Raw genomic sequence first — 57,252 nt, 5'->3', positions numbered from 1 at the left:
GGCCTCGGCGATGGTCAGGTCCTTGTTGCTCTTGCTGAAGTAGCGCTGGGACGCGGCCTCGATCCCGTAGGCCTGGTGGCCGTAGAACGTGATGTTGAGGTAGTTGGTGAGGATCTGATCCTTGGTCAGGTCCTCCTCCAGCTTGATCGCGACCTTGAGCTCCTGGATCTTGCGGCCCAGGGTCTTGCGCTGGGCCTCCAGGACGGCGGCCTGGTCGTCGCCGGCCTTCTCCACGTTGACGTTCTTCACGTACTGCTGGGTCAGGGTGGAGGCGCCCTGGGAGGCGGAGCCGCTCTCGGCGTTCTTGCCGACCGCGCGCAGGATGCCCTTGAGGTCGACGGCGCCGTGCTCGTAGAACCGGGCGTCCTCGATGTCGACCTGGGCCTTCCGCATGTACGGCGACATCTGGTCGGCGGTGAGGACGGTGCGGTCGCGCTCGTAGACCTTGGCGATCAGCCCGCCCTTGGCGTCGAAGATCTGGGTGGCCTGGGTGAGCGGTGGCGTCTTGAAATCGTCGGGGATGTTCTGGAAGCTCTCCGCCGTGTCCTTGGCGGTCAGCCCCATGGCGCCGACGGCCGGCAGGGCGAGGCCCGCCAGCAGGACTCCGGAGAGCACGCTGACGCCCAGGAACTTCACGCCGTTGCCGACGTGGTCCATCGGTGATCCGCTGCTCTTCCGGCGCGGAGCTCCGGGACTGCCTGGGGGCTGGGATGCCTGTGGGCGCTTCGGTGCCATGAGGAGAACCCTACGTCCCCGATTCCCGCACATCGGGGCAGGTGTTCGCCTAGGCTTGTCACAAGCTTGCGACAGCTTCGGTGCGTCAACATCGTTCACTCTTGTGGGTGCGGAGAGTTGCCCGAATTGCCCACCATTGTGCGGGTTTTGAGGCGGTCGGGGTCGGCTGTGTTCGAGTGAACGGTTGCGCTCCGTGACGGCGCCTGTGGCGAGAGTGGGGGCTTCGCGGCTGGCAAGGCCCGCGACCTGCGATCACTCCAACGAGTGAGATGACCGATACCCATAGTCCGATTGGGTCATTCGAGATTGAGCCCGAAGGGGCTGTTGCAAGTTCTCCTTCTTCCGTAACGTCCTCAACTGGCAACGGTGAATATGCCGTTGCCGCCGTGGGGGAGCCTCGAATCATCGGGAGAGGACGGCGCCGGCATGGGCTGGGTTGACGACTGGAGTGCGCAGGCCGCCTGCCGCACGAGTGATCCGGACGAACTGTTCGTCCAGGGGGCCGCACAGAACCGGGCGAAGGCGGTGTGCAGCGGCTGCCCCGTCCGGACGGAGTGCCTCGCGGACGCGCTGGACAACCGGGTGGAGTTCGGGGTCTGGGGCGGGATGACGGAGCGCGAGCGCCGTGCGCTGCTGCGCCGCCGCCCGACGGTCATGTCCTGGCGGAGGCTGCTGGAGACGGCCCGCACCGAGTACGAGGAGTCGCTCGCGACCGGCGTGATACTGACGGACTACGCCCAGGCGGGCTGAGCCCGGCCGCGCCGCTCCGGCCGGGACTACACCGCGCCGTTGAGCCGGTCCCCGATGGCCCGCAGACCGTCCAGGTCGTGCACGTCGCCGGGCAGCGCCGCCACCTCCACGATCGGCACGTCCGGGTACACCGAGACGAAGCGGTCCCGGGTGCGCCGCTCGCGCCCCATGATCTGCATCCGCTCGGCGTGCAGTCGCAGCAGGCCGGCCGCGAGCAGCTCCGCCTCGGGCGAGGAGTGCTCCGAGCCGTTCTCCTCCAGCGCCTCGGCGGCCGCCAGTGCACGCTCCGCGGTGAGCTGCGGCGCTCCCGTGCTGTGCACCCGGTTGAGCACCAGCCCGGCCAGCGGCATCCGGTCCGCGGCGAGCCGGTCGACGAAGTACGCCGCCTCGCGCAGCGCGTCCCGTTCCGGCGCCGCCACCACCAGGAACGCCGTGCCGGGTGCCTTCAGTAGCTGGTAGGTGCGGTCGGCGCGCTCCCGGAAACCGCCGAACATCGAGTCCATCGCGCTGACGAAGGTCTGCACGTCGGTGAGCAGCTGGGCGCCGAAGATCTTGCCCAGGGCGCCGGTGAGCAGGCCCATCCCGGCGTTGAGGAAGCGCATCGCGCTGCGGCCGCCGACCTTGGCCGGCGCGGTCAGGATGCGGATCACCCGGCCGTCCAGGAAGGACCCGAGCCGGTTGGGGGCGTCCAGGAAGTCCAGCGCCGAGCGGGACGGCGGGGTGTCCACGACGATGAGGTCCCACTCCTCGGCGGCGCGCAGCTGTCCGAGCTTCTCCATCGCCATGTACTCCTGGGTGCCCGCGAAGCCGGCCGACAGGGACTGGTAGAAGGGGTTCTCCATGATCGCCTTGGCCCGTTCGGGCTCGGCGTGGGCCAGCACGACCTCGTCGAAGGTCCGCTTCATGTCGAGCATCATGGCGTGGAGCCGGCCGTCCCCCGCGACGTCCTTGACCACCCGGGGGGTGTTGTCCAGCTCGGTCAGGCCCATCGACTGGGCGAGCCGTCGGGCCGGGTCGATGGTCAGCACCACGACCTTGCGGCCGCGTTCGGCGGCCCGCAGGCCGATCGCCGCGGCGGTGGTGGTCTTGCCGACGCCGCCGGAGCCGCAGCAGACGATGATCCTGGTCTTCGGGCTGTCGATCAGCTCGTCCACCGCGAGCCGGCTGCCGGTGCCCCGCACCCCGCCGTTCGCCGAAGTCCCGCCGTTCGCCGAAGTCCCGCCCTTCGCCGAGGTCCCGCCCTTCGCCGAAGCCGTACCGCCGTTCGCCGGAGTCACGCCGCCCCCTGCCGCTTCAGTTCGCCCGCCAGCCGGTACAGCCCGCCGAGGTCCACGCCCTCGCCCAGCAAAGGGAGTTCGTACGTCGGGAGCCGCAACTGCTGCAGGTCGGCGCGCTGTTCGCGCTCCAGCTCGACCCGCTCGGCGTGCTCCCTGGCCTGCTCCAACAGCGGGTCGAGCAGTGGCTCCACCGCCGTCCTGACCGTCTCCGCCTTGCGCGAGCGGCCCCCCAGACCGGCCTCGCCGAGGGCCAGGGCCACCTCCTCCCGGTGGTCCCCGTCCACGGCGGCGACCGCGGCCGCGTCCAGCAACGGCGGTCGGACCATGTTGACCATCACCCCGCCCACCGGCAGTTTCGCCTCGCGCAGCTCCGCGATGCCGTCGACCGTCTCCTGCACCGGCATCTCCTCCAGCAGGGTGACCAGGTGCACGGCGGTCTCCGGGGACCGCAGCACCCGCATCACCGCCTGCGCCTGGGTGTGTATCGGGCCGATCCGGGCCAGCCCGGCGACCTCGGAGTTGACGTTCAGGAACCGGGTGATCCGCCCGGTCGGCGGGGCGTCCATCACCACCGCGTCGTACCGGCGCCGCCCGTCCGAGCCCTTGCGGCGGGCCGCCTCGCAGGCCTTGCCGGTGAGCAGGACGTCCCGCACGCCGGGGGCGATGGTGGTGGCGAAGTCGACGAAGCCGACCTTCTGCAGCGCCTTGCCGGCCCGGCCGAGCTTGTAGAACATCTCCAGGTACTCGAGCAGTGCCTGCTCGGTGTCGATCGCCAGCGCGAGGACCTCGCCGGGCCCGCCCTCCCCGGCCGGCAGCCCCAGCTGGGGGCGGGAGACAGAGGCGATCCGGCGCTCCTCGTACGGGAGCGCGGCGATCCCGAACAGCTCGGCGATGCCCTGCCGTCCCTCGACCTCGATCAGCAGCACCCGCCCGCCCTCGGCGGCCAGGGCCAGGGCCAGCGCGGCGGCCAGCGTGGTCTTCCCGGTGCCGCCCTTGCCGCTGACCACGTGCAGCCGGACCCCCTCCCAGTCGGGGTCGCGCCGGGCCGCCTGGCCGGGGGTGCGTGCCACGCTGCGTCTCCGTCCGTCTCCGTCCCTATGGGCGTCCCCTCCCGCGGGGCGCCCCAGCCGGGGGCGCCCGATCGCGCAGGGGATGCCCCTCCATGAGGGTGCCCCTCCGTGCGGACGCCCCTCCACGGGGGTGCCCCCGCGCGAGGATGCCCTCTCGCGAGGGTAACCAGGGAGCACGCCCGATGCCCGGAGCACCCGGGGTACCAGGACTGAATCATGCCCCCTTTGTGTCCCACCTCACACGCGGGGCGACGGGCGGCGGCGATCGCCGGGACGGCTCGTCTAGAGTCTGGCCATGACCAAGTGGGAATACATGACGGCGCCCCTGCTCGTGCACGCCACCAAGCAGATCCTGGACAACTTCGGCGAGGACGGCTGGGAGCTCGTCCAGGTCGTGCCCGGCCCGAACCCGGAGCAGCTGGTGGCCTACTTCAAGCGGGAGAAGAACGCATGAGCCAGGTCGAGTCGCTCCTCGCCGAGCTGGGCCTGACCCTGCCGCCTGTGGCCGCCCCGGTCGCCGCGTACGTGCCGGCCGTGCGGTCCGGTGAGTTCGTGTTCACCTCCGGCCAGCTGCCGGTCGTCGGCGGCAAGCTGCCGAGCACCGGCAAGGTCGGCGCCGAGGTGTCCCCGGAGGAGGCCAAGGAGCTCGCGCAGACCTGCGCGCTGAACGCCCTGGCCGCCGTGAAGTCGGTGATCGGCGACCTGGACCGGATCGAGCAGGTCGTGAAGGTCGTCGGCTTCGTCGCCTCCGCCCCCGACTTCACCGGCCAGCCCGGCGTCATCAACGGCGCCAGTGAGCTGCTCGGCAAGGTGCTGGGCGAGGCCGGTGTGCACGCCCGCAGCGCGGTCGGCGTCGCGGTGCTGCCGCTGGACGCCCCGGTCGAGGTCGAGATCCAGGTGCGCGTCAAGAACGTCTGAGTGTGATCGCGAAGGCGGGGTCGGGCCTGTCCAACCCCGCCTTCGTGCGCTTAGCATCCGGGCATGGACCATCGAGCAACGACGCTCCCGATGCCGCCCGGTTGGCCCGCCCTGATCCGGGCGGTCGACTCCGGCCTGCTCACCCCGGCGCTGGCCAAGCCCGCCGCGACGGTCGTGCTGCTGCGCGACTGCGCCGACGGGCCGGAGGCCTACCTGCTGCGCCGTCGCACCTCGATGGCCTTCGCGGCGGGGATGTACGCCTACCCGGGCGGCGGGGTGGACCCGCGCGATGCCGAGGTCGAGCCCGGCTGGGCCGGGCCGTCGCCCGAGGAGTGGGCGCAGCGGCTCGGGGTGGACGCCCGGACGGCGCGGGCGGTGGTGTGCGCCGCCGTGCGGGAGACCTTCGAGGAGGCCGGCGTGCTGCTGGCCGGCCCGGACGCGCGGAGCGTCGCCGCGCCGCGCGACTGGTCCGCGGAGCGGGCCGCGCTGGAGGCGCACGAGCTGTCCTTCGCCGAGTTCCTGCGGGACCACGGCCTGGTGCTGCGCAGTGACCTGCTGGGCGGCTGGGCCCGCTGGATCACCCCGGAATTCGAGGCGCGGCGCTACGACACCTGGTTCTTCGTGGCTGCCCTGCCGGCCGGCCAGCGCGCGGCCCTGGAGGTCGGCGAGGCCGACCGGGTCGCCTGGCTGACGCCCGCCGAGGCGGTCCGGGGCCACCGGGAGGGCCGGTTCGGCATGCTGCCGCCGACGGTGACGGTGCTGCGCGAGCTGTCGCACGTCCGGTCGGCCGCCGAGGCGCTGGCCGCGGCCGCCGACCGGGTGCTGGAGCCGGTGCTGGGCCGGGCCGAGGTCCGCGGCGACCGGATGACGGTCCGCTGGCCCGGGTACGACGAACTGACCATCGACGGGGAGTTCCCCGCCGAGGAATCCTGACCCCCACGACCGCATCCCACTCCGCATCCCACTCCGCCGTCACACGGCAACGCCGACCAGGAAGGACCGACACCCGATGGACCACAACGCCGTGGCTCGCCGGACGGCCCCCGAGCTGCCCGCCCGCCGACTGATCCGCCGTTCCCCCGCCTGCGACGGTCCGGTCCCGTTCGCCGAGGTCGCCCAGCGCGCCCTCGTTCGGGCCCTGCCCCTGCGGGCCCTGCACCGTGACGGCGAGCGCGGCCGGTGAGTGAGCGGAGCGCGCGAACCATCGAGCGCAGCGAGGTAGGAGCATGAGCGGATTCCTGCCGGGCGATCCCGCCGCCGTGGTCGGCGGCGAGGCAACTCCCCGGGCGTTGTGCGTGCTCGCGCCGAACCCGTCGCCGATGACGCTGGACGGCACCAACACCTGGCTGCTCTCCGAGCCCGGCTCGGACCTCGCGGTGGTGATCGACCCGGGCCCGCTGCACGAGGGCCACCTGCGCCGGGTGGTCGAGCTGGCCGAGGAGCGCGGCAAGCGGATCGCGCTGACCCTGCTGACCCACGGCCACGCGGACCACTCCGAGGGCGCGGCCCGCTTCGCCGAGCTGACCGGCAGCGAGGTGCGGGCCCTGGACCCGGCGCACCGGCTGGGCTCCGAGGGCCTGGTGGGCGGTCAGCGCCTGGACGTCGGCGGCCTCGACCTCCGGGTGGTCGCCACTCCTGGCCACACCTCGGACTCGCTGACCTTCCACCTGCCGGACGACGGCGCGGTCCTCACCGGGGACACCGTGCTCGGCCGCGGCACCACGATGGTCGCCCACCCCGACGGCCGGCTCGGGGACTACCTGGACTCGCTGCGCCACCTGCACACGATGGCCTCCGCGCACGGTGTGCGGACGGTGCTGCCCGGCCACGGCCCGGTGCTCGCGGACGCGCTCGGCGCCGTCGACTACTACCTGGCCCACCGGGCCACCCGGCTCGCCCAGGTGGAGACCGCGGTGGAGGCGGGTTGCCGGACGGCCGCCGAGGTGGTCGCCCGGGTCTACGCCGACGTGGACCGGGCGCTCTGGCCGGCCGCCGAGCTGTCGGTGCGGGCCCAGCTGGAGTACCTGACGGAGCACGGGTTGATCCCGGACCAGGACTGACGCACGCATGCCGGAGGGCCCGTCGCGGTGATCGCGACGGGCCCTCCGGCGTTCGTACGGCGTCAGCGCGAGCGGCGGGACAGTCGCTCGACGTCCATCAGGACCACCGCGCGGGCCTCCAGCTTCAGCCAGCCGCGGCCGGCGAAGTCGGCGAGCGCCTTGTTGACGGTCTCGCGGGAGGCGCCGACCAGCTGGGCCAGCTCCTCCTGGGTGAGGTCGTGGGCGACGTGGATGCCCTCCTCGGACTGCACGCCGAAGCGGCGGGAGAGGTCCAGCAGGGCCTTGGCGACGCGCCCGGGCACGTCGGAGAAGACCAGGTCGGACATCACGTCGTTGGTCCGGCGCAGTCGGCGGGCGATGGCCCGGAGCAGCGCGATGGACACCTCGGGGCGGGCGTGCAGCCAGGGCTGCAGGTCGCCGTGGCCGAGGCCGAGCAGCTTGACCTCGGTCAGCGCGCTGGCGGTGGCGGTGCGCGGGCCCGGGTCGAACAGCGACAGCTCGCCGATCATCTCGCTGGGGCCGAGCACGGCCAGCATGTTCTCGCGGCCGTCCGGGGAGGCGCGGTGCAGCTTGACCTTGCCCTCGGCGACGACGTACAGCCGGTCGCCCGGGTCGCCCTCGTGGAACAGCGACTCACCACGGGCGAGGGTGACCTCGGTCATGGAAGCGCGCAGCTCGCCGGCCTGTTCGTCGTCGAGTGCCGCGAAGAGTGCGGCGCGCCGCAGAACGTCGTCCACGTGCTTCCTCCTTCTCGGCCGTCCGGCGGGTGGGCCGTCCGGCGCAAGTTTCGTTCAGTGTTCTGCATCACCAAGCATGGCGCATGTCGCTCCGATCATATGAGGAGGGGGTGTGTCCGGGTGTGCGGTGCGGGGCCATTCGTACCGGCGGGTCACGGGGCGGGGTGCCCGGCGACCACTGCTTTCTCGAACGTCTGTCCGTGCGGAGCGAACAGGGAGTCGCCCACCGCGGTGCGGGCCGAGAGGACTGCGTGCCCGGCCCGGTGGGCACTGGTCAGGCCCGCCGCCCGCAGGGCGGCGAGGTGTTGGGAGACGGCCGCCGGGGAGAGCCCGGTCCGGCCGGCCAGCTCGGTGGTCGAGGCCGGGGAGTCCAGCTCGGCCAGCAGCCGGGCCCGGGAGCGGCCGAGGACGGCGGCCAGCGCATCGGTGCGCGCGGCCGAGCCGGGGCGCTCCTCCCAGAGCACGGCCGTGCCGCGCGCCGGGTAGATCAGCTGCGGCGGCTCGGGCGGCAGCACCCGGGTGAGCACCCGTGGCCAGGCGAAGGCCGAGGGCAGGAGCAGCAGTCCGGAACCGGCGGTCAGCCGGGCCACGGCGCAGTGCCGGCGCTCCAGCCGCAGCGCGGTGCCGTCCCAGCGGACCGTCTCGTGCAGTTCGTCCAGCATCCGCGCGGTGCCGTGCTCGGCGGCCTGCCGGGAGCGGTGGAAGACGTCCGCGGCCAGCAGTGTCCGGATCCGGGCCCAGTACGGCGCGAGCGCCAGCTCCCAGTACGCCTCGATCTCGGCGGCCAGCCGGGGCAGCTGGCCGTCCGGGTCGCGGTACAGCGGCGCCAGGACGGCCGGGAGCCGGCCGCCCGCCTCGGCGGCCACGATGTCGAGATCGGACCGCACCTGCCCGGCGCCGGACGCGGCGATCGCGGCCAGCTCCTCGGCGAGGGTGGGGGAGAAGCCGGCCGGGGCGGGGTTGAGGAAGTCGGGTAGGTGGCCGTCGGGCGGGACCATCGCGGCCAGCCGGCCCCGGTCCAGCCCGGCGGCGGCCAGCCGCTCGCGGACCTGCCCGGCCCAGCGGCGGTGCAGCGCCGGGGCGGGGGAGTGGGCGAGGGCGCGCAGGCTGGTCACCACCTCCTGCATCGGGCTGACGGCGAACCGGGTCAGCGCCAAGTCCTGCGCGGAGAAGTGGAGTTCCGTCCGCATCTGCACCCCTCCTGGAGAAGATTCGGCCCCAGCTTAAACACTGGCGGCCGGCCGGCGGCGGGGCGCAGGATGCCTGCGTCCCCACCGATCCGTACGAAAGCCGGTGACCCGTCATGTCCACCACCCCCGAGGCCCGCGAGCGGGCACTGCGGCTGCGCGAGCTCCTCTCGGAGGGCGTGCTCGTCCTGCCCAACGCCTGGGACGCGGGCAGCGCCGCGGTGATCGCCTCGGCCGGCGCCCGGGCGATCGCCACCACGAGCGGCGGCGTCTCCTGGTCGCTCGGGCACGGCGACGGGCAGCGGATGGACCGGGCGGCGGCGGTCGCGGCGGCCCGCCGGGTCGTCGCCGCGGTGGACCTGCCGGTCACGGTCGACGCCGAGGGCGGGTACGGGCCGCTGCCCGCCGACGTGGCCGCGACCGTCACCGAGCTGGTCGGCGCCGGCGTGGCCGGGGTCAACCTGGAGGACTCCACGACCGTCGGCGGGCCGCTGTTCCCAGTGGCCGAGCAGGCCGGACGGCTGCTCGCGGCCCGGACGGCGGCCGCGGCGGCGGGGCTCCCCGAACTGCTGGTCAACGCCCGTACCGACGTCTTCCTGTTCGGGCTCGGCGGGCTGGACGACGTCCTGGCCCGGGCCGAGGCCTACGCCGAGGCGGGCGCCGACGGCCTGTTCGTCCCCGGGCTGCTGGACCTCGACGCCCTCACCGAGCTGTGCCGGCGCTCCCCGCTGCCGGTGAACGCGATGGCCGGAGCGGGCGGGCCGACCGTCGCCGAACTCGCCGCCGCGGGGGTGCGGCGAGTCAGCGTCGGCACCGGCCTGGCCCAGGCCGCGTACACCACGGCCCACCGGGCCGCCGTCGAACTGCTCGGCGCCGGGACGCTGACCGAGCTCGACGGCGCGCTCGGCTTCGGGGAGCTGAACGGACTGTACTGATCGCCCTGCGGCCCTGCGGCCCTGCGGCCCTGCGGCCCTGCGGATCCGGCTTAGCCGGTGAAGCCCAGCTCGGCGAGGCTCTGCTCGATCCGGGCGTGGTGGGCGGCCTCCCAGTCGTCCAGGGTCTCGGCGGCCTCCTTGGCCAGCTTCGCCCGGGCCGCCGCCAGGGCGCTCGCCCGCTCGGCGGCGGGCACCACCACGACGCCCTCCTCGTCGGCCACCACGATGTCGCCGGGCGCCACCAGCACGCCGCCGCAGCGCACCGGGGCGCCGTGGCTGCCCAGTTGCTTCTTCGCCCCGGGGATCGGGATGACGCCCCGGGCGACCACCGGGAAGCCCAGTTCCCGTACCTCGGCGAGGTCCCGGATCAGGCCGTCCGCCACGAAGGCGGCGACGCCCCGGCGCTGGGCCACGGCACAGACGTTGCCGCCGGCCAGCGCGTGGTCCAGGTCGCCGGACTCCACCACGATCACCGAGCCGGGCTCGGCCCGGTAGATCGCGGCGTGCAGCATCAGGTTGTCGCCGGGCGGGCACTGCACGGTGAAGGCCGGTCCGGCGACCCGGGGCATGCCCGCCCAGAGCGGGCGCAGGCCGATGTCCATGACCTGCGCGCGGCCCAGGACGTCGGCCACGGTGGTGGTGGGAATGTCCGCGAAGTCCTTGAAGTCCCCGTCCATGCTTCCTCTTTCTCCGATCGTCAGACGTTCGGAAGACTAGGGCGTGTCCGGCGGAGCTTGCCGGACAGGCCCCGGAGCGCGCCGGCGGATGGAGGTCCGCGGAGTCCCCGGCCCCGGATCAGCCGGCTCAGCCGGCTCAGGCGAAGAATCTCAGCAGCTCCGGCACCAGCACCTCGGGCGCCACCTCGTGGGTCTGGTCGGCCAGCGTCCGGTACTCGGCGCCCGGCACGGCCCCGGCCACCGCGCGGGTGGGCGCCCGCAGCAGCTCCGGGCTGGCGCCGCCGTCCAGGACCAGGGTGGGCACGGCGACCGTGGCCAGCAGCTCGGTCGGCACCGTGCCGCCGGTCCGCCCGCCGAGCGCCTCCGCGTCGTACGCCAGGGTCGGCGCGACCGCCTCGAACACCGGCCACACCGGGGCGGAGCGCATCCCCTCCACCATCTCGCCGGGCATCCCGACGAAGGTCATGAAGGCCGCGACGGCGTCCCCGCGCCGTCCCTCGGCGATCGCCGCCTCCAACTCGGCGACGTACCCGACGAACTGCTCCCTCCGCCCCTCCTCGGTGCTGAACGGCGGCTCGTAGACGGCGAGTCGGCTCATCCCGACGCCCGCCGCCGCGGCCCGCAGGGCGAGCGCGGCGCCCGAGGAGATGCCGAAGACCGCGGCCGAGCCGCCGGCCGCCGTGATCACGGCCGCCAGGTCCTCGATCTCGCGCTCGACGGCGAACGGCGCGGTGTCCCCGCTGCCGCCGCGGCCGCGCCGGTCGTAGGCCCACACGGTGTGGTGGGCCGAGAGCCGCTCGGAGACGGCGACGCCCGGGTCGAAGCCGCGGTGGCCGATCGCCCCGTCCACCAGGACGACGGCCGGGCCGGAGCCGGTGACGGTGCAGGCGATGGTGGTGCCGTCGGTGGAGACCACGGTGCTCATGGGGTGTTCCTTCGGTCGGAAGAGTCGGACGAGTCGGACGCAGGGGTAGACCGGGGCTCGCCGCAGAACTCATCGCTCCGGCCGGAGATTTCTTCCGACGGCCTCCGAGGGCGCTGACGACGGCCTCCGGCGCCCGCCCCGTGGGCATATGTTTTACAGGTAAATTACCTGCTAATCTTTTTTGCATGGCCACAATCGCCCAGTTCCGACAGGCACTCCGGGTCGGCCCGCCCGGCGACAGCTGGCACAAGCCCGCCCTCAGTGCCGTGGTGACCCTCGGCACCCTCAACCTCACCCTGCTCGCCCTCGGCCGGCTCGACCTCGCGCTATACACCTCGGCCGGCGGACTCGGCGCGCTGTACGGACACGGCCTGCCCTACCGCGCCCGGGCCCGCACCCTGGCCTGCGTCCTGCTCGGCACCCTGCTCAGCACCGCCGCCGCCCTCACCGCCGCCGCGCTGACCCGCGACGCCGTCACCCTGGTCGCGGTGGCCGCCGGGCTCGCCGCGCTGCACAAACTGGGCTGCGACGCCGCCCGGATCGGCCCGCCCGGCAGCCTGATCATCACCTTCACCACGGCCGGCTGCGCCTTCGTCCCCCAGCGCCCCGCCGACCTCCCCCCGCATCTGGCGCTCGCCGCGCTCGGCGCCGCACTGGCCTGGCTGGTCGGCATGGCCCCCGCGCTGCTGCGCCCGTACGGGCCCGAGCGGATCGCCACCGCCCGCGCACTGGAGGCCGCCGCCCGGCTGGCGCACACCGTGCCCGGTGCGCCGGATGCGGCCGCCCGGACGGCCCTGGTCGGCGCGGTCGACGCGGCCCGGCAGAGCCTCGGGCAGTCCTCCCCGGCCCGGTGGCCGGCCCTCGGCGACGCACCCGAGCGGCTGCTCGTCCACGCCGAGTCGGCCCTGGCCGCGCCCGCCGACCCGGCCGCCGCCGAGCGGTACTCGGCCTGGGCCCGCGACCTGCGCCGGGGTCGCCCGCTGCCGCTGCCGGAGCTCACCGAGGCGGAGGCGGCCGAACTGCGCGCCCACCGGCCCGCCCCCCGCCCGGCACCGCACCGGGCGCTGCGACCCGGTTCCGAGCTGCTGCCGATCGGCCTGCGGGTGGCGGTCGGCTGCGCCGCGGCCGGGTGGCTCTCGCTGGCGCTCGGTGTCGGGCGGCCGTACTGGGCGGTGGTCACCGCGGCCTCGGTGTTCCAGGCCAACAGCACACTGTCCTGGCAGCGCGCACTGCAGCGGGTGCTGGGCAACCTGCTCGGCCTCGCCGCGTTCACCGCCCTCCTGCCCGTCGCGCACTCGGGCCCGGTGGCGCTGATCGCGCTCGGGCTGCTCTGCCAGGTCGGCGCGGAGGCGACGATCGCCCGCAGCTACTGGCTGGCCACCGTCTTCGTCACCCCGATGGCCCTGATGATGACGGAGTTCGCCGGCCTCCAGCCCGCCCGGGCGCTGGTCGCCGACCGCTGGCTGGACACCTGCGTGGGCGCGCTCACCGGCCTCGCCGCCTGCCTGCTGGTCACCAACCGCCGCACCGCCACCCGGTTGTCCCGCGCCCTGGCCGGGGCCGAGACCGCCACCCGTCGGGCCCGGGCCGCCGTCGCCACCGTCGCCACCGCCGGCTCCGAGGCCGCCGCGGCCCGGACCGGCCTGGCCACCGCCCTGCTGGAACTGCGCGAGGCCGCCGACACCGCCACCGGCGAGTGGCGCCGCCCCGCGCTCCCGCACCAGCGCACCGCCGACACCGAACGCCACGCCCACCACCTGCTGGCAGCCCTGCTGGAACGGCGGGGGACCGGAGCGCGCGCCGCCCAGGGCCTGCCGTACAGGCCCTAGGATCGACGGACAGCCGGACGGTCGGTCGCGGAACGGGAGCAGCACACGTGGAGGACGTCGTCGCAGGTGTGCTGCGCCAGTGGGAGCGTGCCTACCCGGGCCTGGACACCGGCCCGATCGCCGTCCTCGGCCGGATCAACCGCTGCGCCGCACTGCTCCAGCAGACCCCTGACCCGCTCACCCGGACCGGCCTCACCCGCGCCGAGTTCGACATCCTCGGCGCCCTGCGCCGGGTCGACCGCGAGCTGACGCCCACCCAGCTGGCCCGCGAGAGCTTCGCCTCCGGCGCCGCCGTCACCAAGCGTCTGCGCCTGCTGGAGGAGCGCGGCCTGGTCAGCCGCCGCCCCGACGAGCGCGACCGCCGGGTCGCCCACCTCTCCCTCACCGACGCGGGCCGCGAGCTGGTCGACGGCCTGGTCCAGGAACTCGTCGCCCACGACCGCGCTCTCCTCGCCGGCCTCACTCCCGACGAGCAGGCCCGCCTCGCCGACGCCCTGGCCGGCCTCCTCAACACCCTCGAGGGCACCATCGGCCGCCCCCCGCGGTGACCACCCCCCACCCGGACCGCCCCCTTCGCACAACAGCCGCCCCGGCAGGGCGTTTTTCCCTCCTTGATCGGCCCCAAGCGGTCCGCCGCTCGGCGTAGCCTTCGTCCATGGCAGAGAGCAAGGTCCGGAAGGCGACGGCGCCGAAGCAGCCCGCGGAGAAGCCGGTCGGGAAGACGACGGCGGCGACGCAGCCGGTGGCGAACAAGCCGGTGGCGAACAAGCCGGCCGTGAAGCCGAGGAAGCCGGAGTCGCACCTGGCGATGGTGCGGCGGGCCCGGCGGATCAACCGTGAGCTGGCAGAGCTGTACCCGTACGCGCACCCGGAGCTGGACTTCGAGAACCCGTTCCAGCTTCTGGTGGCCACCGTGCTGTCGGCGCAGACCACCGACCTGCGGGTGAACCAGACCACCCCGGCGCTGTTCGCCAAGTACCCGACGCCGGAGGACATGGCGGCGGCGAACCCGGAGGAGCTGGAGCAGATCATCCGTCCGACCGGCTTCTTCCGGAACAAGGCGAAGTCGCTGATCGGCCTGTCGACCGCCCTGCGCGACGACTTCGGGGGTGAGGTCCCGGGCCGGCTGGCCGACCTGGTGACGCTGCCCGGGGTCGGCCGCAAGACCGCCAACGTCGTGCTCGGCAACGCCTTCGGCGTCCCCGGGATCACCGTGGACACCCACTTCGGGCGGCTGGCCCGGCGGTTCGGCTGGACGACCGAGGAGGACCCGGTGAAGGTCGAGCTGGCCGTCGCCGAGATCTTCCCGAAGTCGGAGTGGACGATGCTCTCGCACCGCGTGGTCTTCCACGGCCGCCGGATCTGCCACTCCCAGAAGCCCGCCTGCGGGGCCTGCCCGATCGCGCCGCTCTGCCCCTCGTACGGGGAGGGCGAGCTGGACCAGGAGAAGGCCCGCAAGCTGCTCAAGTATGAGATGGGCGGCCAGCCCGGCCAGCGGCTGAAGCCGCCGTCGGACTTCCCCGGCGAGGCGGCGGCCCGCGCCGACGCCGAGGCCCACCACGGGCGGGTCGCGGACCTGGGGGTGGAGGCGTGAGCACGACTGCCATCGAGCGGAACGGCCTGCCGGACTGGCTGGAGCCGGTCCGGGACGCGGCCGAGCGGGTGCTGCCGGAGCAGCTGAGCCGTTTCCTGCCGCCGCGCGAGGGCGGCCGGGCGGCGGCCGTGCTGATGCTGTTCGGCGAGGGCCCGGACGGACCGGACCTGCTGCTGATCGAGCGGGCCCGGTCGCTGCGCTCGCACGCCGGCCAGCCGTCCTTCCCGGGCGGCGCGCTGGATCCGGAGGACGGTGACCCGGACGGTCCCGGCCCGGTCGCGGCGGCGCTGCGCGAGGCCTGGGAGGAGACCGGTCTGGACCCGGCCGGGGTGCAGGTCTTCGCCGAACTGCCCCGGCTGTACATCCCGGTGAGCAGCTTCGTGGTGACCCCGGTGCTGGGCTGGTGGCGCGAGGAGTCGCCGGTGCGGCCGGTGGACCAGGGCGAGACCGGCGCGGTGTTCCGGGTGACGATCGCCGACCTGGCGGACCCGGCGAACCGGGTCCGGCTGCGGCACCCGTCCGGGCACGTCGGGCCGGCCTTCGCGGTCGCCGGGCGACTGGTATGGGGGTTCACCGCCGGGGTGATCGACCGGGTGCTGCACCACAGCGGGCTGGAGCTCCCCTGGGACCCGTCCCGGGTCGTCGACCTCTCGGATGACGCGCTGGCACTCGTCCAGGGCGACCTCGAGCACTCCCGGGCCCTGCCGGGCGGCGACGCCGCCGGCTCGTGACGGGCCGTCGGCGCGGCACGGTCGCGAAGCGTGGGAGGGTGTCGGAGTGAACGTCCTGGATGTGCTGCTGGTCCTCGCCGCCGTCGGATTCGCCGTTTCGGGCTACCGGCAGGGCTTCGTGGTGGGCGTCCTCTCGCTCGTCGGCTTCCTCGGCGGCGGCCTGCTGGCCGTCCAGCTGCTGCCGCTGCTGCTCGACCACCTCAGCCCCGGCACCACGGCCTCGGTGGTGGCCGTCGTGGTGGTGATCGTCTTCGCCGCGATCGGACAGGCGGTCACCGCGCACTACGGCTGGAAGCTGCGCGGGCACATCGACCGCCGCCCGGCCCGGGTGCTGGACGCGTCCGGCGGCGCGGTGGTCAACGTGATCTCGATGCTGCTGGTGGCCTGGCTGATCGGCTCCGCGCTGGCCGGGACATCACTGCCGACGGTCTCCAAGCAGGTCCGGTCCTCGGCGATCCTCGGCGGTGTCCAGAACGCGCTGCCCGGCGACGCGCCGAACTGGTTCTCCGACTTCTCCAAGGTGCTGGCCCGCAACGGCTTCCCGCAGGTCTTCAACCCCTTCGAGCACGAGCCGATCACCCAGGTCGACACCCCCGACCCGGCGCTGGCCAACAGCGCGGCGGTGGCCAAGGCGAGGCAGAGCCTGGTCAAGGTGGTCGGCGCCGCGACCTCCTGCGGCAAGACCCTGGAGGGCAGCGGCTTCGTCTTCGCCCCGCACCGGGTGATGACCAACGCCCACGTGGTCGGCGGCGTCGACGAGCCGACCGTGCAGATCGGCGGCGTCGGCCAGCTGTACGACGCCACGGTGGTCCGCTACGACTGGCAGCGCGACATCGCCGTCCTGGACGTGCCCAAGCTGAACGCGCCCGCGCTGACCTTCGCCGGCGAGGCGAAGACCAACGACAGCGCGATCGTCGCCGGATTCCCCGAGAACGGCGCCTTCAACGTCCAGCCCGCCCGCATCCGCGGCCGGATCCAGGCCAACGGCCCGGACATCTACCACCGCGGCCAGGTGGTGCGCGACGTCTACGCGGTGCGCTCGCTGGTCCGCCAGGGCAACAGCGGCGGCCCACTGCTCACCCCGGACGGCCAGGTGTACGGCGTGGTCTTCGCCAAGTCCCTGGACAGCGCCGACACCGGGTACGTGCTGACCTCGGCCGAGGTGCGCGACGACGTGACGGCGGGCAGCGCCGCGACCGCCAAGGTGGACACCCAGGGCTGCGCGCTCTGACGCCGCGCCGGGCCCGCCGGTGCGTGATCCGTCGTACCGTCAGCCCGCCCTGGTAGCCTCGGCCGCGCTCACCCGTTCGGCTCAACCGGGGTGCCGTCCTGGAGTGAGCCGTACGGAGGTCGTGGCAGTCCGATGATGGGTCATTCGCACGCGGTGAGCGGGGCGATGCTGTACGCGGCCTCCGCCCCGTTCCTGCCCCCGCTGCTGCTGCACACCACGCTGCAGCCGGCCGACATACTGATGGGCACGGTGCTGTGCGCGGGCGCCGCGCTGCTGCCGGACCTCGACCACCACGACGGTTCGATCGCCAACTTCCTCGGCCCGATCTCCAAGGCGCTCTGCCGCTTCGTGGCCTGGGCCTCCGGCGGGCACCGGCACGCCACCCACTCGCTGCTGTTCGTCGCGCTGATGGGCGGCGGCACCTGGGCCGGCGTCACCTTCCTGGGCCGCTACTTCACCCTCACGGTGACGTTCTTCCTGCTGGCACTGGCGGTCCGGGCACTGCGGCTCTGCCCGCCGAGCAACGGCCCGGAGGCATGGATCACCGTCATCGGCCTGGCCGCGCTCGGCACCTTCGGGATGAACACCTGGATGCCCAACTCGCCCGGCTGGCTGCCGTACGCGGTCGGGCTGGGCACGCTGGCACACCTGCTGGGCGACTGCCTGACCAAGAAGGGCGCGCCACTGCTGTGGCCGCACAAGGAGCGCTACGAGATCGTGCTGATCAAGCGCAGCGGCAACAACGTCGAGACCAAGGTGCTGGTGCCGATCATGTCGGTGGCGACCTTCGTCCTGCTCTGGTTCACCGCGCTGTCACCGCAGATCGTGAACTGACCGGCCGTCGAACGGCCGACCGACGCGGCGCGAGGCCTCAGGTCTCGCGCCGCAGTCGTGCGCCGACCCACCGGGCCCGCCGGCCGAGGATGCGCGGGATGCCCATCTGCCGCTGCGCTCCGCGCTGGCGGCGGTCGAGGCCGTCGAAGCCGAGGTCCTCCGACCAGTCCGGGCGGTGTGCGGAGCGCTGGGGGCTGTTGTGGCGTCGGCCGCGCGGGGCGTCGCCGCGATCGGGCATCCAGGTCATACCGGAATGGATGCCCCTGGGCCGGTGGGAGTAACCGTCCGGGTTTGTCGAAATTCGCCCATGCGCATGTCATATGAGCGCAACGTCAAGGGAGTTGGGACTTCCGCACGCCCCCTGGCGACCCCCCCGGCGACCCCGGCGCTCCTCCGGACAGTCACTCCTTGTGGCGACCGACCCAGTCCAGCAGCTCGGCGGTGAACTCCTCCGGCGCCTCCTCGTGCGGGAAGTGCCCCACCCCCGGCAGCAGCCGCCAGCGGTACGGCGCCGCCACGTACTCGCCGCCGCCCAGCGCGGTGTGCGACAGCAGCACCGGGTCCGCGGCGCCCTGGACGTGCAGGGTCGGCGCGGTGATCGGCTTCTTCATCCGCCGGGCGAACTGGATGCCGTCCGGGCGCGCCATCGAGCGCAGCAGCCAGCGGTACGGCTCGATCGAGCAGTGCGCGGTGCTGGGGATCTGGATCGCCTGCCGGTACGCGTGCACGGCGGCCGCGTCCAGCTTGTTCGGGCCGGTCCACTCGTCCAGGTAACGGCCCACCAGCGCGGCGTCGTCCGCGACCAGCCGGCGTTCCGGTATCCACGGCCGCTGGAAGCCCAGCACGTGGTCGAAGGCGGCCATCTGCTTGCGGTCCGTCAGCAGCGCCCGGCGGAGGTCCCGGGGGTGTGCCGCGGAGACCACGGTGAGGCTCCGGATCACCGACGGGCGCATCACCGCCGCCACCCAGGCCAGGGTGCCGCCGGAGGCGTGCCCGACCAGGTGCGCCCGGGGCTCGCCGAGCGAGCGGATCACGCCGGTGATGTCCAGGGCCAGGTTGCCCGGGTCGTAGCCGCGCGGGGTGCGGTCGCTGCCGCCGATGCCGCGCAGGTCGAGCGCCACCGCGCGGTAGCCGGCCGCGGCCAGCGCGGTCAGTTGGTGGCGCCAGGCCCACCAGTACTCGGGCCAGCCGTGCACCAGCAGCACCAGCGGGCCGGAACCCACCTCGGTGATGTGGAAGCGGGCGCCGTTGGCCGCCAGGTCGCGGTGCGTCCAGGGGCCGGACCGCCGGATGCTCCAGGCTTCGCCGACGGCGCCGTCGGCACCCTCGTCGGACCGTCCGGGGGCGGGGGCGCCCCCGGCGGGCCCCGGGTCGGCGTCCGGGCCGGAGTCGGGGCCGGAAACGGCGGACGGCTGCGCGGTGGCGGGCTTGTGGTCGAGCGGCATACCGAGAGCGTGTCACATCCGTGCGAAGGACACGTGCCCGGCACTCGCCGTCGGCGGGTCCGGGCACGTCAGTCGCGGGGCGGGTTACGGGATGCGGCCCAGGCCCCGGTCGATCTCCTCCTGGGTGGCCGGACGCGGCCGGGCGTTCTTCAGCACCTCGGCGGTCCTGTGGACGCCCTCGATGGTGCGTTCGGGCTTCTGGATCTTCTTGAAGAACCGCCTCGCCACCACGAACAGCACCGCGGCGAGCACCCAGTAGGCGCCCGCGACGATGAGGAAGGACCAACCGAGCGACAGGCCCAGCGCGTGGATTCCGAAGGCGAACGCGGCGCTCAGCATCGGGACGGAGAACAGGATCACCACGAGGGCGACGCCGACCGAGACGCCGCCGGAGACACCGCGCTTGACGTCCGCCTTGATCTCGGACTTGGCGAGGGCGATCTCGTCGTGCACGAGTGCGCTCAGATCGGCGGTGGCCGCCGCGAACAGCTGCCCCACCGAACGCTCGCCCTCGTAGGGCGCCCGGCCGTTGCTGGACGGGTCTGCGGCTCCTGCGGGCATCAGCGGTTCTCCTCTGCGGCTGCTGCGGCGTGACGCCGGCGCGGGGTGCGGTTTCCGGGGCCGGTGGGGGGTCCGGAGGCGTCAGCGGTTTGTCGACAGCTCAGAATCATGCCCCTACCGGTCAGTCGGACACCACTCCGGGGCCCCGCCGGAGGGACGTGTCCTGGCTTCGGAAGGCCCCTGGGAGGCCGCTGGAGGGCCACCGGAAGGCTGCTGGGAAGACCGCCAGCGGTCGCTCGGGGACCTCCGGACGGCCGTCGGCGGCATTCCCACGGGGGCTCAGCGGCCGGCCGCCGGTCCCTCGCCGGGCAACTGCCGGGCGGCCTCGGCGGCCGCCGCCGCGTCGGTGCTCCGGGCCCGCCAGGCCGGGTCGTCCTGCTGGTAGACGTCCGGGATGCCGTCGCCGTCCTCGTCCCGGTCCTCCTCCTCGCACAGTGCGCGGTAGTGCCGGTTGCGCAGCTTGAGCAGCACGGTGGCGACCAGCGCGCAGAGCAGCGAGCCGACCAGGACGGCCGTCTTGGCGCGGGTGGCGAGCGCCAGGTCGTGCGGGAAGGCCAGTTCGCTGATCAGCAGCGAAACGGTGAAGCCGATTCCCGCGAGCACCGAGACGGCGAACAGGTCGGCCCACTTGAGCTGGGGGTTCAGCTCGGCCCGGGTGAACCGGGCGGCCAGCCAGGTGCCGCCGAATATGCCCACCGTCTTGCCGACCAGCAGCCCGATCACGATGCCGAGCGGGGTGGCCTGGGTGAACACCTCGCGCAGCTCCGGGCCGGAGATCGACACCCCGGCCGCGAACAGTGCGAACACCGGGACGGCCAGCCCGGCGGAGATCGGGCGGACCAGGTGCTCGATGTGCTCGCCGGGGGAGTGCTTCTCGTCGCCCTCCCGGTGGCAGCGCAGCATCAGGCCCATCGCGACGCCCGCCACCGTGGCGTGGATGCCGCTCTCGTGCATCAGTGCCCAGACCACGACGGCCAGCGGCACGAACAGGTACCAGCCCTTCACCCCGCGCCGGTGCAGGAACCAGAACAGCACCAGGCCGGCGAGGGCCAGTCCGAGCGCCCAGAACTTGATCCCGGAGCTGTAGAAGACCGCGATGATCAGGATCGCGATCAGGTCGTCGACGACGGCCAGGGTGAGCAGGAAGGCGCGCAGCGCCGAGGGCAGGTGACTGCCGACCACGGCCAGCACGCCGAGGGCGAAGGCGATGTCGGTGGCGGTCGGGATGGCCCAGCCGCCGGGGTGGCCGCCGCTGCCGGAGTTGGTCACGGCGAACAGAATCGCGGGCAGGGCGACGCCGCAGACCGCGGCGATCACCGGGAGGGCGGCCGCACTCGGAGTGCGCAGCTCGCCCGCGACGAACTCGCGCTTGAGCTCGATGCCGGCCACGAAGAAGAAGATCGTCAGCAGGCCGTCCTTGGCCCAGTCGGCCAGGGTGAGGTCGAGGTGCAGCGGGGCGGACGGGCCGATCTTGTAGTCGAGCAGGCTCTCGTACCCGTGCGGCCAGATGTTCGCCCAGATCAGCGCCACCACGGCGGCGGCCAGCAGCAGCACGCCGCCGACCGTCTCGGTGCGCAGGGCGTTGGTGATGTAGGTGCGCTCGGGGAGCGACAGCCGACCGAGGAGCTGCCGGCGGCGGGTCGTCGGCTCGTGGACGGGCGGCTGGTCGGTCACGGAGACCTCCTGGGGCTGGGAGCGGCAACGGTTGCACGGGTGGTGCAGTTGCCGACCAGACTTCCCGGCGCGCCCTGTGACGCCCGCGAGTCCTGCTCAAGGATCTTGATGCGTCCTTAACAGTCTAGCGGGACGTTCGGGTGACCACCGGATCGTCCTTACAAATGACTTAAGCCCTGTGGGGCGGTTCTGCACTCCCGAGGAGCAATGGACCGGCACCCGAACGGCTCAGGCCGAGTGCAGCCGGGTGAACGGCTCCCTAGGGTCGGTGGCAGGCGCCCGCCCGGTTCGGGCCGGTGCGCATCCCCCTTCCCACCCCGCTGTTCCCGCTGTACCTGCTGGAGGCACGACCATGCCCGGTGGCGGCACCACCATGCCCCAACCGCCCCTCTTATCCGGTGAGCCCGCCGATCCGAACGGCCCCGAGCCGCGGTCGGTCGCGCTCCCGGGACTCCTCCCCGGACTTCTCCCGGAGGATCGTCCGGAGCCCCCGCCGGAGGGCTCCCCGGGCCTCCCCTCGGACGATTCCCCGGACCTCCCCGAGATCCCTGCCGACCTCGACCGGCTGCTCCGCCCGCTGTTCCGCACCGCCGGTCCGGACGGCGGCGTCGCCGTCGCGGTGATCCGCGGTGACGAACGGACGGTCGCCTGCCGCGGGCACTCCGACCGCTCCGGGCTCCACCCCGTCCGGGCCGACACCCGGTTCGAGCTCGGATCCGTGACCAAGACCTTCACCGCGCTGCTGCTCGCCGAGATGGCCGCCCGCGGCGAGGTCCGCTACGACGACCCGATCGACCGCTACCTGCCCGCGAACGCCGTCCCCGGCTACCCGCAGGAGCGGCCGATCACCCTGCTCCACCTGGCCACCCACACCTCGGGCCTGCCCCGGCTGCCGGTCGGCCTGCTGCCGGCCACGGCCCCTCGCTGGTTCACCCGCCCGTACGCCACGTTCGGGCCGGCGCACCTGCTCGGGGCGCTGCCCCGGACCCCGGTCCGGGGGACCCCGGGCACCCAGGTGCGCTACTCCAACCTCGGCTGCGGGCTGCTCGGACTGTTGCTGGCCAACGCGGCCGGGCAGCGCTACGACGACCTGCTGGCCGCCCGGGTCTGCGGGCCGCTCGGCCTGGTGGACACCTCCTGCGGCCCCGGCCGGGAGGACGTCGCCGGTTACCGGCGGGGGCGCCGGGTGCCCTCCTTCCGGCTGCCCGCCCTGCCGGGCGCCTCGGCCCTGCGCTCCACCGCCGACGACATGCTCCGCTATCTGCAGGCGCACCTGTCGCTGGACGCCGTGCCGCTGTCCGAACGGACCGACGCGGCGGCGCTGCGGACGGCGCTCGGCGAGGTCCGACGGCCGCGGGTGGGGCGGCGCCGGGGCGGCACCCGGCTCTGCCTTGGCTGGACCCAGCGCCTGTCGGCCGGTCAGTTCGGCGGTGACGCCGGCGATTGCGATGGCGGCGCTTGTGGCGGCGCCGGCTGCGACGGCGGCGGCAATGGCAACGGCGAGGGCATCGGCGACCTGGTCGGTCCGGTGGAGCGGCAGCTGGCGGACGGAGCCGAGGAACTGGTGTTCCACGCCGGGTCGACCCGGGGGTGCAGCGCCTTCGTCGGGTTCAGCCCCCGGGCCCAGGTCGGGCTGGCGGTGCTGACCGGGGCGCGCTCGGGCGCGCGGATCGCGCGCGGCCGGGGCTTCGTCCAGGGCGCGTACGAGACCCTGAGCGCCCTGACTGCGCAGCGCGGGCCGGGGACGGGCCCGGCGGCTGAGGAGGGCACGGGGGCGTGATCCCCGGATGGGCGTGATGACGGGGCCCCGGGCAGTGATCACCGCCCGGGGCCCCGCTCACTGCTCGGGCCCGCTCGACCTGCGGTGCCCCGTGCTGCGGGGCGCCGCCCGGCCTTCGGGCCGTCCGGCCGGTTGACCCTCCGACTATCGGTGGGTGCCGGACCGCCAGGCCGTCAGGACTGCACTCAGCTGTTGTTGCCGTGCGGCGGCAGCTGGGCCTGGATCTGGCTCATCACCGAGCTGTCGGCGAGGGTGGTGGTGTCACCGACCTCGCGGCCCTCGGCGATGTCGCGCAGCAGGCGGCGCATGATCTTGCCGGAGCGGGTCTTCGGCAGCTCGCCGACCACCTTGATCTGCTTCGGCTTGGCGATCGGGCCGAGCGTGCGGCCGACGTGCGCCCGCAGCTCCTCGACCAGCTCGGGGCTCTCGGTGGCGCCGCCGCGCAGGATCACGAAGGCGACGATGGCCTGGCCGGTGGTCGCGTCGGTGGCGCCGACGACGGCGGACTCGGCCACCGACGGGTGGCCGACCAGGGCCGACTCGACCTCGGTGGTGGAGATGTTGTGGCCCGATACCAGCATGACGTCGTCGACCCGGCCGAGCAGCCAGATGTCGCCGTCCTCGTCCTTCTTGGCGCCGTCACCGGCGAAGTAGCGGCCCTCGAAGCGCGACCAGTAGGTGTCGATGTAGCGCTGGTCGTCGCCCCAGATGGTGCGGAGCATGGACGGCCACGGCTCGGTGAGCACCAGGTAACCGCCGGAGCCGTTCGGCACCTCGTTGGCCTCGTCGTCCACCACGGTGGCCGCGATGCCCGGCAGGGCACGCTGGGCCGAGCCCGGCTTGGTCTCGGTGACTCCCGGCAGCGGGCTGATCATCATGGCGCCGGTCTCGGTCTGCCACCAGGTGTCCACGATCGGGCAGGTGCCGCCGCCGATGTGTTCGCGGTACCAGATCCACGCCTCGGGGTTGATCGGCTCGCCGACGCTGCCCAGCACCCGCAGCGAGGACAGGTCGAACTTCGCGGGGATGTCGTCGCCCCACTTCATGAAGGTGCGGATCGCGGTCGGCGCGGTGTAGAGGATCGTCACCCCGTACTTCTGGACGATCTCCCAGAACCGGCCCTGGTGCGGGGTGTCCGGGGTGCCCTCGTAGATGACCTGGGTGGCGCCGTTGGAGAGCGGGCCGTAGACGATGTACGAGTGGCCGGTGACCCAGCCGATGTCGGCGGTGCACCAGTAGACGTCGGTCTCCGGCTTGAGGTCGAAGACCGCGTGGTGCGTGTAGCTGGCCTGGGTGAGGTAGCCGCCCGAGGTGTGCAGGATGCCCTTGGGCTTACCGGTGGTGCCCGAGGTGTAGAGGATGAACAGCGGGTGCTCGGCGTCGTGCGCCTCGGGGGCGTGCTCGGTGGACTGACGCGCGGTGATCTCGTGCCACCAGACGTCGCGGCCCTCGGTCCAGGCGATCTCCTGCTCGGTGCGGCGGATCACCAGGACGTGCTCGACGCCGTCGACCTTGGTGAGTGCCTCGTCGATGGCCGGCTTGAGCGCGGAGGGCTTGCCGCGGCGGTAGCCGCCGTCGGCGGTGATGACGAGCTTGGCCTGGGCGTCCTGGATGCGGGAGGCGACGGCGTCGGCGGAGAAGCCGCCGAAGACCACCGAGTGGGTGGCGCCGATCCGGGCACAGGCGAGCATCGCGACGACCGCCTCGGCGATCATCGGCAGGTAGACCGCGACCCGGTCGCCCTTGCGGACACCGAGCTCCAGCAGGGCGTTGGCGGCCTGCGAGACCTCGTCCTTGAGCTGGGCGTAGGTGATCGAGCGGCTGTCGCCGGGCTCGCCCTCGAAGTGGATGGCGACCCGGTCGCCGAGCCCGTTCTCGACGTGGCGGTCGACGCAGTTGTAGGCCACGTTGAGCTTGCCGTCGGCGAACCACTTGGCGAACGGCGGGTTGGACCAGTCGAGGGTCTCGGTCGGCTCGACGGCCCAGCTGAGGCGGCGGGCCTGCTCGGCCCAGAAGCCCAGGCGGTCCTCGGAGGCCTGCGCGTACGCGGCCGCGGTGACGTTGGCGGCTGCGGCGAGCTCTGCCGGCGGGGCGAAACGCCGCTCCTCCTTGAGCAGGTTGGCCAGGCTCTCGTTGCTCAACGCGCACTCCTCATCGAGTTCATGATCCGGGGCGTTCCCGTGCGTGGGGATCGGCCCGCGTGTCCCAGCGCACAAGCTCACCAGGCGAACAGGCCACTTGACAAGAGGCTCCTTGGAATTGGTGTAGACCTTTAACCGATCATCGAACGGCTGACCGCGCAGCCCGCCGCACGGGGCGGCAGGCCGCGCGATGGCCGGTGGGCCCGTGCCCCGGCCCGCCCGGCGGAGACACGGACCCGGCTCTCAGGCGGCCAGCTGGGGGCCCTCCTCGCTGCCGTCGACCGGAAGCCGGCCGTCGTTTCTCACCCGTTCGGCCGAATCCCCTTCCACCCGGGCCTCGACCGGGCTGAACGTTCCGGCGGCTCGGTCGAGGACGTAGGCCTGGGCGGTGGCGAAGTCGAAGTACATCCCGATCAGTCGCAGGCTGCCCTCCTCGACCCGGCGCTCCACCGCCGGATTCGCCATCAGCTGGTCCAGCTGCTGCACCACATTGGTGAGGCAGAGCTGCTCCGCGAGGTCCGCCACCGGCCGGTCGGCGAACTCGGCCGGGGCCCGTCGGAGCCGGTCCAGCGAACCGCGGCCGTTGCGCAGCCAGCGGGTCAGCGGGGTGGGCGGTCCGGGGCGCTCGTGCACGCCGTCCAGCAGGGCCTTCATCGCACCGCAGCCGGAGTGGCCGCAGACCGTGATCGAGCGCACCTCCAGCGCCTCGACGGCGTACTGCACCGCGGCGGCCACCGAGTCGTCGGCCGCGCCGGGCTCGAACGGGGCCGGCACCAGGTTGCCCACGTTCCGGACGGTGAACAGGTCGCCCGGGCCGCTGTTGGTGATCATGCTGGTCACCATCCGGGAGTCCGCGCAGGCCAGGAAGAGTTGGGAGGGTGTCTGCCCCTCCCGGGCCAGCCGGGCGAGTTCGGGCCTGACCAGCGGGGCGGTGTGCTGCTGGAACACCCGGACGCCGTCGAGCAGCCGACCGTGCGGGTCCTCCTGCTGTTCGATGCAGTGGTGTCCGACCCATGGCGTCCAGGCCCGGCAGCGGTGCGGGCCCGGTGAACTGCCCGCGCGTACGGTGCCGTCGGGGTCGAGCACCCCGTCGTCCTGGCGCCGCGTCACCATCGTGACCCGCCCGCCCGCGGCCTGGTGCCCGGTGCGCCAGTCGTGCAGCGTCTCGTACGCGGCGTGGTCCAGGAAGGAGCCGTCGTGCACCACGGTGACCTCGGCGCCCACCGGGATCCCGGCCAGCGCCCGGCTCAGCCGGGGGACGGCGGTGAAGGTGAGCGGTCCGTGGGTCTGGACGGTGACCGAGCCGTCGGGGCCGGATCCGACGTCCACGTGGGCGCGGGTCAGCCGGTACAGCGCGAGCAGTACGGCGGTGGCCGCACCGAGGCCCACGCCCCAGAGGACGCCGAAGGCCACCACGGCGAGCAGGGTGATCAGGTAGACCGGGAACTCGCGGTGCCGGTGCACGTTGCGGATGTGCGCGAAGCTCACCATCTGCAGCCCGACCACCAGCACCAGGGCGGCCAGGGCGGCCAGCGGGATCCGGCGCAGCCCGCCGGTCAGCGCCAGCGCGGCGGCGAGCACCCAGACGCCGTGCAGCACCGAGGCCCACCTGGTCTGCCCGCCGGCCCGCACGTTGGCGGTGCTGCGGACGGCGCCGCCGGCGATCGGCAGTCCGCCGACCAGCCCGCTGACCAGGTTGGCCAGGCCCTGTCCGCGCAGCTCGCGATCGAGGTCGCCGGTGCGCTGGGACATCCGGTCCACGGCCACGGCCGACAGCAGTGACTCCACGCTCGCGACGGCGGTCACGGTGAGGACGGCGGCGAGCACCCCGGCGAGCGAACCGTGCGGCAGCACGGGTACGAGCGACTGCGGCTGCCAGGCGGGCAGTTCGATGTGGGCGACCCGCAGGTCCAGGGCGAGGGCGAGCGTGGTGGCGACGGCCACGGCGGCCAGCGGGCCGGGCACCTTGGCCAGGCGGGCGCCGAACTCCCCTGCGCGGCCGGGGAGTCGGCCGAGTCGCGGCCAGCCCAGCAGCACCGCCACCGTCACCGTGCCGGCCAGCAGCGCGGATGGGTGCGGGCCGGCCAACTGCTCCGGCAGTGCGAGGAGGTTGGCGAACGCCGAGCTCTGCGGGGAGCCGCCCAGGACGACGTGCAGTTGCGCGATGGCGATGGTGAGCCCCACCCCGGCGAGCATCCCGTGCACGATCGCGGGCGAGACGGCGAGCGCCGTCCGGGCCACCCGGCGTGCGCCGAGCAGGAGTTGGAGCATTCCGGCGGCGACGGTGACGGCACACGTGGCCCGCCAGCCGTACTGGGCGATCAGCCCGGCGGTGATGACGGTCAGCGCGGCGGAGGGGCCGCTGACCATCAATGGGGTGCCGCCGGATAGTCCGACCACGATGCCGCCCACGGCCGCCGCGGCCAGCCCCGCGGTGAGCGGGGCGCCGGTGGCGAGCGCGATGCCGAGGGAGAACGGCACGGCGATCAGGAAGACCACCAGGGAGGCGGACAGGTCGTGCGCCCACCGGGCCCGGGCGCCGGGGCCCGGGCCCGGTGGCGCGTGGTCGGTGGTGTCGGAGGCGATGGGTGCGCTGGAGATGTCGAGGGTCATGGTCTTCCCGTCTGTCCGGGGAACGAACGCAGTCAGGTCCGGCGGTGAGTCCGGGGTGGGGCTCGGGGGCGGATCGGCTGTCGTGGGTTGCGACGGTGTGGCGGGATGGCGTGCGCACGGCGGGGAATGCGGGTGTCACCGGCCGGCGTTGACCATCTGGGCCCACCAGGGGCCGGGGGCGAGGTGCGGGATGTCTCGCCGTGGCCGTCGGGACGGGCCATCAAGACTCGGTAAACCGAGAGTAATGAAAGCTTTGCACAGCGTCGTTCCCGGAGGGAAGTGGAATGTCGCTGGTTCACCCCATTGGGTGGTATTCGAACCGACGGGAATCTGCTGGTGGGCGGCTCTGGCCGGGTTGCGGAGCAGTTGTCGGGGCCGGGGGCCGGTACGGCGAACGGGCCGCGGCCTTCCCCGAGGTGAGGGGGGCCGCGACCCGTCCGGTCGATTGGCGGTGCCGTGCGCGATGGCGTCAGGCGGTGGCTCCCGCGGGGGTGGCCGGCGCGCCGTCGGCCGCGAACTCGCCGGGAAAGCCGCCCAGTACGAAGTCCTCGTCCACCTGGGTCGCGAGGTCGACGCCCGTCTTGGCGTTGGCCCAGCTCTCCGCGTTGCGCCGGTGGAACAGCACGGCCTGCTCGGTGTAACGGCGCGCGTCGCGCAGCCCGTACGCCGCCTCGGCCTCGGCCCGCAGTTCTTCCAGTACGGCCCGGTTGTCCGGCTCCAGGGACTTCAGCGGTGGCTCGGCGCCCTGTTCCAGGCGGCGCACCCAGTCCGACTGCCCGAAGGTCGTGAGCAGGTCCTCGCCGACCTCGCGGCGCAGGAAGGCCAGGTCGTCCGGGCCCTGCACCTTGTTGCCGATGACCCGCAGCTGCACGCCGAAGTCCCGGGCGTAGTCCTTGTACTGGCGGTAGACCGAGACGCCCTTGCGGGTCGGCTCGGCGACCAGGAAGGTCAGGTCGAAGCGGGTGAACAGGCCGGAGGCGAAGGAGTCCGAGCCGGCCGTCATGTCGGTGACCAGGTACTCGTCGGGGCCGTCCAGCAGGTGGTTGAGCAGCAGCTCCACCGCGCCGACCTTGGAGTGGTAGCAGGCCACCCCGAGGTCCGCCTCGGTGAACGCGCCGGTCGCCAGCAGCCGGACCGAGCCCTCGTCCAGGGCGATCGGGCGGGCGCACGCGGTGTAGACCGGGTTCTCCTCGACGATCCGCAGCAGGCGTGAACCACGGCCGGGCGGCGTGGTTTTGATCATCTCTTCGGCCGAACGGATCAGCGGGTTGCTGCCGCGCAGGTAGTCCTTGATCTCCGGCAGGTGCGCGCCGAGCGAGGGCAGGTCGGCGGCCTGGCTGTCCGTCAGCCCGAGTGCGGGGCCCAGGTGCTGGTTGATGTCGGCGTCGACGGCGATGACCGGGCGGCCGATGGCGGCCAGGTGGCGGATGAACAGTGCGGACAGCGTGGTCTTCCCGCTGCCGCCCTTGCCGACGAAGGCGATCTTCATCTGGGGCTCCGGCTCTCGCTCTGGGCCCTGGGGGCGGGCCGCGTGCTGAGGGGCGCGTGTGGGGGGCACCCCTAACTGGAAATCGTTATCGTCTCCGATAGTGGACATGCTAGCCGGGGGTTGGGGTCCGCCGGGGGAGGGAAGTGAGGATTGCCTCTAACGGGTGATGCGGGGTTGCTGTTCCTGGAGGGGCCGCCCGTTCATTACTCTCGGGTAGGTGAGCACTGGAACAGATCCCCTCGCCCCGTTGGCCCAGCTCCCCGGGGTGCCCGACGCCGTGGCCGAGGTGCGCAAGGCCGTCGACCGGCTCTACGGCCACCGGGTGATGCGCCGCCGGGCGGCCGAGGTCACCTCCGAGTCCGCGCTGCGCGGCGCCCGTGCGTCGGCAGCCGTGGCCGGGGCCGACTGGCCGCTGGAGGAGGTCCGCCGCCGCACCGACTTCAGCGCGGACGCCGAGGCCCGTACGGTCGGCGCCGCCCTGCGGATCGCCGCCGAGGCGGGTCAGCTGCTCAGCATCTGGCGGCACTCGCCGCTGCAGGTGCTGGCCCGGCTGCACCTGCTCGCGGTCGGCGACGCCGACCCGGCCGCTGGCCGGCCGCGCCGGGCGGGGGAGGCCGCCGAAGAGCTGTTCCCGCTGGAGCTCGAGCCGGTGGAGAGCGTCGACGTGGAAGCCGTGGACGGCCCGCTGCCCGTGCTGCCGCCCGCGCCCGGCGCGGAGGAGGTCGCGGCCCGGCTGGACCAGCTCTCCCGGCTGCTGGTGGCCCGTGTCGAGGGCCAGGGCGTGGGCACCCCGGCCCTGGTGGTCGCCTCGGTGGTGCACGGCGAACTGCTCGCCCTACGGCCGTTCGGCGCCCACAACGGGCTGATCGCGCGCGCCGCCCAGCGGATCGTGCTGATCGCGGAGGGCCTCGACCCGAAGTCGATCTGCCCCGCCGAGGTCGGTCTGGCCGAGCTCGGCACCGACACCTACCGGCGCGCCCTGGCGGGCTACCTGGCGGGCACGCCCGAGGGGATGGCGGCCTGGATCGCCCACTGCGGAAGGGCGCTGCGGCTCGGGGTGCGGGAGAGTACGGCGGTCTGCGAGGCGATGCAGCGCGGGATGGCCTGAGTCCTGGGCCGGTCCGAGGGCGTCATGGGCGCCGCGGACACGAAGATGCGGCGGCACCTGATCCTGCTGGGTGCCGCCGCTGGTGCAGATACCGGGTGACCAAGCATGCACCGGAAGTGCCGATCAGACGGGGATCCTGCCCGTTCGTCTGGTCCGGCGGCCCGACAGCGGGTCGGCTGCATGTGGGTGCTCGGATATCTGTACGTGCGGTCCGTGGGGCCTGAACTGCGTTGTCGGTTTGACCTCTTCGGTCCTGACCGGGTCTCGCGGGCCGTGCTTCCTTTGTATCGCGTTTCGGCCGAAAGGGGAACCCGAAACGGGAAGTCTGTGGCGACATGCCCGTTTCAGTGGTTCTCGTGCTAGATCGCGGCTTCCCGCTGGGTGCCTCAGGCCGTGGGGCGGCGGCGTCTCGCCAGGTACCAGATGACCCCGGCGGTCATGGCGGCCGTCCCGATCGCCACGGCGGTCAGCACCGAACCGCTCGGCGCGGAGAACTCGGGCAGCCGGCGGCGCAGTTGCACCGGCCGGTCGAAGACCAGCACCGGCCACTCCCGGGCCTGCGCCTCCTTGCGGAGCGCGCGGTCGGGGTTGACGGCCGAGGGGTGCCCGACCGCCTCCAGCAGCGGCAGGTCGGTCGAGGAGTCGCTGTAGGCGTAGGACTGGGCCAGGTCGTAGCCCTCCGTCCCGGCCAGCTCCCGGATGGCCGCCGCCTTGTTCTCGGCGTAGGCGTAGTACTCGATCTCGCCGGTGTAGCAGCCGTCCTCGACCTTGAGCCGGGTGGCGATCACGTGGTCCGCGCCGAGCAGTTCGCCGATTGGCTCGACCACCTCGGAGCCGGAGCTGCTGACGATCACCACGTCCCGTCCGGCCGCGTGGTGCTGCTCGATCAGGGAGGCGGCCTCGTCGTAGATGATCGGATCGATCAGGTTGTGCAGTGTCTCGGCGACGATCTCGCGGACCTGCTGGACGTTCCAGCCCCGGGTGAGCGCGGAGAGGTACTCGCGCATCTTCTCCATCTGGTCGTGGTCCGCACCGCCGACCAGGAAGACGAACTGGGCGTACGCACTGCGAAGCACGGCCCGACGGTTGATCAGACCGCCCTGGTAGAACGGGCGGCTGAAAGCCAGCGCACTCGACTTGGCGATGATGGTCTTGTCGAGGTCGAAGAAGGCGGCCGTCCGCAGTCCGTTCGGCCGGGGGCGGGCTGGTGCGCTCGGCTCCCCGGGTCCGGTGGGGCCGCCCTGGGACTCGTCGGCGTGGTCGTCGGCGTTCTCGGTGGTGTCCACGGGAACCGAGGATAGAGGGAGCCACAAAACACCCCGCCATTCGGTGTACTCACGGGCGTGCGGGTTTGTGTTTCTGGCCGCTCGGGTACACCATGGAAGTCACGGATCGTTCGCGACCGTGCTAACCCGGTCCGGCTCCTCCCCCCCGAGTCGGGCTGTGGATAGACGACCCCCGCTCTCCCCCCCGGCGGGGGTCGTCGCACGTCCGGGGCCGTTTTCAGGCCTTGAAGGCCCTTCGCGGCGGCTCTGCGGGGGCCTCTTCCGACGGTGTACGGGTGGTGTCGACGGCTCCGTCCGTCCACCACCTTTCGTCACTCTGCGTCGCCATTTGCTCATGTCATGTACGAGGCGGACGGCTGGTTCCGATCGGCTCCGCGGGGTGGTCCCGGTGACCGGCGGGGATGGCGGGGATGGCGGTGAAGGGGTGCCGGGAAGGCGGTCGAGCCTGGGGCCGGCGGGTGGCCGGTTCATCTCCGTGAGCCCCTTTCGTCAATTCTTCGCCGAATAGCCCCCCGCCCGGGTGAACGTTTTCATCCACAGCCCACGAGTTATCCACAGGCAATCGGAACTCGGATGACGGAATCCGGATCTCCCCCCACCGTGATGGTCGGCGGCGGTCGCCGGGCAGGGCCTCATCCCCCTTCCTCTCCCAGAGGTCTGCCTGGCGGCCGTCCGCCCGAACCGTCCGACGCGCGCCGCAGCCGCCCCTGGCGGCCGGCGGCGCAGAGGGGAGCACACCATGTCGACACCGATCGCCGACCAGGTCACCGCTGAGGGCCCTGCGGCCGCCGGGCCGCTCGTCGTCACCGGGGACGAGGCCCTGGCCGAACACCTGCTGCGGGTCTGCGCGGCGGCGGGCACCGAGCCGCGGCTGATCAGGGGCGCGCCGCCGCCGCGCGAGCTTTGGGAGGGCGCCCCGCTGGTCCTGGTCGGGGACGACCAGGCGGAACACTGCGCCGGGCTCGGCAGGCGCGGCGGGGTGCTGCTGCTCGGGCTGGACCTCGATGATCCCGGGGTCTGGGTCAGAGCCGTCCAACTCGGCGCGGAGCACGTGCTGTTCCTGCCCGACGCCGAGGCCTGGCTGCTGGACCGGATCGCGGACGCGGCCGAAGGCGTCGGCTCCCCGGCGGTCACCGTGGCCGTGCTCGGCGGCCGGGGCGGGGCCGGAGCCTCGACCCTGGCCTGCGCCCTCGCGGTCACCGCCGCGCGGACGGGGCGGCGGACCATGCTCCTCGACGGTGATCCGCTGGGCGGGGGCCTGGACGTCCTGCTCGGCGGCGAGACGGCCCGCGGGCTGCGCTGGCCCGACCTGGCCACTTCGCGCGGGCGGGTCAGCGGGGCCGAGCTGGTGCGGGCGCTGCCGGCCCTCAAACGGCTGTCCGCGCTGTCCTGCCTGTCCTGGGACCGCGGCGACACCTTGACGGTGCCGCCGGAGGCCATGCGCAGCGTGCTGGCCGCCTCCCGGCGGCGCGGCGGTCTGGTGGTGGTCGATGTGCCTCGCCACCTGGACGCCGCCGCCGGGCAGGCGCTGGAGCAGTCAGATCTGGCGCTGCTGGTGGTCCCGGCCGAACTGCGCGCGGTTGCGGCAGCCGATCGGGTCGCGTCGGCGGCGCGGATGCGGCTCGGGGACGTCCGGGCCGTGGTGCGGCCGGTGCGTCCCGGCGGGCTCCCGGCGCACCGGATCGCGCGCGGGCTGCGGCTGGAGCTCGCCGGGGAGCTGGAACCGGAACCGGGCCTGGCCGAGGACGTCGAGAAGGGTGTCCCGCCCGGCATGCGGGACGGCGGCCCGCTGGCGCGCTTCTGCGCGACCTTCCTGAACGAAGTACTGCCGCCGGTGCCGGCGGTCGGAGGAGGTGTGTACTGATGGTCCGCCTGCGCAGGACAGGTCTCCGGGGCGCCGCCCCGGGCCCCGGAGACGGTGCGCGTGAGCACCGGCTGCTCCGGAGCGTGCCGCCGCCCGCTGGGTCGGCCCAGGCCGAGCACGGGCCCTGCCCGTACGGCCGGACGGCCCGCGAGGAGCGGGCGGCGGAGCTGGTGGACGCGGTACGGCTGCGGCTGGCCGAGTCCGGGGCCGCCCCGACGGCGGGCTCGGTCGCGGCCGTACTGCGGGCCACCCGGCCGCCGCTCGGCGGGGACGAGGTGTTGGACACCGTGCGCTCGCTGCGCGCCGAACTGGTGGGTGCGGGCCCACTGGAACGGCTGCTGGCGGCGCCCGACGTCACGGACGTGCTGGTGAACGGGCCGGACGAAGTGTGGGTCGACCGTGGCGGCGGCCTGCACCGAGCCACCGGAGTCCGGTTCGCCGACGCCGAGGCGGTGCGGAGGCTGGCCCACCGGCTGGCGACCGCGGCCGGGCGGCGCCTGGACGACGCCCGGCCCTGGGTGGACGCCCGGCTGCCGGACGGCACCCGGCTGCACGCGGTGCTGCCGCCGATCGCGGCCGGCTGCACCCACATCTCGCTGCGGGTGTGCCGGCCCCGTCCGTTCGACCTCGACGAGTTGGTGGCGGGCGGCGCGCTGCCCCCGGAGGGCGCCGAGCTGCTGGCCGGCATCGTGCGGGCGCGGCTGTCGCTGCTGGTCTCCGGCGGAACGGGCTCGGGCAAGACGACCCTGCTGGCGGCGTTGCTCGGATTGGTCGGGCCGGACGAACGGATCGTGGTCGCCGAGGACTCCGCCGAGTTGCGCCCCGCCCATCCGCACGTGGTCCGGTTGCAGAGCCGACCGCCGAACCAGGAGGGGCTGGGCGAGTTCACCCTGCGGGACCTCGTCCGGCAGGCGCTGCGGATGCGGCCGGACCGGCTGGTGATCGGCGAAGTCCGCGGGGCCGAGGTCTCGGACCTGCTGGCCGCGCTCAACACCGGGCACGAGGGCGGCTGCGGGACCGTCCACGCCAACACGGCGGCGGATGTGCCGGTCCGGCTGGAGGCCCTGGGCTCGCTCGCCGGGCTCGACCGGCCGGCGCTGCACAGCCAACTGCGGGCCGCGCTGGACGTGGTGGTGCACCTGGTCCGGGATCCGGGCTCGGGGCGACGCCGGGTGGCGGAGATCCACACGCTGGCCGGGGATCGTGACGGGCTGGCCGTGACCACTCCGGCGGTGGAGTTCCCCGCGGCCGGTGGGCTGGTACCCGGGGCGGGCTGGGAGCGGCTGGTCGGGCTGTTGGCTGCGCGCGGGGTGGTGCTCGGGGCGGGGGCGCCATGAGCGGGGTGTCGGTGGTGGCGGCCCAGGCGGCGCGGGAGCTGCGGTTGGTGGAGATCGGGTTCGTGCTGCTGCTGACCGGATGCGCGACGGCCGCCTTGGTGCTGCTCGGGGTGTGGGGCCGGAAGGAGCGATGAGATGGAGGTGATCGAAGTGATGCGAAGTCAGTTCGCGCTCTGCTGGGTTCTGATGCTCTGCCTGCTGGCTGTTGTCGGGTGGCGGGCCGCTCAGGGGCAGCTGGCGGGTGGGCGCCGTTCCAGGCTGCTGCTGGCGGGTGCCGGGCCTCCGGCGCACGGGCCGGGCCTGGCGGCCGTGCGCTGGGCGCGAGGTCGGCTTCCGCAGCTGCTGGCGCCTGAATTGTTGGTGCTGCCAGTGGGGTTGGTCGTCGGACAGGCCACCGCCTCACCGGTGCCGGTACTCGTGGCCGTACCGGCCGTCCTGCCGCTGCGGAGGTGGCGGCTGCGGCGGCGGCTGGCGGTGGAGGCGGGGCAGCGGGCCGCTGCCGTGGTGGAGCTCTGCGCCGCGCTGGCCGGGGAGTTGCGCAGCGGCTCGACGCCGGAACAGGCGTTGCACCTGGTCACCGCGCGGCTCGCCGCGGATCCGGAGGCGCTGGGCCGACTCGGTGCAGAGCCGGTGGCCCGGTTGGCGGCGGGCCGCTACGGCGGTGACGTCCCTGCGGCGCTCCGGTTGCTGGCCGAACTGCCGGGCGGGAGCGGGGCGGCAGCGATCGGGGCCTGTTGGCGGGTCGCCTCCGACGGCGGCTCAGGACTGGCTGCCGCGCTGGACCGGGTCGCGGAGGCGCTGCGCGGTGAGCGGGCGCTGGCGGAGGAGATCACCGGGGAGCTGGCCGGGCCGCGGGCGACGATCGCGGTCCTGGCCGCTCTGCCGGTGGCGGGGTTGCTGCTGGGCAGCGCGCTCGGGGCTCGTCCGCTGGAGGTTCTGCTGCACACATCGGCCGGGCTCGGCTGCCTTGCGATGGGGGCGGCTCTGGAGGGACTGGGGGTGTTCTGGACGGCCCGCATCGTCCGGGCGGCGGCGCGGGGCGGGCTGGAGGCCTTCGGATGCGCCGAAGGCGCGGATCCGGGCCGGAGCGGGCGTCGCGGGCTCCTGAGGGGGCGGGTGCGGGCGCTCGGTGCCGGAGTGGGGGTGAGGTGATGTGGGGAGTCGGATGGGCGTCGGCCGGGCTTCCGGTGACTGCGGTGGCGGCGGTGACAGTGGCGAGGTCGGTGCGGCACAGGGCTGGGCGGCGGACGTTCGCCTGGGAGCTGGAGCGGGAGCGGGAGGAGGGGAGGACTCGAACCGGGCTGGGGGACCGAGCAGTTGGGCCTCGACGGCGCGTGGCAGTGGCGGTCGGTGCGGGGCTGGCGGTGGCGCTGCTGCTCGGGGGTGGCGTCGGAGCGGTGGCCGGGGTGCTGGCGGTGGTGGGCGTCCATCGGTGGTCGGCCCGGGCTCGGTCGCCGACGGATCGGCGGGCGGCGCTGGAGGATGAGCTGATGCTCAGACAGCTCCCCTTGGGAGCAGAGCTGTTGGCGGCATGTCTCGGCTCGGCGACGCTGCCCTCGGCGGCGGTGACGGCGGTGGGCCGGAGTGTGGGCGCGCCGCTGGGGCCGAGGCTGGTGGCGATCGGGGCCGAACTGGCCCTGGGCAGCCCGCCGGAGCTGTGCTGGACCCGGCTGGGCGAGCAGCACCCCTCGCTGGCTCCGCTGGCGCACTGCCTGGTCCGGACGAGCCTGGGCGGGGCCCCGGTGGCCGGTCCCCTGATCGGGCTGGCCCAGGCGCAGCGGGCGGCTGCTGCCCGCGCGGCCCATGCCCGGGTCCGTCGGGCCGCGGTGTTCGCCACCGCCCCGCTCGGGCTCTGCTTCCTCCCGGCCTTCGTCCTGATCGGGGTGGTGCCGGTGGTGATCGGTCTCACCAGCCGCTTCGCGCAAGCGATGTGAGTGATCGGCGGACCTGGACTCAGATCTGCCGGAAAGAGCCAGAGCAGATTCAGAAGTGAGCAGAAGAGGAGAGACTCATGACTGCAGTGATCATGATCAGGCCGGTCACCGGGTGCCCGCTGCGGCACGTGTCGGGGGCGTGGTGGCGAAACAGCCGCGGGGCCGTGCGTCGGGTGCGTCGAGTGCGTCGGATGGTCCGGGCGGTTCAGCGTCGACGGTCGGACGCCGGGATGACGACGGCCGAATACGCCGTCGGGACCTTGGGCGCGTGCGCCCTCGCGGCCGGGCTGTACAAGGTGGTGACCAGTGCGGCCATCACCGGGGCGCTGACCGAGATGCTGGAACGGGCGCTCCATGCGACGTAGCGCTGGTCCGCGAAGCCCCGCCACTAGGCGAAGCCGAGGGCGGCCCCGGGCGGGGCTGCGGCTGCGTCCGGGGCCGCGGCGGCGTGGCGACGCGGGCTTCGTCACGGCGGAGACGGCGGTGGTGCTGCCCGCGCTCGTCCTGCTCGCGGCGATGCTGATCTGGGGCGTACTCGCGGCGGTCGCGCAGATCACCTGCGTGGACGCGGCTCGTATCGGCGCCAGGGCGGCTGCACGCGGGGAGCCGGACGCCGAGGGGCTCGCCCGTGCGGCGGCCCCGCCGGGTGCGCGGGTACGGGTGGTGGTCGCGGCGGACACGGTGCGGGTCGACGTGGATGCCCCGTCCGCCGCGCCGGGCCGACTCGGCGGGCTGCTCGCGGTCCGGGTCGGGGCGATGGCCGTGGCCGCGCGGGAGGACGTGCTGGGTGGCCCCACGGAGGGAGGTGGCGGTCCGTGGCCTGGCTGACCGGCGCCCGACGGGCAGCGCAGTGGCCGGCGCGGGTCCGCGCCGCTCGGGCGGCCGCGCCCGGCAGGTACGGGTACGCGGCGGACACGGGTTCGGCGACGGTCTGGCTGCTGGCCCTGGCGATGCTGGGTACGGCAGTCTTCGCCGCGACCATCGCGGTCGGTGCGGTGGTCGCCGCCCGGCACCGGGCCGAGTCGGCCGCCGACCTGGCGGCCCTGGCGGCCGCGGACCGGCTGCTGCTGGACCCGGACGGCGGCTGCGGTCGGGCCGTCGGGATCGCTGCGGCGCAGGGCGCCGGACTGGTGTCCTGCGCGGTGGACCGCTCGGCGGATGGCGTCGAGGTGGTGGCCGAGGTCGAGGTCGGCGGGCTCCCGTGGCGACTGCCGTTCGGTCCGGCGCGGGCGAGCGCGCGGGCCGGACCGGTCCGGGCCCCGGCCACCAGGGCCGAGGACGGTCTCGGCGGGGTGCGGGGCGGCGCGGTGGACGCGACGGTCACCGACGGGACGGCGGCCTCATGAAGCGGCCGGCGCTCCACTGTCCGGACCCGCCTCGGAGTCCGTCGCGGGGACTGCTACGCGCCTGGTACGGGGTCCGCTACGGGGCCCGCGCCGGGTGCCCCGGCCAGCAGGACGTCCAGCAGCCGGACGGCGGCCGCCTTGTCCAGCGGGTCGTTCCCGTTGCCGCACTTGGGCGACTGGACGCAGGACGGGCAGCCGCGCTCGCACTCGCAGGCGGCGATCGCCGCGCGGGTGGCGGTCAGCCACTGGACGGCCCGCTGGAAGCCGCGTTCGGCGAAGCCGGCTCCACCCGGGTGGCCGTCGTAGACGAAGACCGTGGGCAGCCCGGTGTCGGGGTGCAGCGGGACGGAGACGCCGCCGATGTCCCACCGGTCGCAGGTGGCGAACAGCGGCAGCAGGCCGATCGAGGCGTGCTCGGCGGCGTGGGCGGCGCCGGGCAGCCGGTCGAGCGGGAGGTCCGCGTCGAGCAGCTGGTCCTCGGTGACGGACCACCAGACCGCCCGGGTGCGCAGGGTGCGGGGCGGGAGGTCGAGCTTGCTCTCGCCCATGATCTCCCCGGTGGAGATCCGCTTCCGGAGGTAGCCGACCACCTGGTTGACCACCTCCACGGAGCCGAAGCTGAGCCGGCCCTCGCCCCAGTGGACAGTGGTGTCGGTGTCGAGGACGGAGATGGAGGTGATGTCACGGGCAGCCGTGGTGTACGGCGGATCGGCCGGTTCGACCAGGGCGACCGAGTCCTCCAGGTCGAGCTCCCGGACCAGGTAGGTGCGGCCCTGATGGAGGTGGACGGCCCCGGTGTGGACGGTGGTGTGGGCGGCCGCGGCGTCCACCGTGCCGAGCAGCCGGCCGGTGTCCGCCTCCACGATCTGTACCGGGCTGCCGCCGCTGCCCCGCAGGTCGACGGCGTCGGCAGCGCGCTCCCGGCGGGTCCAGTACCAGGAGCCGTCGGTGCGCCGGCGCAGCAGGCCGCGCCGTTCCAGCACCGGCAGCAGCGGTGCGGTGGACGGGCCGAACAGCTCCAGGTCCGCTTCGGTGAGCGGGAGTTCGGCCGCGGCCGCGCACAGGTGCGGGGCGAGTACGTGCGGGTTGTCGGGGTCGAGCACGGTGGCCTCGACGGGCGTCGCGAACAGCGCCTCCGGGTGGTGCACCAGGTAGGTGTCCAGCGGGTCGTCCCGGGCGATCAGGACGGCCAGCGCGCCCTGGGCCTCACGGCCCGCCCGTCCGGCCTGCTGCCACAGCGAGGCCCGGGTGCCCGGATAACCGGCCATCAGGACGGCGTCCAGGCCGGAGATGTCGACGCCGAGTTCGAGAGCGGAGGTGGAGGCGAGTCCGAGCAGGCGGCCGGAGTGCAGATCGCGCTCCAGGGCCCGGCGTTCGTCGGCGAGGTAGCCGCCGCGATAGGCGGCCACCCGGTCGGCGAGCGGTCGGCCCAGCTGGTCCTGGGTCTGCAGGGCGACGAGTTCGGCGGCGCGCCGGGAGCGGACGAACACGACGGTCCGGGTCTGCTGTTCGACCAGGTCGGTCAGCAGGTGCGCGGCCTCGGCGGTGGCGGTGCGGCGCACCGGGGCGCCGTGCTCGCCGACGTTCTCGGTCAGCGGCGGCTCCCAGAGGCCGAAGACCATCGGCCCGCGCGGCGAGCCGTCCTCGGTGACGGCCACCGCAGGCAGGCCGGTCAGTCGCCGGGCGGTGGCGGCCGGGTCGGCCGTGGTGGCGGAGGCGAGCAGGAAGGTGGGTGACGAACCGTAACGGGCGCAGATGCGGCGCAGCCGCCGCAGCACCTGGGCGACGTGCGAGCCGAACACGCCCCGGTAGCTGTGGCACTCGTCGACGACCACGTAGCGCAGCACCTTGAGGAAGGAGGACCACCGGGCGTGCGCGGGCAGGATGCCGCGGTGCAGCATGTCCGGATTGGTGAGCACGTAGGAGGCGTACTGGCGGACCCACTCGCGCTCCTCGGGCGGGGTGTCACCGTCGTACAGGGCGGCCCGGACCCGGGGAGGGGCGAGTTCGGCGGCGCGGCGGCGCTGGTCGGCGGCGAGCGCCTTGGTCGGGGCCAGGTAGAGCGCGGTGGCGCCGCGGCCGTTGCGGGCCTCGGTGCCGTCCAGCAGGTCGCTGAGCACCGGCGCCAGGTAGCCCAGCGACTTGCCCGAGGCGGTGCCTGTGGCGATCACCACAGTCTGGCCGCTTTTGGCCAGGTTCATCGCTTCTGCCTGGTGCGCCCAGGGCTGTTCCACGCCGACGTCCAGGGCCGAGGCGACGATCTCCGGTCGGATCGAGTCGGGCCAGGGCGAATAACGCGCAGGTCGGGCGGGAAGGTGCTCCGTATGGGTGAGCCGGTCGGCCCGCCCCCGACTGGCGGACAGGGTCGTGAGCAGTGCCTCGGGCAGGCTGTGTCGGGGCGGCATGAGGACCCAGTGTGTCACCGGCGTGACGGAGAATCGTCGTAAGCCATCGTGCGGGCATGGTCACAGGTGGTTGAATGTGGCCGTGACGGCCGTATGGCCGTGGGTCGCAGCGCTGAGGCTTGCCACGCGTTGGCTTGGCGCGTCCGGGCTCGCGACCATGCGGTTGCGGCCGTCCGGCCGAGGATCGCACATGACGTAGCAAGGCAAGGTGCTGGAGGTTCCGTGGACCTGTCCCTGTCGACCCGTGCAGTCGGCGATCGTACGGTCGTCGAGGTTGGCGGCGAGATCGATGTGTACACCGCCCCGAAGCTGCGGGAGCAGCTGGTCGAGCTCGTCAACGACGGCAAGTACCACCTCGTCGTCGACATGGAGGGCGTCGACTTCCTCGATTCGACCGGCCTCGGCGTGCTCGTCGGCGGTCTGAAGCGAGTGCGTGCCCACGAGGGCTCGCTGCGCCTGGTGTGCAACCAGGAGCGCATTCTCAAGATCTTCCGGATCACCGGTCTGACCAAGGTCTTCCCGATCCACACCTCGGTGGACGACGCGGTCGCCGCGACCGACTGACGCGTCCGGGCCGGTCCACGTGGCCGGCCCGCCCGTTTCACGCGTCCGGGGTGCAGGGGCCCGCGTGGCCCCGTGCTCCCCGGGCGCCTCAGGGCCGGTCGAGCCGGTCCGCGGGGCCGCACTGCCGGCCCCGGTCGGAGCACCCCGAGGGGGAGAGATGGCAACCGTCGAACTTCGATTCAGCGCGCTTCCCGAGCACGTGCGGACGGCCCGGTTGGTCGCCGCGGCCGTCGCCAGACGGGCCGGGGTCGACGAGTCGGTGCTCGACGAGGTACGGCTCGCGGTCGGTGAGGCGTGCTCCCGTGCGGTCGGTCTTCACCAGCGTGGTGGGATCGGCGGCACGGTGCGGGTCGCGCTGACCGACCAGGAGAAGCGTTTCCTCATCGAGGTCGAGGACGAGGCCGGCCCCGCCGTCGCCCCGGCCCCCGACGTCGCCGAGGGCGGAGACCCGGACGAGGACACCCTGGGCCTCGCCGTGATCACCGGTCTGGTGGAGGACCTGGAGGTCACCAATGGCACCGACGGCGGCGTGATCCGGATGAGCTGGCCCCTCTCGGCCGCCTCCGTCGCGGTCTGACGGCGCCGAACGGCTCACGGCTCACGGCTCACTGTTCCGCGCGGGTCTGGCGTTCTCGCGCGGGCTCACCGTTCCACGCGTGCTCGGCGTTCCCGCGCGGGCTCGGCGGGTCGGTGTGCCTGCGCGGCCGGGGCCGCTGCTGCGCCGTGCCCGGCATTCCGCTCCCTGGGCGCTCGTTGACAAATTGTTGAGCCTGGCGGTTCGCTGCTTCCGGCACGACCGGGTCCGGTCCTCGATCGGACCTGTCGCGGAAGAGGAAGCACATGCGGATACGCGTCCTGTGGCCGGCCGGTCAGGCCACCGCCACGCTGGCGGCCACCCCCACTACCGAGGCGCTCTGGGCCGAGCTGCCGATCAGTTCGACGGCCGGCACCTGGGGCGAGGAGGTCTACTTCGGCACGCCCGTCAGCGTGGCGCGGGAGGACGGTGCCCGGCAGGTGGTCGAGCCGGGCACGGTCGCGTTCTGGACGGACGGTGACAGCCTCGCGCTGCCGTACGGCCCCACCCCGATCTCGCATGACGGCGAGTGCCGGCTGGCCAGCCCCTGCAACGTCCTCGGTCTGCTGGACGGGGACGCGCGGGTGCTGCGGACCGTTCGGCCGGGCGATCCGATCCGGGTCGAGCGGGCCTGAGCGGCGCAGGGGCGCGGCGGACGGCGGCCCGGGTCGCGGTGCCGGGGGCGGGAGTTCGGAGCGGGAGTCCAGGGCGGGAGTCCGGGGCGGGGCGGACCGGAAGCAGGGCGGCCGGGAACCGGGTGCTCGGTGACGGCCGTGTAGGTTCGACGACCGAAGACGACCGAACCGAAAGGCTTCTCCCGGTGAACAAGCGACTGCTGGCCGTACCCGCTCTCGGTGTGCTGCTCGCGTTCGGCGCCGTCGGCTGTGGCGGCGACGACAACAGCAAGCAGCTGGAGTCCTGGGCGTCGAACGTCTGCGGCGCGGCCAAGGACCCGATCGCCCAGTCGCAGGCCGCGCTCGCCGACACCGCCCAGGTGAAGACCGGTGAGTCCCCGGCCGACCTGAAGACCCGGCTCTCGACGGACATCGGGCGACTCGCCAAGACCAACCAGGACATCGCGGCCGCGATCGACGCGGCCGGTGCGCCGAAGGTCGACAACGGCGCGGCCCTGCAGAAGGACACCGTCGACGAGCTGAAGAAGGCCGCCGACGGCTACCAGGACGTCCAGAAGAAGCTGGATGCGCTGCCCACCGACGACCAGGCGAAGTTCGCGGACGCGCTGCACAGCGTCTCCGACAAGCTGCAGCAGATGACCTCGCTGTCCACCCAGGCGCAGAGCAAGCTGCAGCGCGGTGACCTCGGTGCGGCGATGGCCAAGCAGGAAGGCTGCAAGCCCTCCCAGGTCAGCCCGAGTGCCGGGGCGAGCGGCGGCGCCGGTGGCGCTTCGGCCGCGCCGAGCGCGGGCGCCACCCCGAGTGCCGGTGCGTCCGCCTCGGCCGGCGCCCCCAGCGGCAGCCCCGCGCCGGGTGCGACGGACAGCGCGAGCCCGGCGGCCACCCCCTCGGCGGGCGGCGCCGGCGCCGCGTCGGCTCCGGCCTCGGCCTCAGCCCCGGCCTCGACCCCGGCCGGCCCGGCCCCGAGCGCGAGCTGATCGAGGGCAGGGGAGAACCGGGAGGAGCCGGGAGGAGTCGGCAGCCGGAGGGCCGGGGACGTTCGCAGCAGCGTCCCCGGCCCTCCGGCGTCGTACCCGGCGCGGTGGCGGGCGCCGCGCCCCGGGCCGATGTCGGGGTTCCGAGCGGCGGGGCGCGTCGGCCGGAGCGGGGGCGCGGGTGGCTGGATCGTGCTCCCGGGCGGGGTGGTGGAGCCGTGGGGCTCCGGGTCCGAGGGGCGCGGTGGCCCGCCCTGCCGGGCCGGTGGGGCCGGGGCGGGGCGGAGCGGGGGACAATGGCGGGGTGATCAGTAGCCCCGTTCTCGACCCGACCCGTCTGGCCAAGCTGCGCGAGGCGCTGTTGGCCGCCTCGTTCACCGCCGACGGGTGCCTCGACCTGCTGGGGCCCACCGCCTACGCGGCGTTGGCCCGTAGCGAGGCGGTCCCGGCACTGCGCGTGACGCGCGGCGGCAGCCCCCTTGAGACCCTGGTGCGGCTGTTCCTGCTGCAGCAGCCGGTGCCGTACAGGGCGGCGGCGGCCGCGCTGCCGGTGGAGGACTGCCTGGCGGACGGCTGGCTGCGCCCGGACGGCGACCAGGTGCGGGCCACGGTGGACGTCCGACCGTACGCCAACGAGGTTGCCGGGATGCCCAGTTCCGACGCCTGGGTGGTCTCCGACCTGGGGTGCGCGGTCGGTGGCGCGGGCGGGATCGGCTCCGGCGAGACCGCGCACGGGGTGGCCCGCAAGGACCTGGTGCTGGGGGTCGGCGGGGCGTCCACCACGCTGGCCAACATCACCGTGCGGCGGCCCGTCCGGGCGGCCCTGGACCTCGGTTCGGGCTCCGGGGTGCAGGCGCTGCACGCGGCCCGGCACGCCGGGAGCGTCACCGCGACCGACCTCAACCCGCGCGCGCTGCGGTTCACCGAACTGACCCTGGCGCTGTCCGGGTTCGAGAACACCGAGGTGCTGACCGGGAGCCTCTTCGAGCCGGTCGGGGAGCGGAAGTTCGACCTGATCGTCTCCAACCCGCCGTTCGTCATCTCGCCGGCCGGCCGGTTCACCTACCGGGATGGTGGCATGGCCGGGGACGACCTGTGCCGCAGCCTGGTGCGTTCGGCCGCCGAGCACCTGGAGCCGGGCGGCTACTGCCAGTTGCTCGCCAACTGGCAGCACGTCGAGGGCGAGGACTGGCAGGAGCGGCTGGCCGGCTGGGTGGCGGGCACCGGGCTGGACGCCTGGATCGTCCAGCGCGAGGTCCAGGACGTGGCCCAGTACGCCGAGTTGTGGCTGCGTGACGGCGGCGACCACCGGGGCCCGGGCGGCGACTACCAGGCCCGGTACAGCGAGTGGCTGGACGCCTTCGAGGCGGGCCGGATCGAGGGCATCGGGATGGGCTGGATCACCCTGCGGGCGAGCGGCGCCGAGCGCCCGACCGTCCGGGTGGAGGAGTGGCCGCACCCGGTGGAGCAGCCGCTCGGCCCGCACATCGACGAGTGGTTCGACCGGCAGGACTTCCTGCGCTCGCACGACGACGCGGGTCTGCTGGCTGCCCGCTACGTGCTGGCCGACGAGGTGGTCCAGGAGCAGGTCGGGGCGCCGGGGGCGGAGGACCCCGAGCACGTGGTGCTGCGTCACAACCGGGGCATGCGGCGGGCCACCAAGGTGGACACCGTGGGTGCCGGGTTCGTCGGGGTCTGCGACGGGACGCTGTCGGCGGGCGAGATCGTGGACGCCATCGCGCACCTGCTGGGCGAGGACCGGGTGGTGTTGCGGGACCGGGTGCCGGAGTCGCTCCGGCTGCTGACCGAGCAGGGGTTCATCGCCCCGGTGCGGTGAGCCCGGTGCGGTGAGCCCGGCGTGCTGCGACGCCGTGCGGTGCGGTGCCGAGGGGGGCGACGCCGTGCGGTGCCGAGGGGGGCGACGCCGTGCGGTGCCGAGGGGGGCGACGCCGTGCGGTGCCGAGGGGGGGCGACGCCGTGCCGTGCGGTGCGGTGCCGTGCCGTGCGGGCACCCGCCGGTTCACCCGCCGGTTCACCCGCCCGTACTCCCTGGTTCGTCCGGCGGTCCCCGTCCGGCCGTCCTCCGTTGGTCGGATGCTGTGAGGCTCTGTCCACAGGCTGTGGACAGAGTCGGGGATCCGGGGGCCAGGGGTGGACACGACGACGGCGACCGTGGGCGGGCTGGTGCTCGTCCTGTTCGGTGGCGCGCTGCTGCTCTGGTGCGCCGCCGAAGTGCGCCTTCGCCACCGGGTGCGCCGACTGGGGGTGCCGGTGGTGGCCACGGTCGTGGCCGAGAACGACGTGCACGGCCAGCTCGACAGTGCGCCGCTGCTCTCCTTCTCGGTGCCGCCGGGCTCCGGTGGGTCCGGCGCCGCCCGGATCGCGGAGCTGGTGCTGACCCGGCCGCGCGGGCACACCCCGCTGCGCCGTCCGGAACGGTTCGTGCCCGGTGCCGCGGTGCGGATCCGTTACGACCCGGACCGGCCCTGCCGGGTGGTGCTGGCGGCGGGGGAGGTCGGCCGGGCGCCGGCCGTGGACCTGCTGTGGAGCGCGCTGGGCGTGGTGTGTCTGGCGGCGGGAGCCGGGCTGCTGGCGGCGGTCGGTCGCTGAGGCGGCGTCGGCCGTGGGGCTGCGGTCGGCCCGTCCGGATTCGGTACCGGGGCCGCCCGGCCCGACTCGGCCTGACTCGGCCCGTACTGTCCCGTCCCGTCCTGGCCGGTTCGGTCCGGCTTCCGTCGGCCATGAAGGCGTGATCCGGGGAGCGCGATACCGCGAGCGCGCCGATTTTTCCGTTGACAGATCTTGAAATCCGTCATTCCATCCTCCGGAACCTGCCGAAGCCCCCCTCCACGGGGCGCGAACCTCCGTCATCGGGTTACCGTTCGAGTGGCGTCGGCGAGTCCGGCAAGCGAAGAAACGGGATCCGTCCGTTTGACAAGGGTGGCCGGGGTACGGTCACACTCCGCTGGTGGGGTGTCGTCAAGCGGCGACCCCGGGGCGGTGGAGGGGGCGGGCGGAGCGCAGCCCGTGCTGCCGGCGCCGACCAGCCACATATGGACCGGGAGAGAAGAGCGAAGGTGTCCCCGAGCAGCGAGACCGCGCACGGACAGCGACTCGTCATTGTCGAGTCGCCGGCCAAGGCGAAGACGATCAAGGGCTACCTGGGCCCCGGCTACATCGTCGAGGCGAGCGTCGGGCACATCCGCGACCTGCCCAGCACCGCGGCCGAGGTGCCGGACAAGTACACCGGCGAGGTGCGCCGCCTCGGCGTGGACGTGGACCACGACTTCGCGCCCATCTACGTGGTCAACGCGGACAAGAAGTCCCAGGTCAGCAAGTTGAAGTCGCTGCTCGCGGAGTCCGACGAGCTCTTCCTCGCCACCGATGAGGACCGCGAGGGCGAAGCCATCGCGTGGCACCTCCAGCAGGTGCTCAAGCCCAAGGTGCCGGTGCACCGGATGGTGTTCCACGAGATCACCAAGTCGGCGATCCAGGAGGCGGTGGCCAACCCGCGCGAGCTGAACCAGCGCCTGGTCGACGCCCAGGAGACCCGCCGCATCCTCGACCGCCTCTACGGCTTCGAGGTCTCGCCGGTGCTGTGGAAGAAGGTCATGCCGAAGCTGTCGGCGGGCCGGGTGCAGTCCGTGGCGACCCGGCTGGTGGTCGAGCGGGAGCGCGAGCGGATGGCCTTCCGCACCGCCTCGTACTGGGACCTGGTCGGCACCTTCGGCACCGGCCGCACCCCGGCCGACTCCGCCAACCCGGAGACCTTCGGCGCCCGGCTGGCCGCGGTCGACGGCAAGCGGATCGCCAGCGGCCGCGACTTCGGCCCGGACGGGCAGCTCAAGGCGGGCAGCACCAACACCCTGCACCTGGACGAGCAGGCCGCCCGGCAGCTGGCCGCCGCCCTGGAGCAGACCGCGTTCAGCGTCCGCAGCGTCGAGTCCAAGCCCTACCGCCGCTCGCCGTACGCGCCGTTCCGCACCACCACGCTCCAGCAGGAGGCCAGCCGCAAGCTGGGCTTCGGCGCGAAGCGGACCATGCAGGTGGCCCAGAAGCTGTACGAGAACGGCTTCATCACCTATATGCGCACCGACTCCACCACGCTGTCGGACACCGCGATCTCCGCCGCCCGCGCGCAGGTCACCCAGCTCTACGGCGCCGACTACCTGCCGGACGCGCCGCGCACCTACGCCAGCAAGGTCAAGAACGCCCAGGAGGCGCACGAGGCCGTCCGCCCGTCCGGCGACCGCTTCCGCACCCCCGCCGAGACCGGTCTGAGCGGCGACGACTTCAAGCTGTACGAGCTGATCTGGATGCGCACCGTCGCCTCCCAGATGAAGGACGCGGTCGGCCAGTCGGTCACCGTCCGGGTCGGCGGCGCCTCCGCCGACGGCCGCGACGTCGAGTTCTCCGCCTCCGGCAAGATCATCACCTTCCACGGCTTCCTGAAGGCCTACGTCGAGGGCGCCGACGACCCGAACGCCGAGCTCGACGACCGCGAGCGCCGGCTGCCGCAGGTCGCCCAGGGAGACCCGCTGGCCGCCGAGCGGATCACCCCGGAGGGCCACGCCACCAAGCCGCCGGCCCGCTACACCGAGGCCTCGCTGGTCAAGGAGCTGGAGGACCGGGAGATCGGCCGCCCCTCCACCTACGCGTCGATCATCGACACGATCATCCAGCGCCGGTACGTGTTCAAGAAGGGCACGGCACTCGTCCCGTCCTTCCTCTCCTTCGCCGTGGTCAACCTGCTGGAGAAGCACTTCGGCCGGCTGGTCGACTACGACTTCACCGCGAGGATGGAGGACGACCTCGACCGGATCGCCGCCGGCGAGGCGCAGTCCGTGCCGTGGCTGAAGCGCTTCTACTTCGGCGAGGGCGAAGGCGCGGCCGGAGCCGCCGCCGAGGCAGGCAACGGCGACGGCGACCACCTGGGCGGTCTGAAGGAACTGGTCACCGACCTCGGCGCGATCGACGCCCGGGAGATCAGCTCGTTCCGGATCAGCGACGACCTCACCCTGCGGGTCGGCCGCTACGGCCCGTACGTCGAGCGCGCCTCCGCCGTCGAGGGCGAGCCCGGCCGGCGCGCCGACATCCCGGACGACCTGCCGCCGGACGAGCTGACCGTCGAGCTGGCCGAGGAGCTGCTGGCCAAGCCCAGCGGCGACTTCGAGCTCGGCCCGGACCCGGTCAGTGGCAACATGCTGGTCGCCAAGGACGGCCGCTACGGCCCGTACGTGACCGAGATCCTGCCCGAGGGCACCCCGAAGACCGGCAAGAACGCGGTCAAGCCGCGCACCGCCTCGCTGTTCCAGACGATGTCGCTGGACACCGTCACCCTGGAGGACGCGCTGCGGCTGCTCTCGCTGCCGCGCGTGGTCGGCACCGACGCCGAGGGTGCCGAGATCACCGCGCAGAACGGCCGCTACGGCCCGTACCTCAAGCGCGGCACCGACTCGCGCTCGCTCACCAGCGAGGACCAGCTCTTCACGATCACCCTCGAGGAGGCGCTGGCGATCTACGCCCAGCCCAAGCAGCGCGGCCGGGCCGCCGCCGCCCCGCCGCTCAAGGAGCTGGGCACCGACCCGGTCAGCGAGCGCCCGGTGGTGGTCAAGGACGGCCGCTTCGGCCCGTACGTGACCGACGGCGAGACCAACGCCACGCTGCGCAAGGACGACGAGGTCGAGACCATCACGCCGGAGCGCGGCTACGAGCTGCTCGCCGAGAAGCGGGCCCGCGGGCCGGTCAAGAAGGTGGCGAAGAAGGCCCCGGCGAAGAAGGCCGCGGCCAAGAAGACCACCACCACCAAGACGGCCGCGACCAAGACCGCCGCCAAGAAGGCGGCCGCGAAGAAGACCACCACCACCAAGACGGCGGCGGCGAAGAAGACGGCGGCCAAGAAGACCGCGGCGGCCAAGACCACCGCGACCGACGAGGGCTGATCCGCCGGCCGGACCCCGCCCCCGCACCCGACGGCGGCACCGGGCCCGCGTCCCCCACCCGGGGGCGCGGGCCCTGCGCGTCTGTGCAGGGATCGTCACGGGCCGGTGATGACGGCGAACCGGAACCCCGTTCACCTCAATCGGGCAAACCCCGGACCGCTACGCTGACCGTATGACGAGCGAGGAGCAGCCCACCCCCAGTGCCGCCCCGGCCGCCAGAGCCACCGGGCCCGAACTGCCCGAGGTCGCGCCCGCCGGATCCCCCTCGGACCGGGCCCGGGCACTGTTGCGGACCAGGTCCTACCGGCGCTTGTGGACCACCCAGCTGATCGGCGGCACCGCCGACCGGCTCGGGCTGCTGGTGCTGCTCGCGCTCACCGTGATCGCCGCCGCCCAGGGCGGGCAGTTCGGCGACCTGCCGCGCAGCCTCGCCTTCGCCACCGCCGCCGTCCTCGCCGTCCGGGTGGCCGCCACCGGGCTGGTCGGCGTGGCGCTGCTGGAGCCGGTGCACCAGCTGGTCGCCGGCAAGCTGGACCGGCGCTGGACGCTGCTCGGCTCCGACGCGCTGAGCGCCCTGCTGATCGGCCTCGCGCCGTGGTGGACGGTCTGGCTGGGCTCCGCCCGCTCCGGGCCCTCCGGCGCGGCCACCTACGTGCTGCTCGCCACCGTGTTCCTCACCGGTGCCGCCGAGCGGGTCCGGGGGATCGCCAGGGCCGTCGCCGTCCCCGGTCTGCTGCCGCCGGCCGACCCCTACGCCCCGGTCGCCGAGCAGCGGCCGGCCGCCGCCAACCTGGACACCGTCCGGAGCATCGACCGGTTCACCGGCTGGGTCACCCTGCCGCTGGGCGCCGTCGGCCTGGTCGCGTTCACCCTGGTCAACAACATCGGCGCGGCGCTCGGCTCGGACTGGCTGCGCGCCCACCAGCTGACCTTCGCGGCGCTCGGCGCGGCCGGCCTGTTCGCCGCCGCGGCCGTCCGCGACCACCTCCAACAACTGCCCGGCGGGCCGGTGGCCGTCGCCCCGCACTCGCCGCTGACCGGCCTGCGCGCCCCCACCGACGCTTCCCCCGGACCCGCCCTGAGCAAGGGCCGCACCGGCAGCGCCCCGTACTTCACCTTCGCCGTCGCGGCCGGCTACGCCTCGATGGCGGGCGTCGCCGCCCTGGCGCTGCTCACCGCCGCCGAGCACCGGGCCGGCCCGATCGGCTACGGCCTGCTCGTGCTCGCCGCGACCGGCGCCCCCGCGCTGGGCGCCCGGCTCACCCGGGCCACCCTGCCCTCGCTCTCCCGCCGCCGACTGCTCGCCCTGGCGCTGCTCACCGAGGGCGTCGCGCTGATCCTGGCCGGGCTGGTGCTGGACTTCGTACTGGTCCTGCTGCTCACCGTGCTGGCCGGCCTGACCGCCGGGGTCGTCGTCTCGGCCGGGCGCGGCCTGCTCGCCCAGGAGGTCGAGGAGGCCCGGCTGGCCAAGGTCACCGAGCACCTGTACGCGGTGCTGCGGGCCGTGGTCGCCGCCGCGCTGGTCGCCGTCCCGCTGATCGCCGCCGGCTACGGGGACGTCGAGTACGGCACCGTCGAGCCCGGCTCCTTCACCTTCATCCACGGCGGCGGCGCCCTCGCCGTCGCCACCTCCGGGCTGCTCACCCTGGTGCTCGCCGCCGTGGTCCTGCTGCGCACCGACGACCGGCGCGGCACCGTACCGTTCGGCCGGGACCTGGTCGACGCGGTGCGCGGCGCCGGCGGACCGGTGCCGCACCGGGGCGCGGGCACCGGCTTCTTCATCGCCCTGGAGGGCGGCGACGGCGCCGGCAAGTCCACCCAGGCCCAGGCGCTCGCCGAGTGGATCCGCGGCAAGGGCCACGAGGTCGTGCTCACCCGCGAGCCCGGCGGCAGCCCGGTCGGGCAGCGGCTGCGCGGCCTCGTCCTGGACGTCGGCAACACCGGCCTGTCGCACCGCGCCGAGGCGCTGATCTACGCCGCCGACCGCGCCGAGCACGTCGAGAACGTCATCCGGCCGGCCCTCGCCCGCGGCGCCGTGGTGATCACCGACCGGTACATGGATTCCTCCATCGCCTACCAGGGGGCCGGTCGCGACCTGGCCGCCACCGAGGTCGCCCGGATCTCCCGCTGGGCGACCGGCGGGCTGCTGCCCGATCTCACCGTGGTGCTGGACGTCGACCCGACCCGGGCCCGGGAGCGCTTCACCGAGGCGCTGGACCGGCTGGAGTCCGAGCCCACCGAGTTCCACCAGCGGGTCCGGTCCGGCTTCCTCGCCCTCGCGGCCGCCGACCCGGCGCGCTACCTGGTCGTGGACGGCAGCCAGGCCCCCGGCTTCGTCACCACCGCCATCCGGCACCGGCTCGACCGCGAGCTGCCGCTCTCCGAGCAGGAGAAGGCCGCCCGCGCCGAGCAGGAGCGGCTGGCCAAGGAGGAGGCCGAGCGGCGCGCCGCCGAGGAGGCCCGCAAGAAGGCCGAGGAGGAGGCCGCCGAACGCAAGCGCCAGGAGGTGCTGGCGCAGCTGCGGGCCGAGCAGGCCGAGCAGGAGCGGCTGGCCAAGGAGGAGGCCGAACGGGTCGCCGCCGAGGCGCGCCGCAAGGCCGAGGAGGAAGCCCGCCTCCGGGCCGAGGAGGCGGCTCGCCGCCGGGCCGAGGAAGAGGCGAAGCGCAGGGCCGAGGAGGAGGCCCGGCTGGCGGCCGAGGCCGCCGAGCGCAAGCGGATCGCCGACGAGGCGGCCGCCCAGGCGGAGCTGCAGCGGCAGCGGGAGCTGGCGCGCGAGGAGCAGCGGCGCCGGGCGGAGGAGGCGCTGCAGCGGGCCGAGGAGGCCCGGCTGGCGCAGGCCGCGGCGCTCGCGGCGGCCGCCGCGGCGGCGGAGACGGCTTCGGACCGGGCCGGGGCTCCGGCGGTCGGGGACGCGGCGGTCGGGGACGCGGCAGGGGACAGGCCGGGGGTCTTGGAGGGTGGTCTCGGCGACGAGGCGACGCGGGAGCTGACGCTGCGCGACCGGCAGGCGGCGGTCCGGGCGGCGGAGGCCGCCGAGGCGGCGAAGGCTGCCGGGGCCGCGGAGGCTGCCGGGGCCGCGGAGGCTGCCGGGGCCGCGGAGGCTGCCGAGGCGACCGCCCGGTTGCCGCGGGTGCCGGCCGCCGATGAGACGGCGGTGCTGCCGAAGGTGCCGGCGGCGGACGAGACGGCCGTGCTGCCGAGGGTTCCCGCCGCGGACGAGACCGCGGTGCTGCCGCGGGTCGGGCCCGAGCGTCCCGGGGAGCCGGTGGACAGCACCCGGGAGCTGCCGGTGGTGGACGGTCGGCAGGCCGCGCCGCAGCCGGCGGTGCCGCAGACCGGCGAGTCGCAGTCGACCGCCGAGCGGCCCCGGCCGGAGTGGGCCGAGGAGACGCCGATGGACGACCTGCCGAGCCTCACCGACACCCTGCTCGGCTCGCGGGACGAGTGGGCGCGTTGGGGACACGGCGGAAACCAGGACGACTCCGGTCACCCCGGTGGGGACGACCGTCCCGGCGAAGACGGTGGCAAGGGCAAGGGCAAGGGCAAGGGCAAGGGCCGGCGCTGGGGTCGGCGCGGCTGAGCCCGGGGCCGGGACGGCCGGCGTCTGGCGGCTGGCGTTCGGTGGCTGACGGCTGACGGCTGACGGCTGACGGCTGACGGCTGACGACGGGCGGCTGACGGTCGATGTCCGGCGGTTGGCGTCTGGCGGTTGACGGAAGGGCGGGCGGTGTCGCCCGGGGAGGGTTCCCGGGGCGGCGCCGCCCGTCGTCGTACCAGGGCGCGGGGCTGTCGTCCGGAGGCCCGATGTGCCCGCCAGGCCGTCGTCCGAGGTCCGGCGTGCCCCGGACGGAGCAGTGGCTGTCGGACCGGAGACGTATGCTCGACGGCGGGGAATCGGCGCCGGGAGCGCTGCCGTACGGAGCTTGGGAGCAGCAGTGGCCGTCTGGGACGACCTGGTGGGTCAGGATCGGGTGGTCGAGCAGCTGACCGCCGCGGCCCGGGCGGCCGGGGCGACGGTCGAGGTCGGTCGCGGCGCCGCTCCGGCGCAGGGCGGCAACGCCTCGCTGATGACCCACGCCTGGCTGTTCACCGGTCCGCCCGGTGCCGGTCAGGTCACCGCCGCGCGGGCCTTCGCCGCCGCCCTCCAGTGCACCAGCCCCGACCTCGCGCTCGGCGGCACGCCCGGCTGCGGGTTCTGCGACGGCTGCCACACCGTGCTGGCCGGCAGCCACGCCGACGTCAAGTACGTGCGGACCGACGGACTGTCCATCGGCGTCGGCGACATGCGCGACCTCGTCCTGCGCGCCGCCAGCTACCCGACCGGCGGCCGTTGGTCGGTGATCCTGGTGGACGCCGCGCACCGGCTCACCGAGGCCGCTGCCAACGCGCTGCTCAAGGGCGTGGAGGAGCCCTCCCCGCGCACCGTCTGGCTGCTCTGCGCCCCCTCCGTCCAGGACGTGCTGCCGACCATCCGCTCGCGCTGCCGCCTGCTGGTGCTGCGCACTCCTCCCGCCGAGGCTGTCGCCGACATGCTGGTCCGCCGCGACGGCGTCGACCCGGAGACCGCCCGGCTGGCCGCGCTCGCCGGGCAGGGCGACATCGAGCGCACCCGCCGTCTCGCCGTGGACGAGCAGGCCCGCACCCGCCGTGCCGAGGTGCTGCGGATCCCGCTGGAGGTCGGCGACATCGGCGGCTGCCTGACCGCCGCCCAGCGCCTGGTCGACACCGCCAAAGCCGACGCAGAGGCGCTCGCCGAGACCCAGGACGCCAAGGAGACCGACGACCTGAAGGCCGCCTACGGCGCCGCCGAGGGCAGCAAGGCGCCGCGCGGCATGGCCGGGGCGGTCAAGGAGCTGGAGAAGCGGCAGAAGAGCCGTGCCACCCGCACCCGCCGGGAGACCCTCGGGGTCGCGCTGCTCGACCTCCTCGGCTTCTACCGGGACGTGCTGGCGATCCAGCTCGGCTCCACCGGCGCCCTCGCCAACGAGGACCAGCGGCAGGCACTGAACCGGGTCGCCCAGGACGGGACGGCCGAGGGCACGCTGCGCCGGATCGAGGCGGTGCTCGCGTGCCGTGGGGCGGTGGACCGCAACGTGGACCCGCTGCTCGCGGTCGAGGCGATGACGATGGCGCTGCGGGCGGGCTGAGGTCCGGTCCGGCGGCCTGGTCCTCGGGCCGCAAGGGGCGCGCCGGGTGGGGTGGGTGGGGTGGGATCCCGGGGGCCGTACGCCGCCCGGAGTCGCCCGGGGTCGACTCGGCGTCCCACCTTCGAGTGAACGGGCGACACTCGCCGGGCACACCCGCGTGTGACGGCGCACCCGTTGTGCACGCTGGGGGCCGACTGTGCCCGGCCGCACTCCGGGCCCTCCGCTCCGGAGGGCCCGCCGCCGGAGCGGTCGCCTCCCGTACGGCACCGGATCCGGTCCGGCGCCGGCCCTCCTCCCGAGGTGGTGCGTTCCGTGGTCCGTCCACTCCTCGTCATTCCCCTACTGGCCGCCGCCCTCGGCGGGATCTGGCTGGCGCGCGGTGCGCTCCAGCGCTGGCGCGACCTGCGGGCCGCCGCGACCTACGAACTGACGGGCGACCGGTGGCCGATGCTGCTGCGGGCGGGGGGTGCGATGGTCTGCGGGGTGTGCGTCACCGCGTTGACGGTGCTCACCGCGCTCGGGGCGTTCGGCGGCCTGGGGCGCGGCGGGGCGGGCGCGGACCGGGCGGAGCCCGCCGCGGACGCGGCCGCCGCCGGGGCCTGGGCGGGCTCGGCGGCGGGTGCGGCCGGGGGCTCTGGTGGCTCTGGGGGGCCCAGCGGGCCAGGCGGGCCCGGTGCGGCCGTACGGCAGCAGGCGGCACCGCCGGCCGCCACCGATCCGGCGGCCGGCGGTGCCGCCACGGCGCCCGTCGTGGCCAGCCACTTCGACAGCGTCGGGCACCCGGGCGGCGGCGAGCTGCTGCAGTCCGCCGTGCTCGGTCCGGACGGGAAGCCGCGCAACGTCCGGGTCTGGCTGCCGGCGCAGTACGCCAAGGAGTCGAACGCGCGCTTCCCCGTCGTCGTGATGCACTCCGCCACCCCGGGCAAGACCGCCGACGCCGAGGTGCCGGACGTCTTCGACGGCGTCGGCGCGGCCCTGCAGACCGGCCGCGCCCGCCCGTTCATCCTGGTCGCCCCCGAGGCGCCGAACGGCACCGCGCACCCCTGCGAGCTGGTCGCCGCGGCCCCGGCCGCCGTCGCCGACGACGCGACCCTGCGCACCACCATCGCGGCCTCCTTCCGCACACTCCCTCCCGGCCCGGCCTCCTGGGGAACCCTCGGGGTCGAGGGCGGCGCGCCGTGCGCGGCCGCCGCCGGGCTGGCCCGGCCGGACCTCTACGGCGCGGCCGCCGCGGTCTCCGGCCGCTACGACGCCGGCGCGCTCACCCAGGCCGCCGCCGAGGCCCCCGCGGGCAGCTCCGCCAAGCTGCTGCTGGCCGCCGCCAAGGGCGACGCCGCCGGTCTGGACGCGGCCCGCAAGCTGCAGGCCGCGCTCAAGGCCGGGCCCGGCCCGGCGGCCAAGGCCGAGGTGCGGATCTCGGACAACGTGCAGGACTACTCGGCGGATCGGGAACGGGCCCGGCTGGTCCGGCAGGCGGCGCAGTTCCTGGCGGAGGCGCTGGCGAAGGCGACCTGAGCGTCGGCCGAGCCGGCGGTTACGCTGCCCGGTACCCAGGGCGGGTACCGGGCAGCGGCGTTTCTTCGTTCTCGTACTTTTCTCGGAGTGGTTGAGAGGAAGCGGATGAGCGGCTTCGGGCGGATGAGCGGCTTCGGGCGGGTGCGGGTCTTCGGGCGGGTGCGGGTCTTCGGACGGGTTCTGGGGCGGTGGCGCGTGGGTGCGGGGTCGCGGGCGGTTGCGGCGGTGCTCGCGGTCGGGCTGCTGGCGGCTTCGGCGGGCGGGTGCAGCCGGGGCTCCGCGGGGCCGACCGGCGGGAGCGGGGCGTCCGGGCAGGCCTCTTCCGACTCGACGGGCGCCGGCTCCGGCGTCACCCCGCTGGAGCCGCTGGCCAGCGCCGTACCGGCCGCGCTCGCTCCGTACTACGGACAGCGGCCGGCCTGGCAGCCGTGCGACGGCGGTTTCGAGTGCACCACCTTCCGGGTGCCGATGGACTACGACCGCCCCGGCGACGGCGACCTCACCCTCTCCGCCGCCCGCGCCGCCGCCCTCCCCGGTGACCCCGGCGGCGCGAACCGGTCGGGCTCGCTGCTGCTCAACCCGGGCGGTCCCGGTGGCTCGGCGATCGAGTACCTGGAGGCCATCGCCGGGACGTACGACCGCACCGTGCGCACCCGCTACGACCTGGTCGGCCTCGACCCGCGCGGGGTGGGCCGCAGCAATCCCGTCAGCTGCCTGAACGGCGAGCGGATGGACGCCTTCACCGCCGCCGACCTGGCCCCCGGCGACCAGCGGGCGATCGACGCGCTCGTCGCCGTCGACCGGGAGTTCGCCGACGGCTGCCGCAAGCAGGCCGGGCCCGCGCTCGGCCACCTCAGCACCGTCGAGGCGGCCCGCGACATGGACGTGCTGCGCGCCCTGCTCGGCGACGAACGGCTGAACTTCGTCGGCAAGTCGTACGGCACCTTCCTCGGCGCCACCTACGCCGGACTGTTCCCGAGCCGGGTCGGGCGGGTGGTGCTGGACGGCGCGATGGACCCGGCGCTCGACTCGGTCACCGGCAACCGCACCCAGGCCGGCGGCTTCGAGACCGCCTGGGCCGCCTTCGCCGGGGACTGCGCCAAGCGCGAGGACTGCCCGCTCGGCCGCACCGAGCAGCAGGTCGGCGACCGGCTCACCGCCCTGTTCGTGACCGTCCACGCCCAGCCGCTGCCGACCACCGACCACGGGCGCCGGCTCACCGAGGCCCAGGCCACCACCGGCGTCGTCCAGGCCATGTACGCCGAGTTCCTGTGGCCCAAGCTGCGCACCGCGCTCACCGACGCCGAGGCGGGCGACGGCACCGGGCTGCTGAAACTCTCCGACGCCTACTACGGGCGCGAGGCGGACGGCTCCTACCCCAACCTGATGTTCGCCAACACGGCGGTGAACTGCCTCGACCTGCCCGCC

General features: G+C 74.2%; 50 protein-coding genes (2 of these 50 only partly in view). 34 read left to right on the top strand and 16 right to left on the bottom strand.

Annotated features, from left to right (window positions below; translation table 11 throughout):
- Positions 1–657: the start of a transglycosylase domain-containing protein gene (locus ACZ7BZ_RS20640; protein ID WP_380451294.1), read on the bottom strand. Its footprint begins 1,596 nt before the window's first position; 657 of the gene's 2,253 nt are visible here — the first part of the coding sequence; the start codon lies at positions 655–657; its stop codon lies beyond the left edge, outside the window.
- A 504-nt stretch (positions 658–1,161) separates the two neighbouring features.
- Here ACZ7BZ_RS20640 and ACZ7BZ_RS20635 point away from each other — a divergent pair.
- Positions 1,162–1,485 carry a WhiB family transcriptional regulator gene (locus ACZ7BZ_RS20635; protein ID WP_033333275.1) on the top strand — a complete coding sequence of 108 codons (324 nt, stop codon included), beginning with the start codon at positions 1,162–1,164 and terminating at the stop codon, positions 1,483–1,485.
- A 26-nt stretch (positions 1,486–1,511) separates the two neighbouring features.
- Here ACZ7BZ_RS20635 and bagB read toward each other — a convergent pair whose 3' ends face one another.
- Complete coding sequence (gene bagB, locus ACZ7BZ_RS20630; RefSeq protein ID WP_380451437.1) at positions 1,512–2,666, bottom strand: ATPase BagB; 1,155 nt, start codon at positions 2,664–2,666, stop codon at positions 1,512–1,514.
- A 92-nt stretch (positions 2,667–2,758) separates the two neighbouring features.
- Positions 2,759–3,832, bottom strand: coding sequence for an ATPase BagA (gene bagA / locus ACZ7BZ_RS20625; RefSeq protein WP_470359506.1), 1,074 nt, complete (start codon positions 3,830–3,832; stop codon positions 2,759–2,761).
- A 295-nt stretch (positions 3,833–4,127) separates the two neighbouring features.
- Here bagA and ACZ7BZ_RS20620 point away from each other — a divergent pair, with 295 nt between their 5' ends.
- The 5 genes from ACZ7BZ_RS20620 (at position 4,128) to ACZ7BZ_RS20600 (ending at position 6,810) form a co-directional block, all read left to right on the top strand.
- Positions 4,128–4,286: a DUF4177 domain-containing protein gene (locus ACZ7BZ_RS20620; protein ID WP_094743074.1), complete on the top strand. Its 159-nt coding sequence runs from the start codon at positions 4,128–4,130 to the stop codon at positions 4,284–4,286.
- Positions 4,283–4,750, top strand: a complete 468-nt coding sequence (locus ACZ7BZ_RS20615; protein ID WP_470359505.1) for a RidA family protein — start codon at positions 4,283–4,285, stop codon at positions 4,748–4,750. The genes ACZ7BZ_RS20620 and ACZ7BZ_RS20615 overlap by 4 nt, the downstream gene beginning before the upstream one ends.
- 63 nt (positions 4,751–4,813) lie before the next feature.
- A complete protein-coding gene (locus ACZ7BZ_RS20610) occupies positions 4,814–5,683 on the top strand; it encodes an NUDIX hydrolase (RefSeq protein ID WP_470359504.1) in 870 nt (289 codons plus the stop codon).
- A gap of 76 nt (positions 5,684–5,759) precedes the next feature.
- The gene (locus ACZ7BZ_RS20605) at positions 5,760–5,933 is read left to right on the top strand and encodes a hypothetical protein (protein WP_470359503.1); all 174 of its coding nucleotides are present in this window, start codon (positions 5,760–5,762) and stop codon (positions 5,931–5,933) included.
- 43 nt (positions 5,934–5,976) lie between these two features.
- Complete coding sequence (locus ACZ7BZ_RS20600) at positions 5,977–6,810, top strand: MBL fold metallo-hydrolase (RefSeq protein WP_465739664.1); 834 nt, start codon at positions 5,977–5,979, stop codon at positions 6,808–6,810.
- A 62-nt stretch (positions 6,811–6,872) separates the two neighbouring features.
- Here ACZ7BZ_RS20600 and ACZ7BZ_RS20595 read toward each other — a convergent pair whose 3' ends face one another.
- Positions 6,873–7,547, bottom strand: coding sequence for a Crp/Fnr family transcriptional regulator (locus ACZ7BZ_RS20595; RefSeq protein ID WP_030240972.1), 675 nt, complete (start codon positions 7,545–7,547; stop codon positions 6,873–6,875).
- Between the two features lie 152 nt (positions 7,548–7,699).
- A complete protein-coding gene (locus ACZ7BZ_RS20590; protein ID WP_470359502.1) occupies positions 7,700–8,737 on the bottom strand; it encodes an ArsR/SmtB family transcription factor in 1,038 nt (345 codons plus the stop codon).
- Between the two features lie 113 nt (positions 8,738–8,850).
- On the opposite strand from ACZ7BZ_RS20590, the gene ACZ7BZ_RS20585 reads away from it, so the two are divergent.
- Positions 8,851–9,669, top strand: coding sequence for an isocitrate lyase/PEP mutase family protein (locus ACZ7BZ_RS20585; protein ID WP_470359501.1), 819 nt, complete (start codon positions 8,851–8,853; stop codon positions 9,667–9,669).
- 50 nt (positions 9,670–9,719) lie between these two features.
- Here ACZ7BZ_RS20585 and ACZ7BZ_RS20580 read toward each other — a convergent pair whose 3' ends face one another.
- Both ACZ7BZ_RS20580 and ACZ7BZ_RS20575 read right to left on the bottom strand, forming a co-directional pair.
- On the bottom strand, positions 9,720–10,346 hold the full coding sequence (locus ACZ7BZ_RS20580) for an RraA family protein (protein WP_470359500.1): 627 nt from the start codon (positions 10,344–10,346) through the stop codon (positions 9,720–9,722).
- A gap of 136 nt (positions 10,347–10,482) precedes the next feature.
- Positions 10,483–11,271, bottom strand: a complete 789-nt coding sequence (locus ACZ7BZ_RS20575; RefSeq protein ID WP_470359499.1) for an alpha/beta fold hydrolase — start codon at positions 11,269–11,271, stop codon at positions 10,483–10,485.
- A 185-nt stretch (positions 11,272–11,456) separates the two neighbouring features.
- Between ACZ7BZ_RS20575 and ACZ7BZ_RS20570 the strand changes: the two genes are divergently transcribed.
- The 6 genes from ACZ7BZ_RS20570 (at position 11,457) to ACZ7BZ_RS20545 (ending at position 17,490) form a co-directional block, all read left to right on the top strand.
- Positions 11,457–13,100: an FUSC family protein gene (locus ACZ7BZ_RS20570; protein WP_470359498.1), complete on the top strand. Its 1,644-nt coding sequence runs from the start codon at positions 11,457–11,459 to the stop codon at positions 13,098–13,100.
- A gap of 47 nt (positions 13,101–13,147) precedes the next feature.
- Positions 13,148–13,648, top strand: a complete 501-nt coding sequence (locus ACZ7BZ_RS20565) for a MarR family winged helix-turn-helix transcriptional regulator (RefSeq protein ID WP_380451315.1) — start codon at positions 13,148–13,150, stop codon at positions 13,646–13,648.
- Positions 13,649–13,755: 107 nt separating this feature from the next.
- A complete protein-coding gene (gene nth, locus ACZ7BZ_RS20560; protein WP_470359497.1) occupies positions 13,756–14,694 on the top strand; it encodes an endonuclease III in 939 nt (312 codons plus the stop codon).
- Positions 14,691–15,425: an NUDIX hydrolase gene (locus ACZ7BZ_RS20555; RefSeq protein ID WP_470359496.1), complete on the top strand. Its 735-nt coding sequence runs from the start codon at positions 14,691–14,693 to the stop codon at positions 15,423–15,425. The genes nth and ACZ7BZ_RS20555 overlap by 4 nt, the downstream gene beginning before the upstream one ends.
- Before the next feature lie 46 nt (positions 15,426–15,471).
- Positions 15,472–16,656 carry a MarP family serine protease gene (locus ACZ7BZ_RS20550; RefSeq protein WP_380451321.1) on the top strand — a complete coding sequence of 395 codons (1,185 nt, stop codon included), beginning with the start codon at positions 15,472–15,474 and terminating at the stop codon, positions 16,654–16,656.
- 135 nt (positions 16,657–16,791) lie between these two features.
- Positions 16,792–17,490 carry a metal-dependent hydrolase gene (locus tag ACZ7BZ_RS20545; protein WP_470359495.1) on the top strand — a complete coding sequence of 233 codons (699 nt, stop codon included), beginning with the start codon at positions 16,792–16,794 and terminating at the stop codon, positions 17,488–17,490.
- Between the two features lie 37 nt (positions 17,491–17,527).
- Here ACZ7BZ_RS20545 and ACZ7BZ_RS20540 read toward each other — a convergent pair whose 3' ends face one another.
- From ACZ7BZ_RS20540 to nhaA, 4 genes are all read right to left on the bottom strand, one after another.
- Positions 17,528–17,737 (bottom strand): hypothetical protein, encoded by a 210-nt coding sequence (locus tag ACZ7BZ_RS20540; RefSeq protein ID WP_380451325.1) that lies wholly within the window; start codon positions 17,735–17,737, stop codon positions 17,528–17,530.
- Between the two features lie 154 nt (positions 17,738–17,891).
- On the bottom strand, positions 17,892–18,935 hold the full coding sequence (locus tag ACZ7BZ_RS20535; RefSeq protein WP_470359494.1) for an alpha/beta fold hydrolase: 1,044 nt from the start codon (positions 18,933–18,935) through the stop codon (positions 17,892–17,894).
- A gap of 84 nt (positions 18,936–19,019) precedes the next feature.
- Positions 19,020–19,496 carry a phage holin family protein gene (locus tag ACZ7BZ_RS20530; RefSeq protein WP_465739650.1) on the bottom strand — a complete coding sequence of 159 codons (477 nt, stop codon included), beginning with the start codon at positions 19,494–19,496 and terminating at the stop codon, positions 19,020–19,022.
- Between the two features lie 279 nt (positions 19,497–19,775).
- Entirely contained in the window at positions 19,776–21,170 is a 1,395-nt protein-coding gene (nhaA, locus tag ACZ7BZ_RS20525) for a Na+/H+ antiporter NhaA (protein WP_470359493.1), read from the bottom strand.
- A gap of 352 nt (positions 21,171–21,522) precedes the next feature.
- Between nhaA and ACZ7BZ_RS20520 the strand changes: the two genes are divergently transcribed.
- The gene (locus ACZ7BZ_RS20520; protein ID WP_470359492.1) at positions 21,523–22,950 is read left to right on the top strand and encodes a serine hydrolase domain-containing protein; all 1,428 of its coding nucleotides are present in this window, start codon (positions 21,523–21,525) and stop codon (positions 22,948–22,950) included.
- A 185-nt stretch (positions 22,951–23,135) separates the two neighbouring features.
- Here ACZ7BZ_RS20520 and acs read toward each other — a convergent pair whose 3' ends face one another.
- The 3 genes from acs to ACZ7BZ_RS20505 all read right to left on the bottom strand — a co-directional run bounded on the left by acs (position 23,136) and on the right by ACZ7BZ_RS20505 (position 29,193).
- On the bottom strand, positions 23,136–25,091 hold the full coding sequence (gene acs, locus ACZ7BZ_RS20515) for an acetate--CoA ligase (protein ID WP_470359491.1): 1,956 nt from the start codon (positions 25,089–25,091) through the stop codon (positions 23,136–23,138).
- Positions 25,092–25,334: 243 nt separating this feature from the next.
- Entirely contained in the window at positions 25,335–27,704 is a 2,370-nt protein-coding gene (locus ACZ7BZ_RS20510; RefSeq protein ID WP_470359490.1) for a SulP family inorganic anion transporter, read from the bottom strand.
- A 469-nt stretch (positions 27,705–28,173) separates the two neighbouring features.
- Complete coding sequence (locus ACZ7BZ_RS20505; RefSeq protein WP_470359489.1) at positions 28,174–29,193, bottom strand: ATP-binding protein; 1,020 nt, start codon at positions 29,191–29,193, stop codon at positions 28,174–28,176.
- 217 nt (positions 29,194–29,410) lie between these two features.
- Between ACZ7BZ_RS20505 and ACZ7BZ_RS20500 the strand changes: the two genes are divergently transcribed.
- Positions 29,411–30,301 carry a Fic family protein gene (locus tag ACZ7BZ_RS20500; RefSeq protein ID WP_380451339.1) on the top strand — a complete coding sequence of 297 codons (891 nt, stop codon included), beginning with the start codon at positions 29,411–29,413 and terminating at the stop codon, positions 30,299–30,301.
- Positions 30,302–30,687: 386 nt separating this feature from the next.
- On the opposite strand, the gene ACZ7BZ_RS20495 is transcribed toward ACZ7BZ_RS20500, so the two are convergent.
- Positions 30,688–31,485 carry an HAD family hydrolase gene (locus ACZ7BZ_RS20495; protein ID WP_470359516.1) on the bottom strand — a complete coding sequence of 266 codons (798 nt, stop codon included), beginning with the start codon at positions 31,483–31,485 and terminating at the stop codon, positions 30,688–30,690.
- A gap of 841 nt (positions 31,486–32,326) precedes the next feature.
- Between ACZ7BZ_RS20495 and ssd the strand changes: the two genes are divergently transcribed.
- The 8 genes from ssd to ACZ7BZ_RS20455 all read left to right on the top strand — a co-directional run bounded on the left by ssd (position 32,327) and on the right by ACZ7BZ_RS20455 (position 38,068).
- Entirely contained in the window at positions 32,327–33,451 is a 1,125-nt protein-coding gene (gene ssd / locus ACZ7BZ_RS20490; protein WP_470359488.1) for a septum site-determining protein Ssd, read from the top strand.
- 83 nt (positions 33,452–33,534) lie between these two features.
- Positions 33,535–34,788 carry a TadA family conjugal transfer-associated ATPase gene (locus tag ACZ7BZ_RS20485; protein WP_470359487.1) on the top strand — a complete coding sequence of 418 codons (1,254 nt, stop codon included), beginning with the start codon at positions 33,535–33,537 and terminating at the stop codon, positions 34,786–34,788.
- A complete protein-coding gene (locus ACZ7BZ_RS20480; protein WP_470359486.1) occupies positions 34,785–34,922 on the top strand; it encodes a hypothetical protein in 138 nt (45 codons plus the stop codon). The genes ACZ7BZ_RS20485 and ACZ7BZ_RS20480 overlap by 4 nt, the downstream gene beginning before the upstream one ends.
- 1 nt (position 34,923) lies before the next feature.
- Positions 34,924–35,940 carry a type II secretion system F family protein gene (locus ACZ7BZ_RS20475; RefSeq protein WP_470359485.1) on the top strand — a complete coding sequence of 339 codons (1,017 nt, stop codon included), beginning with the start codon at positions 34,924–34,926 and terminating at the stop codon, positions 35,938–35,940.
- A gap of 338 nt (positions 35,941–36,278) precedes the next feature.
- A complete protein-coding gene (locus ACZ7BZ_RS20470) occupies positions 36,279–36,722 on the top strand; it encodes a type II secretion system F family protein (protein WP_470359484.1) in 444 nt (147 codons plus the stop codon).
- Positions 36,723–36,799: 77 nt separating this feature from the next.
- Complete coding sequence (locus ACZ7BZ_RS20465) at positions 36,800–37,087, top strand: DUF4244 domain-containing protein (RefSeq protein WP_470359483.1); 288 nt, start codon at positions 36,800–36,802, stop codon at positions 37,085–37,087.
- Positions 37,088–37,142: 55 nt separating this feature from the next.
- On the top strand, positions 37,143–37,550 hold the full coding sequence (locus ACZ7BZ_RS20460) for a TadE family type IV pilus minor pilin (RefSeq protein WP_470359515.1): 408 nt from the start codon (positions 37,143–37,145) through the stop codon (positions 37,548–37,550).
- Positions 37,538–38,068, top strand: a complete 531-nt coding sequence (locus ACZ7BZ_RS20455) for an Rv3654c family TadE-like protein (protein ID WP_470359482.1) — start codon at positions 37,538–37,540, stop codon at positions 38,066–38,068. Before ACZ7BZ_RS20460 ends, ACZ7BZ_RS20455 begins: the two co-directional genes overlap by 13 nt.
- Positions 38,069–38,121: 53 nt before the next feature.
- Here the strand turns inward: ACZ7BZ_RS20455 and ACZ7BZ_RS20450 are convergent, their stop codons facing one another.
- Positions 38,122–40,473, bottom strand: a complete 2,352-nt coding sequence (locus ACZ7BZ_RS20450) for a DEAD/DEAH box helicase (protein ID WP_470359481.1) — start codon at positions 40,471–40,473, stop codon at positions 38,122–38,124.
- A gap of 222 nt (positions 40,474–40,695) precedes the next feature.
- On the opposite strand from ACZ7BZ_RS20450, the gene bldG reads away from it, so the two are divergent.
- The 11 genes from bldG to ACZ7BZ_RS20395 all read left to right on the top strand — a co-directional run.
- Entirely contained in the window at positions 40,696–41,037 is a 342-nt protein-coding gene (gene bldG / locus ACZ7BZ_RS20445; RefSeq protein WP_188305076.1) for an anti-sigma factor antagonist BldG, read from the top strand.
- Positions 41,038–41,194: 157 nt separating this feature from the next.
- Positions 41,195–41,614: an ATP-binding protein gene (locus ACZ7BZ_RS20440; RefSeq protein ID WP_470359480.1), complete on the top strand. Its 420-nt coding sequence runs from the start codon at positions 41,195–41,197 to the stop codon at positions 41,612–41,614.
- A gap of 263 nt (positions 41,615–41,877) precedes the next feature.
- On the top strand, positions 41,878–42,246 hold the full coding sequence (locus ACZ7BZ_RS20435; RefSeq protein WP_470359479.1) for a cyclophilin-like fold protein: 369 nt from the start codon (positions 41,878–41,880) through the stop codon (positions 42,244–42,246).
- A 185-nt stretch (positions 42,247–42,431) separates the two neighbouring features.
- On the top strand, positions 42,432–43,223 hold the full coding sequence (locus ACZ7BZ_RS20430; RefSeq protein WP_470359478.1) for a hypothetical protein: 792 nt from the start codon (positions 42,432–42,434) through the stop codon (positions 43,221–43,223).
- A gap of 301 nt (positions 43,224–43,524) precedes the next feature.
- Positions 43,525–45,057, top strand: a complete 1,533-nt coding sequence (locus ACZ7BZ_RS20425) for a DUF7059 domain-containing protein (RefSeq protein ID WP_470359477.1) — start codon at positions 43,525–43,527, stop codon at positions 45,055–45,057.
- A 314-nt stretch (positions 45,058–45,371) separates the two neighbouring features.
- The gene (locus ACZ7BZ_RS20420) at positions 45,372–45,830 is read left to right on the top strand and encodes a hypothetical protein (protein WP_470359476.1); all 459 of its coding nucleotides are present in this window, start codon (positions 45,372–45,374) and stop codon (positions 45,828–45,830) included.
- A 467-nt stretch (positions 45,831–46,297) separates the two neighbouring features.
- The gene (topA, locus tag ACZ7BZ_RS20415; RefSeq protein WP_470359475.1) at positions 46,298–49,162 is read left to right on the top strand and encodes a type I DNA topoisomerase; all 2,865 of its coding nucleotides are present in this window, start codon (positions 46,298–46,300) and stop codon (positions 49,160–49,162) included.
- 172 nt (positions 49,163–49,334) lie between these two features.
- Positions 49,335–52,742, top strand: coding sequence for a dTMP kinase (gene tmk / locus ACZ7BZ_RS20410; protein WP_470359474.1), 3,408 nt, complete (start codon positions 49,335–49,337; stop codon positions 52,740–52,742).
- 355 nt (positions 52,743–53,097) lie between these two features.
- The gene (locus tag ACZ7BZ_RS20405; protein ID WP_380451443.1) at positions 53,098–54,309 is read left to right on the top strand and encodes a DNA polymerase III subunit delta'; all 1,212 of its coding nucleotides are present in this window, start codon (positions 53,098–53,100) and stop codon (positions 54,307–54,309) included.
- Between the two features lie 312 nt (positions 54,310–54,621).
- Complete coding sequence (locus ACZ7BZ_RS20400) at positions 54,622–55,824, top strand: alpha/beta hydrolase (RefSeq protein WP_470359473.1); 1,203 nt, start codon at positions 54,622–54,624, stop codon at positions 55,822–55,824.
- A gap of 123 nt (positions 55,825–55,947) precedes the next feature.
- Positions 55,948–57,252: the 5' portion of an alpha/beta hydrolase gene (locus ACZ7BZ_RS20395; protein WP_470359514.1), read on the top strand. 372 nt of this gene lie beyond the right edge of the window; the window shows 1,305 of its 1,677 coding nt (coding positions 1–1,305); its start codon is at positions 55,948–55,950; its stop codon lies off the right edge, out of view.

This window comes from Kitasatospora sp. NPDC036934, assembly GCF_055608425.1.
Note: the sequence above shows the minus strand (reverse complement) of the source record. Positions and strands in the feature narration are given on the sequence as shown.

Coding starts and splice junctions, on each gene's coding strand:
- ACZ7BZ_RS20435 (WP_470359479.1), top strand. CDS start 41,878: ATGCGGATACGCGTCCTGTGGCCGGCCGGTCAGGCCACCGCCACGCTG.
- ACZ7BZ_RS20535 (WP_470359494.1), bottom strand. CDS start 18,935: ATGCCGCTCGACCACAAGCCCGCCACCGCGCAGCCGTCCGCCGTTTCC.
- ACZ7BZ_RS20585 (WP_470359501.1), top strand. CDS start 8,851: ATGTCCACCACCCCCGAGGCCCGCGAGCGGGCACTGCGGCTGCGCGAG.
- ssd (WP_470359488.1), top strand. CDS start 32,327: ATGTCGACACCGATCGCCGACCAGGTCACCGCTGAGGGCCCTGCGGCC.
- tmk (WP_470359474.1), top strand. CDS start 49,335: ATGACGAGCGAGGAGCAGCCCACCCCCAGTGCCGCCCCGGCCGCCAGA.
- ACZ7BZ_RS20480 (WP_470359486.1), top strand. CDS start 34,785: ATGAGCGGGGTGTCGGTGGTGGCGGCCCAGGCGGCGCGGGAGCTGCGG.
- ACZ7BZ_RS20545 (WP_470359495.1), top strand. CDS start 16,792: ATGGGTCATTCGCACGCGGTGAGCGGGGCGATGCTGTACGCGGCCTCC.
- ACZ7BZ_RS20635 (WP_033333275.1), top strand. CDS start 1,162: ATGGGCTGGGTTGACGACTGGAGTGCGCAGGCCGCCTGCCGCACGAGT.
- ACZ7BZ_RS20575 (WP_470359499.1), bottom strand. CDS start 11,271: ATGAGCACCGTGGTCTCCACCGACGGCACCACCATCGCCTGCACCGTC.
- ACZ7BZ_RS20530 (WP_465739650.1), bottom strand. CDS start 19,496: ATGCCCGCAGGAGCCGCAGACCCGTCCAGCAACGGCCGGGCGCCCTAC.
- ACZ7BZ_RS20610 (WP_470359504.1), top strand. CDS start 4,814: ATGGACCATCGAGCAACGACGCTCCCGATGCCGCCCGGTTGGCCCGCC.
- ACZ7BZ_RS20540 (WP_380451325.1), bottom strand. CDS start 17,737: ATGACCTGGATGCCCGATCGCGGCGACGCCCCGCGCGGCCGACGCCAC.
- ACZ7BZ_RS20600 (WP_465739664.1), top strand. CDS start 5,977: ATGAGCGGATTCCTGCCGGGCGATCCCGCCGCCGTGGTCGGCGGCGAG.
- ACZ7BZ_RS20470 (WP_470359484.1), top strand. CDS start 36,279: ATGCTCAGACAGCTCCCCTTGGGAGCAGAGCTGTTGGCGGCATGTCTC.
- nth (WP_470359497.1), top strand. CDS start 13,756: ATGGCAGAGAGCAAGGTCCGGAAGGCGACGGCGCCGAAGCAGCCCGCG.
- ACZ7BZ_RS20465 (WP_470359483.1), top strand. CDS start 36,800: ATGACTGCAGTGATCATGATCAGGCCGGTCACCGGGTGCCCGCTGCGG.
- ACZ7BZ_RS20570 (WP_470359498.1), top strand. CDS start 11,457: ATGGCCACAATCGCCCAGTTCCGACAGGCACTCCGGGTCGGCCCGCCC.
- ACZ7BZ_RS20510 (WP_470359490.1), bottom strand. CDS start 27,704: ATGACCCTCGACATCTCCAGCGCACCCATCGCCTCCGACACCACCGAC.
- ACZ7BZ_RS20505 (WP_470359489.1), bottom strand. CDS start 29,193: ATGAAGATCGCCTTCGTCGGCAAGGGCGGCAGCGGGAAGACCACGCTG.
- ACZ7BZ_RS20580 (WP_470359500.1), bottom strand. CDS start 10,346: ATGGACGGGGACTTCAAGGACTTCGCGGACATTCCCACCACCACCGTG.
- ACZ7BZ_RS20520 (WP_470359492.1), top strand. CDS start 21,523: ATGCCCGGTGGCGGCACCACCATGCCCCAACCGCCCCTCTTATCCGGT.
- ACZ7BZ_RS20605 (WP_470359503.1), top strand. CDS start 5,760: ATGGACCACAACGCCGTGGCTCGCCGGACGGCCCCCGAGCTGCCCGCC.
- ACZ7BZ_RS20615 (WP_470359505.1), top strand. CDS start 4,283: ATGAGCCAGGTCGAGTCGCTCCTCGCCGAGCTGGGCCTGACCCTGCCG.
- ACZ7BZ_RS20440 (WP_470359480.1), top strand. CDS start 41,195: ATGGCAACCGTCGAACTTCGATTCAGCGCGCTTCCCGAGCACGTGCGG.
- ACZ7BZ_RS20620 (WP_094743074.1), top strand. CDS start 4,128: ATGACCAAGTGGGAATACATGACGGCGCCCCTGCTCGTGCACGCCACC.
- ACZ7BZ_RS20590 (WP_470359502.1), bottom strand. CDS start 8,737: ATGCGGACGGAACTCCACTTCTCCGCGCAGGACTTGGCGCTGACCCGG.
- ACZ7BZ_RS20450 (WP_470359481.1), bottom strand. CDS start 40,473: ATGCCGCCCCGACACAGCCTGCCCGAGGCACTGCTCACGACCCTGTCC.
- ACZ7BZ_RS20475 (WP_470359485.1), top strand. CDS start 34,924: ATGGAGGTGATCGAAGTGATGCGAAGTCAGTTCGCGCTCTGCTGGGTT.